Here is a 41,010-nt window from a genome sequence, read left to right as displayed (position 1 = left end):
GCCCGCCCTCGTCGCGGGCCTGCCAGAAGCCGGCAAGATCGATCGTGGTGACCGGGTCATCGGCATCGTTGGTGATGAGCTTGAGTGCGCCCTGGAAGACTGTCGAGGTCGCGTCGACGTTGGTGGTCGGCGGCGTGTAGGCCGCGCGGTTGAAGTTGACGGTGACGTTCACTGACGCCCCCGGCGCGATCGAGAGTCCATCGAGCTGGGCCGGGTTGGCGAGCAAGAAGGGGCCGCTCAGCTCGTGATCGGTGAGCGTCAGGGCTTCCGTACCCGTGTTGGTGATCCGCACGGTGCCGGAGGCCTTGAAGTCCCGGTCCGCCGCATCGGGCGCCACGAAGTCCGGATCCTCCAGGAAGCTGAAGTGCAGGCGGTTGTCGAAGAAGGCCGGGTCGAGGCTCTGGACCGCGATGTCGGCGTTCGGGTTGCCGGGCGCGCGGCCGATGTCGAGGTAGTCGAGGGCGCTCGCCCCCGGCGCGTCCGACACGATCCGCAGGCGGTACTCCGTGCCGGCCTTGAGCTCGAGGTAGACCGAGGTCTCGCCCGCCGTGCCGACGCCCGGGAAGGCGCTCTCGTCCACCGCGACGCCGTTCAGGAGCCAGGTGAGACCCTGCCCGTTCGCGGCGTTGGCGTTGGCGGCGGTGTCGATCTTGTAGACGCCGTCGGCCGAAACCGTGAAGAAGAACTCGACGGCGCTGCCGTTGACGACATGCGCCGAGCCGTTCTGGGTCTCGAGCTCGATCCGCCCGCTGCCCACGATGTCGGCGTAGTCGGGCGTGAAGACCGAGATCGGCGCCTTGGTGACGCGCAGGTAGTCGAGGTTCGGTGCGATCCCGCCCGGCGCGGTCAGCGCGATGGTGTTGACCCCAGCCTTGAGCTGCAGCGTGGCCGTCTGCGGGCCCCAGACGTCCTCCGCCGCCGAGCTGTTCGCCGTGAAGGGCAGCGTCTCGCGGGCCTCGCCGTTGACCGCGAGCGTCATTGGGCGAGCCGTCTTGCCGACGCCGAGCGCGTACAGGATGTCGACCCCGTAGGTCCCGGCCGTGCCGACCTCCACCGTCCAGGTGATGGTCTCCGTATCGGGGCCGACGAAGTCAACGAAGGCGCCCGACTGGTTGCGGTTCTCCGTCACGACCGCGGGCGCGCCGCCGAGCGCCGCCTTCTCGGCCTCGTAACGGAGGTAGGTGACGCCGTTGACCACCGTCTCGCCGTCGTTCGGCACGGTGCCGGTCGCAGCCGGCACGAGCACGACGAGTTGGTCGATGTTCGGACCCGTGGCGTTCACGGAGCGCAAGGTGACGCTGTTCTGCCCGGCCCACTAGACTGACCGGAATTTCGATCTCCGCCCAGTTCGTCCAGCCGTCGGTCACCGTCGCGGTCGCGGTCGGCGCGAAGGACTGGAGCTTGACGATCGAGCCGTTGACCTCGAGCTGCAACGGCCGGTCCGCCGTGCCGCCGTTGGCGTAGCGGAACTTCAGGACCGCCGGCCCGGCCTTGTCCGCCGAGAAGGCGAAGGTCATGAAGTCGGCGTTCGTCGAGCCGAAATCGGCGTAGCCGCCCGGCACTCCGTCAGTGTTGCTGGTGTTGCCGTCGGTGCCGAAGGCCCCCGGCCGGAGCCCGTTGACGTAGCCAGGGCCGGTGACCCCCTGCTCCGGATTGGCGGCATCGCGGATCTGGATCTGCGCGGCCGAGCCGGTGGGAACCGTGACGGCGGTGCCGTCCGCGGGCGTGCGGTCCTCGGCCTGGATCGTCACGAGCGTGACGTAGTCCGGGGTCGTCGGCTCCTCGCCCGGCGTGAAGGTCGTCGAGGCGGCGGCCTGGTTCAGCGCGTCGTCCGTGACCCTGATGCGGGCGGTGACCGCCCCCGAGAGGCTGCCGAGATCCGCGGTGAAGCGGTTCTGCCCGTCGAGCGTGACGGTGGTCTCCGCGCCTCCGTTGAACGACACGCGGATCGCCGTGATGTCGCTGTCGAGGCCGTTGATCTGGAAGATCGCGGCCGCCGGGTCGGAGACGTCGAGCGCCACGAGGGCGAGGTTGCCGCCCTCGTCGGCCGTGAGATCCGCCGTCACGCCGCCCGGGGCCGGCGTCAGGAGTATGAGCTGGCTCGCTCCCGTGCCGCGGTTCAGCGTCATCAGGTAGAGCTGGCCGGTGACCGGGTTCTCGATGATGTCGAGCGGGTCGATGTAGTTGTTGATCACCGAGCCGTCGGGACGGCGCAGCACGTCGTCGCCGATGATGTTGCCCTGGCCGTCGACCTTGATGACGCGCACGTTGTCGCCGGTCGAGAACTGGGCGAAGAGGATCGACCCCTTCAGGTTCGGGCCGAAGGCGTTGCCCTTGTACTCCGTCGCGCCGTTGGGCGAGCGGTTGTAGCCGAGGTTGTAGACGCCATCGAGGTCGTAGTTCGCGTCCGGCCTGACGCCGGTCTGGTAGCCGTCGGTGTTGCGGTTGCCGTCATTGCCGCCCACGACCTCGTTCGGATCGAGACCGGACGTCGGGTTGCCGCCGTTTAGGACGTACTGGTCGCGCAGCACGTTGGGGTGGCCGTAGTACTTCCCTTCCTCGACGGTGAAGAAGTAGTCGTACTGCTTGGGCGAGTTCGCGATGACCGTGTCGAGGCCCGGCTGGGTCGGGTCGTTCGGCGTCCGACCGCCCGAGGCCGTGCCGTTGGTCGGCACGTAGAGCTTACCGTTCGAGTGCCAGACGAGGTCGTAGGCGTTGCGGACGCCGGTGGCGAAGATCTTGAGGACGGCGTCCGAGGCGAAGGGATTGTAAGAGCCCGGGTAGGTTCCGTCCGCGTTGAACGCGCTTGCCGGGAAGGTCTTCTTCGGGTCATCGGCGAGCGACACCGGCTCGGTGCGCACGTCGAAGCCGCCGTTGGGCGCGATGCGGCGCGGGTCGACCTCGAGGATTGCGGCATTGAGCAGGCGCTCGGGGCGTGCGCCCCAGGCGTCGTCCGGGGCACCGGCAGCCGAGTTGGAGCCCTGGCTGACGTAGAGGAGGTATTTCGGCTCGCCGGGCGTCGCCGCGTCCGGGTTGGGCCGGAACTCCAGACTGTTGGTCAGGTGGTCGCCGCCCGAGCGGGGCAGACCGTGGATGTAGGTCTCGGCGGTGACGCCCGCGAAGGAGCCGCCGGTGCCCAGCGTGATTTTGCTGACGCGGCCGGAGAATTCCGGCGTGTCGAAAGCCTTGGCCTCGCGCGGGATCGGCGCGTTGTCCGAGATCCAGATGGTGTTCGGGTTCTCGGGATCGAACACGAAGCCGACGATGCCGCGCCGGTCGCCGTCCGCTTCCTTCAGGTAGTCGAGGCTCAGCGTCTCCTGGGACGCCTTGTTGATCGTGCCGTTGGCGTTGACGCTCCAGCGGTGGATCTCGCCGGTGATCGTCGCGACGTAGAGCTTGCCGTCCGGCCCGAACTCGATCGACGTGTAGCCGCCGGCCCCGTCCACGAAGCCGTCGAGCAGCGTCTGGGTGCTGAAGGCCACCTCGCGCGGCACGTTCTCGACTGCCTTGCCGGTCACAAAGGTCGAGGTGAGATCTTGGAATTGCCGTAGGGCGCCATCAGGATCGGAGATGCTGCCGAGATCGAGGACGTCCTGGACCTTGAGCGTGTAGCTCGTGTTCTCCTTGAGCTGCTGGAGCGGGCGGATGGTCAGGGAGTCGGCGCCGCCCGAGATCTGGATGTCGATGGAGACCTCGGCGCCGGTCAGCGTCTCCACGAGCTTGACGTGGTCGACATGGGCGATGTTGGGGCCTCGGTTGCCCGTCGCCTGCAGCTGGACGCCGACGACGAAGCTGGAGCCCGGGTCGATGCCGGTCGGCAGCTCGCCGTTCGCGCCGAGCGCGATGGTGCGCTGGCCATCGAGGTTGTCGGCGACGGGTGCGACGAACAGGGAGTAGTCGAGGTCGGCCGCGCGGCCGTCGCCCGGGGTCAGATCGGCGACGCGCTCGATCTCGAGATGCTGGATCTCGGTGTTGGTGCCGCCGATCGAGTCGATCGTCAGGCGCCCGTCGGTCACCGTCACCATCTTGGTCACGAGCGTCGAGCGGAATCCGCCGCCGTTCTGCGACCCGTCGATCGGGTTGGCCGGCGTCCAGGCCGGCATGGCCGACTGGCCCTCGAGGTTGATCCGGTAGTTGCTGTCGAAGGCGCCCGCCGTGTCGCCGATCGACATGGTCACCTGATAGGTGCCGTTCTCAAGCGCCATCTCCCAGGCCCGCGCGCCGGCCGCGCCCGCGCCCGGATACTCGAAATGCGCGTAAGTCTTCTGGAGGTTCGTCGCGCCCGGCACGGTGTTCTTGTACCAGTGGGCGTTGGCGGGCTGGGCGGCCGCGATCGTGCCGTCGGCCGTGCCGTCGGCGACGCTCGCCTCCGTGACCCAGCCGTAGGTGAAGCCGTTGCCGCGGTCGCCGAAGGCGGCGCCGGTATCGGCCCGGTAGCCCTGGGGCGTCGCGTAGCCGGGCGGCAGCCCCTGCGTCGCCTGGCCCGGCGCCGGTTCGAAATTGACCTTGATCACCTCCTGGAAGCGGATCTGGTCGCGTGTGTCGACCGGCTCGCCGCCGTCGCGGCTGATCGTGACACTGTCGATGTTGGGGCCGTTGGCGCCCGCATTGGCGATGCGCACGAGGTTCTGCCCCGCCGCGAGGTCGAGTTCGACCGTCGCGGTGCGCCAGGCATCCCAGCCGTCGACCCCGGTCCCGGGGAACGAGACCGTCTTGGTGACGCCGTTGACGAGGACCGTCATCGGACGATCACCGTTCGGGGCGCCACCACCGTTCGAGTAGCGGAAGCTGAAGGTGTAGGTCCCAGCCTGGGGCGCCGAGACGTTGAACGAGGCGGCGTCGCCCGCCTGCGTGCCCATGTCCAGGTAGCCGGTGCCGGTGAAGCCGTCCCAGAGGCTGTTGTTGTCCACGTCGCGTGGCAGGACCCGCGTCTCGGGATTGGCGGCGGTCCGGGCCTGGGTGAGCTCGGCGGCCGTGCCGGTGGTATCGATCGGCGTGAAGGTCTCGGCCTCGATCGTCAGGTCGAACGGCTGGCTCGGCGTGGTCCCGTTCTTGTGGGTGAAGGTGATCTGATCAATGTTTGGCCCGGCCGTCGCGCCCGTCGGGATGGCGAGCTTGAGCGTGTTGGCACCCTTGGCGAGGGTGAGGTCGACCGTCTTCTCGATCCAGGACTCCCAGCCCGTGGCGGCGGTGCCCGTCCCGACGACCGGTCCCGGCACGAAGGCGACCGAGGTCGCGGAGCCGCCGTTCAGGGACAGGTCGAGCGGCCGGTCGGCGGTGCCGCCGTTGGCGTAGCGGAATGTCACCGCGTAGGTGCCGGCCTCCGGAGCGTCGACGCTGACGGTGATCGCGTCGCCCGCATTGCCGCCGAAGTCCATGTAGGCGCCGCCGTTCGCGCCGGCGCGGTAGTTGCCGCCCGAATCCGGGGCGGTCGCGGTGACGACGCGGGTGAAGGCGGCCTCCGTGGGCAGTCCCGTATCCTGCACCGTGACCTTGGCCGTGTCCTCCGCCTGGATCGTGAAGGGCGGAACCGTGACCTGTCCCGTGCCCACCGTGAAGGGCATCGAGGTCGAGGCCGTGTTGCCGGCCCGGTCGGTGACGTACACCGTCGCGGTATACGCGCCGGCGGCGAGGGCCGAGCCGTTCGCGACGAAGTCGCCGTCGGCGTCGGGGAGCACGGTCACACGGGTGGCGCCGCCGTCGAAGCTGATCTCCGTCTTGACGATGTCGGCGTCGCGGCCGGCGATCGTGAAGTTGATCGATTCCTTGGCCGCGCCCGTCAGGGGCACGTCGGGACCGGAGAGGAAGAGGTTGCCGTCCGCGTCGGCGGTGGTGTCGGTTGGCGCGGTGATCTCGATGCGGTCGAGGTTGGGCCCGTTGGTCCGGCCGGCCGGGATCGCGAGGGAGAAGGTGTTCACGCCGGCCTGGAGCTGGACCGCCTGCGTCAGCGTCCCCCAGACGTCGAAGCCTTCAGGCGCAACACCGGTCGCGTTGGGATCGGTCGAGGCGAAGGCCACCGATGTGGCCGCGCCGCCGTTGACCACGAGGTTCAGGGGCCTGAGGTCGTTGGAGGCGTAGCGGATGTTGAGGTTGTAGGTGCCGGCCTCGGCCACGGTGACCGTGTAGGTGACGCGGTCGCCCGCGTCGTTGCCGAAGTCGAGGTAGCCGGTGCCCGAGAAGTCGGGGCGCAGGCCGCTGCCTCCCGGGAACTGGGTGCCCATCTCAGGGTTCGTCGCGCTGCGCATCTGCGTCGACGAGGCGTCGGCGGCGGCCGCGAGGACGATCGCGCCGCTCTCCGCCTGGATGACGATCGGCTCGAAGGGCTCGGGCTCTTCCGTGCCGGGCGCTTCCACGCTCACCGTGAAGGAGACGGGCTGCGAGCTCGCCTCGCCGTCGGTCGCGAAGACGGCGACCTCGTAGGTGCCGGCGGGAACCGTTCCGGCGAGCTTCAGGACACCGTTCTCGACCGTGAAGCCGGCCGGCAGATCCGCGCCGCTCGCCAGCTTGACGACGAGGGTCGCCGCGTCGCCCGCGTCGGGATCGGTGGCGCTGAGGGCCGCGAGGTTGATCTCGCCCCCTTCGCCCGCCTCGAAGGTCTGGGCGCCGATGGTGCCGGACAGGACCGGCGCCTCGTTGAGGTCGTTGACGCGAAGCGTGACGCTCGCCACCGTGGCGTTGCCCTTGGCGTCGGTCGCGGTGACGGTGACCTGCGTACCGTCGTCGGTCTCGTGGTCGAGCGAGGTGCCCGCGGCCAGCTTCAGCTCGACGGCGCCCGTGGTCGCGTTCTTGGCGATCACGAGGCGGGGATCGGCGGTGGTGAAGGTGACGGCGTCGTTCTCGGCGTCGACGGCCGACAGGACGCCGACCACGGCACCCGCCGCGTTCTCGTCCACGGAGCCCGTCAGCGTCACGGCCGAGGGGGCGGTGTTCGGAGTCTCGACGCGGGTGAAGGCCAAGCGGTCGATGCGCAGCGACTCCCCGCCCTGGGCCTGGCCGGCCAGCGTCGCGATCGTGTCGGCACCGACATAGACCACCGTGTCGAAGGCAATCGCCTTGAGGTTGCCGGCCTGCGAGGTCGCTCCGCGCGGCGCGGTCGGGTCGACGAAGATCCCGGCTCCCGCGTCGTTCAGGGTGACGGTGCTCGATCCGCCCACCGTCAGCTTGGTGTCGCCGACCGTGACGGAGACGGTGCTCGCGCCGTCGGTCTCGTCGAAGGCGTAGAGCGTCACCTTGTAGTAGCCGGGCGCGAGGCCGTTCTTGGCAAGCTCGGTGGAGACCGAGCCCTGGCTCCCCTGATTGAGGAGGATGAGGCGGTCGCCCGAGGCCGTAGTTGAGCCCGTGGCGAAGAAGCCGGCGGCCGCGCCGAGGTTGGTGAAGGCTTCCGCCTCGACCGAGACGACGTCGCCGGTCTGCGGCCCCTCGACGACGAGGTTCAGTGTGATCGTGTCGGACAGGCCCGAGGCGTCGGTGGCGCGGACCTTGATCTCGAAGGTCCCGGCCGCCGTCGGCGAGCCGGAAACGTAGCCCTCCTCGTTCATGCTGAGGCCGTCAGGCAGCCCCTCGACCGACAGGGTGAGCGCGTCGCCGTCCGGATCGCTGAAATACTCGGCGAAGCTGTTGACGTCGAAGCCGTCGAAGGCGGCTCCCACGGAGCCGAAATAGGGCTCCAGAGCCACATCCTCGGCAACCGGCGCCTCGTTCACGTTCTCGACCGTCAGCGTGAAGCTGTCGCTCGCCGACACCTTGCCGTCACTCGCGGTCACCGTGACGGTGAAGACGCCGTCGCCGAGGGCCGTGACGGGGCCCGTCAGCACGCCGTCGACGATCGCCAGGGTGGCCGGCGCCGGAACCTCGGTGCCGGCGCCGTTCCTGATGACGAAGCCGTAGGTCAGGGCGTCGCCGTCGGCGTCCGCGAAGGGCAGGTCGATCTCAAGCGAGCCGTTCTCCGGAACGGTGCGGTCGGCGATGCCGCCGCCGACGACTGTCGGAGCGCGGTTGGCGACCTCGGCCATCCTCTCCACGAACTGGAGGTTCGAATAGCTCGACGAGCCGAGGCTGGCGCGGCTGTCGTCGTCGTTGACGAAGACAAGCGAGGCGATCGTCTTGCCCGCATGGGCGCCGAGATCGATCTCGAAGCGCAGCGTGCCGTCCGCGTTCGGCGTGCCCTTGCCGCGCAGGTCGATGAAGCCCTGTTGGTTCTGGGTGCCGCCGAGCTGATAGATGCTCCGGTCCGCGTCAAAGGGATCCTGATCGAAGTCGAAGCCGACCGCGACGATCTCCGGAACCTTGGCACCCGTGCCGATCGCGACGTCGAAGACGAGCTTGGTAGTCGCGGTCAGCTCGTAGGCCTTGTCGATCGCGGCGCGCTTCCAAAGGTTGCCGTCGAGAGACAGTCCGGCGCCGCCGTCGAGAAGGGCCGGGCCCTGTCCACCGTCCTGCGGGCGGTCCTGCGCCGAATAGGGCGTGATCGCGCCGAGCTTGATCGCCACCGGCCCGCCCTCGTTCACGTCGGCGACGGTGACGGCGATCGTCTTCGTGGTGGTGAGCTTGCCGTCGGTCACGGCGACTTCCGCCGCGAGGGTCTTGTTGGCAAGGGTCTCGAAGTCCGGGGCGGTCTTGAAGGTCAGAACGCCGGTCGCCGCGTCGATCGAGAAGAGCGCGTTGTCGCTCGAGGCATTCGCGGTCAGCGCGTAGGTGAGCCTGTCGGCGGCATCGGCGTCGCTCGCCTGGACGGTGCCGACCGCCGTCTGGTTCTCGTCGGCGGTGAAGGCACTCGACGCGATCACCGGGGCGCGGTTGACCACGTCGTCGGACGGGTCGTTGGTGACCGTGACGGTCAGGGTCTTGGTGACGCGGGCGGTGCCGTCGAAGGCCTCGACCTCGACCGTATAGGCGTTATCGGCACCGGCATCGCCAGGCGCCTCGAAGTTCGGCGCGGCCTTGAAGCGCAGGGCGCCGGTGCGCGCGTCGAGAGTGAAGAGCGCGTTGTCGGTGGCGGCGTTGGCGGTCAGCGCGAAGTCGACGCGATCACTGTCGAGGTCGCTCGCCGAGACCGTTCCGACCGCCAGCGTGCCCTCCGCGACGGAGAAGCCGGTGCCGGAAACGACGGGCGTGGAATTGCCGGCCGAGAAGTCCGCCGTCGCGCCGGCCGCCGTGATGGCGATGGCGTCGATGTTGGGACCGGTGGTCGCTCCGGCGGGAATGGCCAGGGAGAAGCTGTGGGTTCCGGCCGCGAGCTGCACCGTCGTCTTCTGGATTGACCAGTTGTTGAAGCCTTCCGTCGCTCCGGGCGTGCTGGTGCCGGTGGCCACGAAGGCAAGGTTGGGCTGCGCCACACCGTCGAGCGTGAGGACGAGCGGGCGGGCGCTGTTCGAGGCGTAGCGGATCTGGATGTCGTAGCTGCCCGCCTCCGCGACGGTGAAGCTGTAGCTCGCACTGTCGCCGGCCGTGTCGCCGAAGTCGAGATAGCCGCTGCCGCTGAAGCCCGGGCGCAGCCCGTCGACGACCCCCGCCGGCGAGGGAGTCTCACGGTTCCACGGATTGCGGATGGTGGTGTCGATCGTGTTGGTGTCCGTGTCGAGGATCGTCAGCCTGCCGGCCTCGGCCTGGATCAGGATCTGGGTGAACGGCTTCACCGGCGCGCCGACCGCCAGCGTGAGGGCGACGGGGCCGGAGTTCAGGGTGCCGTCGGTCGCGAAGATCTCGACCGGGTAGGTGCCGGGCGCGACGCCGTCCGCCACGACGAGCGCGCCGTCCGCGACCGAGATGCCGGCGGGAAGCGTGCCGCTGGCCGCGCGAACGCCGAAGGTCGTCGGGTCGCCGTCGACGTCGGCCTTCGTCAGCCCTGCCAGCGAGACGCTGCCGCCGGTCGACGGAACGGTCGCGTTGGCAAGCGTACCCGACAGCGTCGGCGCCTCGTTGACGTTGGTGACGGTGGGCGTCACGCTCCCGGTGGTCGACGCCTTCCGGGCATCCGTGGCAACGATGCCGACCGTGGCGGGCGCCGCCTCGTGGTCGAGGCTCACGCCGTCCTTGAGCTTGAGCTGGGACCCGTTGACCACCTCGAAGCGCGCGTCGGTGGTGGAGAAGGTGACGGTATCGCCCTCGGCGTCGCTGGCCGACAGGGTCCCGACGATCGCGCCGGGCGCGTTCTCGGCGACCGAGCCCGTCAGGACGATGGCGGAGGGCGGGGTGTTGGATCCGCCCGTCGGGACGTCGTCCGACACATCGTTCGTGACGGTGACGGTCACCGCCTGCGTGACGGTGTTCTGCCCGTCCGAGACCGCGACCTGCACGCTGTAGACGTTGCCGCCGGTGCCGCGCGGCGCCTCGAAGTCGGGCTTGCTGATGAAGCGAAGCGCTCCCGTGCCCGCATCGATGGCGAACAGCGCGTTGTCCGCGCCGTTGCCGGTGAGCGAGAAGGTTAGCGCGCTGCTGTCCTGATCGGTTGCATCGACATCGAGGACACTGCCCTCGGTGTTCTCGACGACGCTCGCCGCGGTAGCGCTGGTGAAGACGGGCAGGAAGAAGGAAGGCTCGGCGCCGACCGCGGTAATCGCCAGGGCATCGAGGTTGGGGCCGGTGGGCGAGTTCGATGGGATCGACAATGATATCGTATTGTCGCCAGCATTCAAGGTAACGTCACGCGTCTGTACTCGCCAAGAGTTCCAGAGTGCATCGCCCGTGCCATTGCTCCCAGAAAAGGACACTTGAGCTAGGTTCGTGCCATTGACGTTGAGCGCTAGCGGCCGCGCAGTCGTGCCGCCATTCGCGTATCTGAAGTGTAGTGTGTATGTTCCTGCCTCTTGTACATCAACTTCGAACGTCACGCTGTCGCCGATTGAGCCGCTGCCGATGCCGAAGTCAACATATCCGTCGCCCGAGTAATTCGGTCGAAGATTGAACGAGTCTAACCCGACCTTGCCCCCGGCGGACTCCGGGTTAAGAGGGTCGCGGACCTGCGTGTTGTCCGCAACGGGTCCAGCGGTACGGTCGAGGACCTTAGCGTCTTCCGCCTGGATCAGAATGGTCTCGATGGCCATGGTGCGCTCCCGAAATCTCGTGACAGAGGGGCCCGCAAGGGCAGCATTCGAAAATCGTGATTGTTAATCTTGGATGATGTCCGCTGAAGCGAGGATCAGATCTCGCGGAAGCTCTTGCCCAGCGAGTCGACGAAGGGACGAACCAAGTAATCGAGCGTCGTGCGCTCGCCGGTCAGGACGTAGACGTCGGCCGGCATGCCCGCACTCAGCACCTGATCCGGACGCAGCGCCTTGATGTCGTCGGCGTCGACCTCGACCTTGGCGAGGAAGTAATGCTCGCCCGTGCGCTCGTCGGTCAGCCGGTCGGCCGAGATCGACCGCAGGGTGCCGTGAAACTGCGGCAGGTTGCGCTGGGCGAAGGCGGAGAAGACCACCTTGGTGCGCAGGCCGGCACGCACCACGTCGATGTCGCCCGGGCGGACGCGCGCGTCGATGATGAGCTTGGCCTCGCCCGGCACGATCTCGAGCAGCATCTCGCCGGGCTTCACGACGCCCGTCTCGGTCGTGACCCGGACGTTCATCACGGTCCCGCCGATGGGAGCCGCGACGGTGGTGCGGGCCAGGACGTCGGTGCGGGCCGGCAGCTTGCTGCGCAGCGTGGCGAGCTCCGTGCGGACGGTGCCGAGCTCCTCGTTGACCTTCTCGCGCATCTGCTGGCGCGTCGTCAGGAGCTCCATTTCGGTCTGGCCGATCGCCTGGTCGTTGCGGGCGATGCGGGACTTGTTGTTGGCGCGCTCGCCCCTGAGCTCGGCCTGCTGGCGCTGGAGCCCGAGCAGCCGCGGCACCCGCTCCAGGCCCTTCAGGAGCAGGATGTTGACCGAGTCGATCTCCTGCTGGATCAGCCGGAGCTGCGTGTCCTGGGCCGTGATCACCTCGCGCAGACCGTTGCTCTCCTCGCGCAGCTGCAGGATGCGCTGCTCGAGGATCCGCTCGCGGCCGGTCTGGGTCGCCTTGCGGCTCTCGAAGAGGTCCTGCTGGCCCTTGAGGACGGCGGCGACCGCGTCGGCCGAGCCGAGGGCGTCGATCGTCCCCGGCCGCAGGATCCGAGTGGCCTGGACCTGCTCGGCGGTGAGGCGCGCCTCGGTCGCCGTGAGGTAGAGCATGCGCTCGTGCAGCTCGCCGAGATCGGCGCGCGCCTGCGTCCCCTCCAGGGTGACGAGCGGCTGGCCGGGCGCGACGACGTCGCCCTCGCGCACGTGGATGGCGCGCACGATGCCGCCCTCGAGGTGCTGCACCGCCTTGCGGCTGCCGTCCGGACTGATCACGCCGGGCGCGAGCGCGGCGCTGGCGAGCGGGATCGCGGCGGCGAGGCCGCCGCCGAGCCCGAAGAACAGCAGGATCGCGGCCCAGCCCATACGGCGGGGGCCGCGCACATAGGCGGCGAGGGGACCGCCGGCGCCGGCCGGTGCGGCCCGGCGCCGGCGCAGGCTAAGGAGGCCGACGGCGAGGGCGGCGGCGGCCAGGCCGGCCGCGGGCGCCTGGAGGCCCGCCTCGCCGAGACGGGTCCAGAGCGCGACGCTCCCGGCCCGCGCGCCCTCCATCCAGGCGGCGAGATGCGTCTGGGCCTCGGCGAGGAGCGGGGCCGCGGCCTCGCGCAGGTCCTGGCTCGCCCGCTGGAGCGTCTCGAGAAGGCGCAGGGCCGCGGCCCGGGCCTCGTCCAGGGGCGCGAGGGCGCGTTCCGGTGCCGGCGCGGCCGGTTGAGCCTGAACGAGGCGGTCGTGAACGAACGGGGTCATCCTACTCTCCGGCCACGAGGCTCATGCCGGGCGTCCCGGCGGCGGTTGCGCGACCGCGCAGATCCGGGCCCGCGCCGTTCTGGACCTGGGCGATGATCTGCCTGAGGATCTCGTCGCGCGGTCCGAACCCGTCGACGAGGCCGTCCTTCAGCATCAGGACGGTGTCGGCCGTGCGCAGCATGTTCGGCTGGTGGGCGACGATCAGGACCGTGCGGCCCAGGCGCTTCAGCTCGGCCAGGGCCCCCATGAGCGCCCGCTCCCCGGCGGTGTCGAGGCTCGCGTTCGGCTCGTCGAGCACGACGAGGGCGGGATCGCCGTAGAGGGCGCGCGCGAGGCCGAGGCGCTGGCGCTGGCCGCCCGAGAGCCGGTGGCCGTGCACGCCCACATCGGTCTCGTAGCCCTCGGGCAGGCGCAGGATCATCTCGTGCACGTCGGCGAGCCGCGCCGCGCGGGCGACCGCTTCCGGCTCGAGCGTTCCCAGCCGGGCGATGTTCTCGGCCACCGTGCCGGCGAAGAGCTCGACCTGCTGGGGCAGGTAGCCGACATGGCGCCCGAGCGCGGCCGGGTCCCAGTTCCCGATCTCCGCGCCGTCGAGGCGCACATGGCCGTTGGTCGGCTGCCACGCGCCGACGATCAGGCGGCAGAGCGTCGACTTGCCGGAGCCCGAGGGACCGATGAGGCCGCAGGTCGTGCCCGCCTCGATCCGGGCATCGACGCGTTGCAGGATCGGCTCGGCGGCACCGGGCGTGGCGAACCGGACCGCCTCGAGCGTCAGGAGACCCTTGGGGGGCGGCAGGGGCATCGGCGGCCGCCGGTCGGGCAGGACGGCGAACAGCTCCTTGAGGTTGTGGTAGGCCCGCCGGGCCATGACCCAGCTCCGCCAGGCGCCGAGAGCGCGCTCGACCGGCGAAAGGGCGCGTCCGAGCACGATGGAGGCGGCGATCATGCCGCCCGAGCTGAGTTCGCCGCGCAAGGTCAGGTAGGCGCCGATGCCGAGAATGAAGACTTGGAGCGCAAGACGGACAGTCTTCGTGATGTTCGAGACGGCTTCGGTCACCTCGAGGGAGGCGTGCATCTTGGCATGGACGAGACGCTGCTGCTGCCGCCAGCGGGTGAGCAGGCTGTCGACCATGCCGAGCGGGCGCAGCGTCTCCGCGTACTCGATCGCTTGCTGCGATGAGACTTGCAGCGCACGAGATCCGGCCGCCGCCTGAGCCGCCACTGTCCGCGTCAGCAGGTCATTGCCGACCGCGAGCAGGAAGAGAAGCAATGCGCCGCCCACGGCCAGCATGCCGAGGGCGGGATGCATCAGCCAGACGACCACGATGAAGACGGGCATCCAGGGCGCATCCAGGAAGGCCAGTATTGCCTCCCCCGAGAGGAAGCCTTTCAGGTCCGCGACGTCGGCCTGACTGGCCTCGCTGCGGACACCGGCCAGCCGCGCATCGATGCCGCGCCGGATGACAGGTTCCGAGAGCTCGATCTCGATCCAGGTGCCAATGCGTGCGAGCAGACGACGCCGTGCATGCTCGATCAGGCCGTAGGCCCCGATACCGAGGGCTGCCGCGACGGTGAGCCAGACCAGTGTGTCGACCGATCCGCTGCTCAGTACGCGGTCGAAAACCTGCTGCATGTAGATGCTGCTGACGAGCATCAGGAGGTTCACAGCGAGGCTAAATATAGCGACAGGCCAAAGCTGCGCCTTCACCTGCGTGAGGCAGGCGGCAAAGAAATCTCTTGGCATTATTACAGCCCCCCAGAAGAGCCTCGACTGAGTCGAAAGCCATCGTCCGGCAGGGGTATTCGTACTCACACCTTCGTGAAGCTGTAAATATGGAATTCACCTTTCTCAGTACTTTTTACCACAAATTAACATAGGCTTATTACCATGCCCCTGAAGAGTTACCCCTTTCGAGATCATAATTAACATGGGTTAGTAGTAGACCTATCCCGCGAGGCAGGCGCACGTTTCTGGATCAATATTAATCCGTGCGTATCAGGCCGCCGGCATTATTTCCCTGAGTTATCTTCAGGTCATGCGGGACAGAGTGGCCGCTTGGCCGGCTCTGTCTGCTGCGGGCGTGTCAGCGTTTTTCAGGGAAATCACGGCTCACGCCCGTCGCCTCAGTGCAGTGCAGTGCAGTGCTGGTGTCTGCATGGCGGCGGGGAAGGCCAGCGAGTCCCCGCCCGCTTTCTTGGGTCTTACCCTCCGGGCGCACAGGCTCGGGGCGAGAAGCCGTCCGCCTAGGGCCCCTGTCCGCCACCGCCCCGGACGTCTCTCGCGACGAGAACACCGCGTGGCCACCGACCCAACCAAGCTCATCGATGCGCGCTCGAGACGCTCATGAATAACGCCCAGAAGTTCGCTCTGCCGGAGGGGACCGCTATCTACCGCGCGGCCGCCATCAAGCTGTTTCGGCGGCGCGGCAGCAACTTCACCGGCCCCATCGTCGCCGGGTGCTTGGGGGCCATCGCCCTGCTGTACCGCGGTCGCTAAGAGAAGACCGGCAAGCGCCTCAAGTCGCCCTACAGCCTGCGCTCCATGCGGCGGAACGGCGAGATCGCCTTCATGACCGACTGCGCCCGCAGGCGGACCCAGGGCACCGGCTTCGTGCTGCTTGTCGAGGCCGGCGTCGGCACCTGTACCGTTGAGTACATCGTTGCCACCGACCCGGATCGCATCCCACAAGACGCTGCCGCCGCGGCGCGGCGCGAGCCCGGCTGAACGCGCATCGCGTCGTCCTGCTGGACTGAGCCAGCCCGCATCGTGGGTGGGTTTTTTATCCGCCCCCCCCGGCCTCTGGGGAGCGGCGGGACCTCCGCGAGGCGCAAAAGGCACATTTACGACCTCGATCAGATCTTCGACCGGGCCGACCGTTCAGGTTGTGCTCTAGTACTGCATCAGGCTCACCGTGCCCATCCCGCCTTGATGGCGCGGGCGACGGCCTCCACGAAGAGGCGCGTCGTGGCCGAGACGAGGCAACCGGGCGGCAGAATCGCGTAGACGCCACCGCTCTCATTCCCGCTCCAGCCCCGTAGCACCTCGACGAGGAGCCGGCTCTCAGCGCGGGACCGGCGAGCCAATCAGCCGTGAAGGTGATCCCCGCTTCCTCGATAGCCACCCCGAGCAGCACCTCCGTGCTATCGATCACGAGCGCACAGGTCGGGCGCACGGTCTCGCACAGGACCGCCTTCATCAGCGGCCAGTCCATTCTGCCGCTGCCTCACTCGGCGTCGCCTCTTTGAGCGCTCGCCACCGGATTAGCGTAACCCGACCCGCCCTCGACCGACCAGCGGAAGAGCTCCGCTCAGGGTGGAAAGGGGGCTTTCAGACGAGCGGTCGTTACGCACAGCATCACTGCGTAGATCGGACGTTCGTCGAACCGATGATCGAGCGCTACGATGCGCTGTGCTGCCGCAGAGATCGAGGGACATCCACCACGTCACCCGTCCGGCAAAGCTGTGCCTCATTGGGGAACGGCTCGGCCGGTTGAGACGAGCGAGGCTGTAGGATAAGCGGGATCGTTCGGGGCAAGGGGGGAGCTGTGCCGATCGTGGAGGCGTCTGACGACGCAGATCTCGCGCGGCTGATCGGGTCTGTCGCCGAGGGCGACCGCAACGCACTGCGTGCGCTCTATGCCGCGACCGCCCCGAAACTTCTCGGGATCATCCTGCGTATCGTGCAGGATCGGGGTGCGGCCGAGGATGCGCTGCAGGAGGTGTTCGTGCGCATCTGGCAGCGGGCCGGCAGCTACGATCCGGACGGCGGCACGCCCTTCCCCTGGATCGCCGCCATCGCTCGGCACAAGGCGATCGATCGTCTGCGACAGGAGAAGGCCGCGCGTCTGACGCAGGCCGAGGAGGGCTGGCTGGAGCGCCTCGCCGACCTCGGGGATGGGGAGGCCGACCTCGCCCGGCGCGACGCGCTCGCCCACTGCCTCGATGCCGTCGAGCCGGCGCAGCGCGATTGTCTCGTCCTCGCCTATTGCGAGGGCTGGTCGCGCGAGGAGCTGGCCGCGCGGCACGACCGGCCGGTCAACACCATCAAGACGTGGCTACGCCGCGGCCTGACGAGCCTGCGCGGCTGCTTGGAGGCAGCATGAGCACGGGACCGGGTAGGATCGAGCCCGGCGACGGCGCGGAGGCGCCGCCCTTCTGGGTCGAGGATCCGGACGGGGTGGCAGGCGAGTACGTCCTCGGGACTCTCGATGCCGCCGAGCGCGCCGCCTTCGTGCGCGCGCTGGACCGGACGCCCGCTCTGCAGGCTGCCGTTTCCGCTTGGGAGGCGCGGCTCGCGCCGCTCGCCGCGACGGTGCCTTCGGTGGAGCCGGATCCCCGGGTTTGGGCGAGCATCGAGGCCCGGGTCGCCGCACGCCCCGATGCCAGGGACACGGATACGGCCGGCACGGCGCGCATTGTCCGGCTGGAGCGCGGGTTGCGGCGCTGGCGGTACGGCGCAGCGGCGGCGAGCGCTCTCGCGGCGGGTCTCGCACTCTGGATCGTGGCCGGGCCGAGGCCCGCGCCGGACGGGCGGCAATACCTCGCGGTGGTCGATCGCGGCGGCGCGCTGCCGGCGCTCATCGTGCGCGTCGATCTCGGCCGGGGCCGCGTGCATGTGCGCAGCCTCGCGGCGGAGACGCCGCCGGACCGGAGCCTGGAACTCTGGTACATCCACGCGGGAACAGCCCCCCGCTCGCTCGGCCTGGTCACCGATGCGACCGAGACCCTGACGGTGCCTGCTGACCTCCGCTCCGATGCGCCCGACGCGATGCTCGCGGTGACAGTGGAGCCGAAGGGTGGCGCCCCGGGGGGCAAGGCGACCGGGCCGGTGATCTATTCGGGCCGGCTCATTCGCGAATGAAACTGCGTGGCCTCCCCTCTGCGCGAGGCAGGGGAGAGGCCGTGCGGCCGGTGAAGTCGCGGCGTGCGATCAGGGCATCAGCACGCCGTTGATGACGTGGATGACGCCGTTCGACTGCATCACGTTGGCGATCGTGACGCGGGCGGTATTGCCCTTGGCGTCGGTTACGGTCAGCCCCTTGCCGCCGCGGGCCATGGCGACGGTGAGCGGCTCGCCCTGCGCTGTTTTGAGCGTGGCCTCGCCGCCGCCTTGCTTCACCAGCTTCATCAGCTCCTTCGACGTGTAGGTGCCCGGTACCACGTGGTAGGTCAGGATGCCGGTGAGCTGGGCCTTATTCTGTGGCTGGACCAGCGTCTCGACCGTGCCCGGCGGCAGCTTCCCGAAGGCCGCATTGGTCGGCGCGAACACCGTGAACGGGCCAGGGCCCGAGAGCGTGTCGACGAGGCCCGCGGCCTTCACAGCGGCGACCAGCGTGGTGTGGTCCTTCGAGTTGACCGCGTTCTCGACGATCGTCTTGCTCGCGAACATCGGCGCACCGCCAACCATGGGGTTCTTGGCGAGCGCCGGAGCGGCGGCGAGGCCGAGGCCGAGGGCAAGAGCGAGGCGGACGAGGGTCTTGGACATGCGTTCTGGCTCCCTTGAAGCGCACCCCGTCTGGGGCGTCGCGAGCCTCTACGGAGGCCGAGGGCCAGAAAGTTTCAGCCACGCCGAAAAAAGGCGGCCGGTCGGCCCCACTCCGAGTCTGATCTGGGCGGCATGCCGACCTGATGGTCTGCGAAGGGTCGGAAGCAGCCTTCAGCACGGTCGGTGATGCACGCCATAAAAGGGCGAAAAAGGGGGTTGAGATACGAGAGGACAGTCGCCTACGCCCCCCCGGGCGTCTACGGACTGATTCCCACGGCCCGTTGAAATGCAAATGCACCCCAACAGCTCTGCACCCCAGATGCACCCCAGGAAGCGACTTCGGGGTGCAAAGACCGACGGAAGTACCTGATATCATTGGTGGGCGGTGACGGGCTCGAACCGCCGACCCTCTCCGTGTAAAGGAGACGCTCTACCAACTGAGCTAACCGCCCACGCGGCTCGCTTGGTACGGCAACGGGCAGCCCGGTGGCAAGCGCCCTTCCGGCGTCACGGGGCCTGAAGCAGTAGACGATCGAGCGGGGGCGCGAGGCCGATGCTCGGAACGGGATCCGCCGCGCTGCGGCGAGCGGCGCTCCTGGCCGCCACCAGGACAGCTCGGGTTCCGGCCTCGACGGAGCAGACCACCGGGCAGGGAACCTGTGGCTGGACGCGCTCGGCCAAGCCAGCAAGACCCGCCCCGCCAAGGATCACCGCCTCGGCCCCGTCCTCCTCGGCGCAGGCCCGGCAGGCTGCGGCGAGCTGGGCGAGGGCGCGGTCAGGGTCGCGCGCGATCTCGCCCCCGGTCGGTGCCACGGCGCGGATGCCCGTGAGTTGCCCGCCGAGTCCCTGGAGCATCACGAACTCCGTCAGCATGGCCGGCCAGTTCACGCCGCCCGTGACGATGCCGAAGCGCCGGCCCGCCGCGGCGGCGGCCCGGCAGGACGCCTCGGCCATGCCGACGACGGGCACCGGCGAGACTTCCTGCAGGGCCGGCAGGCCCGGATCCCCGAAACAGGCGAGATAGACGGCGTCGCAGCCCGCGACATGCGCGGCCAGTGCGTCGAGGGCGGCGTGGCCCGCCACCGCGACCGCGGCCCGGGTCGCGATGTAGCGAGCGCCGAAGCGGCCCGTCACCGGCACGACGGTCGCCTCCGGGGCGATCCGGCGCACGTGGCCGGCGACCAGATCCGTCACGGAGGCGGTGGTGTTCGGGTTGATCAGCAGGATGCGCATGGACCGAAGCGGACATGAAAAAGGCCCCCGGAGCGTCCGCTCCGGGGGCCTTCCTGTCTAGAGGCTTGGGGCTCAGTGGGCCACGAAGGCCGCGCCGTCCTCGTCGCGGGCGGGCTTGGCCGCGGGCAGCGGCTCGTCCCACTCGATCGGCTCGGGCTGGCGGACGAGGGCCCGCTCCAGCACCTGGTCCATCCGGGAGACCGGCACGATCTCCAGGCCGTTCTTCACGCTGTCGGGCACCTCTGCGATGTCCTTGGCGTTCTCCTCGGGGATCAGCACCGTCTTGATGCCGCCGCGCAGCGCCGCGAGCAGCTTCTCCTTCAGGCCGCCGATCGGCAGCACCCGGCCCCGCAGCGTCACCTCGCCCGTCATTGCCACGTCGCGGCGCACCGGAATGCCAGTGAGCGTCGAGATGATGGCGGTCGCCATGGCGATGCCGGCGGACGGACCGTCCTTCGGGGTCGCCCCCTCGGGAACGTGGACGTGGATGTCCCGGCGCTCGAAGAGCGGGGGCTCGATGCCGAAGTCGAGGGCCCGGGAGCGGACGTAGCTCGCCGCCGCCGAGATCGACTCCTTCATCACGTCCTTCAGGTTGCCCGTGACCGTCATCTTGCCCTTGCCGGGCATCATGACACCCTCGATCGTCAGGAGCTCGCCGCCGACCTCGGTCCAGGCCAGACCCGTGACCACGCCGACCTGATCCTCCGCGTCGATCTCGCCGTAGCGGAATTTCGGCGGGCCGAGGAAGACCTGCAGCGTGTCGGTGTTCACCGCCACCACCTTGGTCTTCGTGATCAGGATCTCCTTCACCGCCTTGCGGATGAGGTTGGAGAGCTCGCGCTCGAGATTGCGGACGCCCGCCTCCCGCGTGTAGCGGCGGACCAGCATCAGCAGGGCCTCGTCGTCGATCGACCACTCCTTCCGGTCCAGACCGTGCTTCTTCAGCGCGTTCGGGATCAGGTGCTTGCGGGCGATCTCGACCTTCTCCTCCTCGGTGTAGCCGGCGATGCGGATCACCTCCATCCGGTCCATGAGCGGGCCCGGGATGTTGAGGGTGTTGGCCGTGGTGACGAACATCACGTTCGAGAGGTCGTAGTCGACCTCCAGGTAGTGGTCGTTGAACGTGCTGTTCTGCTCCGGATCCAGAACCTCGAGGAGCGCCGCCGACGGATCGCCGCGGAAATCCATGCCCATCTTGTCGATCTCGTCGAGCAGGATGAGCGGGTTCGAAGTCTTGGCCTTGCGCATCGACTGGACGACCTTGCCGGGCATCGAGCCGATATAGGTCCGGCGGTGACCACGGATCTCGGCCTCGTCGCGCACGCCGCCGAGCGACATCCGGACGAACTCGCGGCCCGTGGCCTTGGCGATCGACTTGCCGAGCGATGTCTTGCCGACGCCGGGGGGACCGACGAGGCAGAGGATCGGACCGGTGAGCTTGTTCGCCCGCTGCTGCACGGCGAGGTACTCGACGATGCGTTCCTTCACCTTGTCGAGGCCGAAATGATCCTCGTCGAGGAGGAGCTGGGCTCCGGGCAGGTCCTTCTTGACCTTCGAGCGCTTGCCCCAAGGGATGCCGAGCATCCAGTCGAGGTAGTTGCGCACGACCGTGGCCTCGGCCGACATCGGCGACATCTGGCGCAGCTTCTTCAGCTCGGCGGTGGCCTTGTCGCGGGCCTCCTTCGAGAGCTTGGTCTTCTCGATCTTCTCCTCGAGCTCGGCCAGCTCGTCGCGGCCGTCCTCGGAGTCGCCCAGCTCCTTCTGAATGGCCTTCATCTGCTCATTCAGGTAGTACTCGCGCTGGGTCTTCTCCATCTGCCGCTTGACGCGGGTGCGGATGCGCTTCTCGACCTGCAGGACCGAGATCTCGCTCTCCATCAGCGAGAGCACGCGCTCCAGCCGCTGGGCGACGGTCGGGGTCTCCAGAATGCCCTGCTTGTCGGAGATCTTGACGAGCAGGTGCGAGCCGATCGTGTCGGCGAGCTTGGAGGGCTCGTCGATCTGGGTCACGGCGGAGACGACCTCGGGCGAGATCTTCTTGTTGAGCTTGACGTAGTTCTCGAACTCCGAGAGCACGGAGCGCGCGAGCGCCTCGGCCTCGACCTTGTCGCCGAGCTCGTCGTGCAGCGCCTCGGCCTCGGCCTCGTAGAACTCGTCCGAGCGGGTAAAGCCGGTGATCTTGGCGCGGCCTGCCCCCTCGACCAGCACCTTGACGGTGCCGTCGGGCAGCTTCAGGAGCTGCAGCACGCTGGCGAGCGTGCCGATCGTGTAGATGGCGTCGGTCGCCGGGTCATCGTCGCCCGCGTTGATCTGGGTGGCGAGCAGGATGTGGCGGTCCGTGCGCACCGCTTCCTCAAGGGCGCGGATGGACTTCTCGCGCCCCACGAAGAGCGGCACGATCATGTGCGGGAACACCACGATGTCGCGCAGCGGCAGGACCGCGTAGGACCCTGTCGAGCCCGGGACGACAGGCTGGCGCGATTTCGATTGAGTCATGGCTGACTTCCTCATGATGGACGCCGGGCCAGCGCTCCTCGAATCGGGAGCAAGCACTGCGCCAGACGCCGACCGGGCCGCGAGGGTCGGGTAGAGCTGTTGAAGCTTTGCGGCTGGTGACGCGGCACCGTCCCTCGGGGGGAGCGGGCGGCCACCGCGCTGAGCATCAGGTGATGTCCGGGGGCACCGTTTTCAAGATGCCGCCGGCTCCGGGCGGTCCGGCGGCAGGAGCGAATCGCCCTGCCGCCTCAACGCGTTACGCGGATGTGCTCCGGCGCACGGACGGCCGGGGCTTGGGCCCCGACACGCCCTCAGGCGCTGACGCTCGCCGGCGCTTCCTTGTTGCGGTCGCCGTGGATGTAGAGCGGGCGCGACTTGCCCTCGACCACCTCCGGACCGATCACGACCTGCTCGACCGAGTCGAGGCCCGGCAGGTCGTACATCGTGTCGAGCAGGATGGTCTCCAGGATCGAGCGCAGGCCGCGGGCGCCGGTCTTGCGCTCGATCGCCTTGCGGGCGACGAGGCTCAGCGCCTCGTCCTGGAAGGTCAGGTCGACGTTCTCCATCTCGAACAGGCGCTGGTACTGCTTGACCAGCGCGTTCTTCGGCTCCTGCAGGATCTTCTTCAGGGCCTCCTCGTCGAGGTCCTCCAGCGTCGCCAGCACGGGCAGGCGGCCGACGAACTCGGGGATGAGGCCGAACTTCAGCAGATCCTCGGGCTCGACCGAGCGGAAGATCTCGCCGGTGCGGCGGTCGTCGGGGGCCTGCACGGTCGCGCCGAAGCCGATCGAGGTGCCCTTGCCGCGCTGGGAGATGATCCGCTCCAGCCCCGCGAAGGCGCCGCCGCAGATGAACAGGATGTTGGTCGTGTCGACCTGCAGGAACTCCTGCTGCGGGTGCTTGCGGCCGCCCTGCGGGGGCACGGAGGCGACGGTGCCCTCCATGATCTTCAGGAGCGCCTGCTGCACGCCCTCGCCCGAGACGTCGCGGGTGATCGAGGGGTTGTCCGACTTGCGGGAGATCTTGTCGATCTCGTCGATGTAGACGATGCCGCGCTGCGCCCGCTCGACGTTGTAGTCCGAGGCCTGGAGCAGCTTGAGGATGATGTTCTCGACGTCCTCGCCGACGTAGCCGGCTTCCGTAAGCGTCGTGGCGTCCGCCATCGTGAAGGGCACGTCGAGGATGCGGGCCAGCGTCTGCGCGAGCAGCGTCTTGCCCGAGCCCGTCGGCCCGATCAGCATGATGTTGGACTTGGCGAGCTCGACGTCGTTGTGCTTCGTCGCGTGGGCGAGCCGCTTGTAGTGGTTGTGCACAGCGACTGAGAGGACCTTCTTGGCGAAATCCTGCCCGATGACGTAGTCATCGAGCACCCGCCGGATCTCCTTCGGGGTGGGCACGCCGTCGCGGCTCTTGACCAGCGAGGACTTGGATTCCTCGCGGATGATGTCCATGCACAGCTCGACGCACTCGTCGCAGATGAACACCGTCGGGCCCGCGATCAGCTTGCGGACCTCGTGCTGGCTCTTGCCGCAAAACGAGCAGTACAGCGTGCTCTTCGAGTCGTTGCCGCCAGTCTTGCTCATATCGGTCTCCGATCGTCTCGTGCGCTGCCAGCCCGGGGCGCACGCGCATCGTTCACAGGTAAGGGAATCCGCTTAAAGAAAAAGTCACCTGCGCGTTTGTGACGGGTCCTCCCGGATGCCCGATGCAAACACGCTGCCGCGGCGGGATCAAGGCCGCGGCGGGCGTGCTCCTTATTCGGCAAACGCCGTCGGGGGCACGCCGGGTCCCTGGGCCTCCGGCGCGAGCCGGAGGCCGCGCGGCGTCACGCCGCGGCGGGCTCGGGGCGCTGCTGGATCACCTCGTCGATGAGGCCGAACTCCTTGGCCGCGTCGGCGGTCATGAAGTTGTCGCGCTCCAGCGCCTGGTGGATGGCCTCGTACTCCCGGCCCGTGTGCTTCACGTAGATCTCGTTGAGGCGGCGCTTCAGGGCCTCGATCTCGCGGGCGTGGATCAGGATGTCGGTCGCCTGGCCCTGGAAGCCGCCCGAGGGCTGGTGCACCATGATGCGGGCGTTCGGCAGGGCGAAGCGGTGGCCGGGCTCGCCGGCGGTGAGCAGCAGCGAGCCCATCGAGGCGGCCTGGCCGACGCAGAGGGTCGTGACCGGGCAGCGGATGAACTGCATCGTGTCGTAGATCGACAGGCCGGAGGTGACCACGCCGCCCGGCGAGTTGATGTAGAAGGAGATCTCCTTCTTGGGGTTCTCGGCCTCCAGGAAGAGGAGCTGCGCGACGATGAGCGAGGCGCCGTAATCCTCGACCGGGCCGGTCAGGAAGATGATCCGCTCGCGGAGCAGCCGGGAGTAGATGTCGAAGGCGCGCTCGCCGCGGCTCGACTGCTCGACCACCATGGGGACGAGCGCGCTGTTGTAGTAGTCGACCGGATCTCTCATCACGTCCTGCCCCAGGGCTCCAAGGGGCCCGGTGCCCGCGAATCGTCGCGGGCACCGGGCATGTCAGCGAACACCGGCGGTGCTTAACGCCGCCTAACCATCAGCCCGCTGCCAGTCAGGACAGGTACCGGGCTACTTCAAGCCTTCGACTCGGTCGAGGCTGCCGTCTCGTCGGCGCCGTCGGCTTCCGCGTCCTCGTCGGCGAACAGCGTCTCCTTCGAGACGGGCTCCTCGACCAGTTTGACCTGCGAGAGAACGTGGTCAACCACCTTCTCCTCGAACAGGGGGGCGCGCAGCTCGGCCAGCGCCTGGGCGTTCTTCCGATAGAAGTCCCAGACCTGCTGCTCCTGGCCCGGGAACTGCCGGACCCGGGCGATGAGGGCCTGGTTCACCTCCTCATCGGAGACCTTGATATCGGCGCTCTCACCGACCTGCGCAAGCACCAGGCCGAGGCGGACGCGCCGCTCGGCGATCTTGCGGTACTCGGCCTGCGAGGCTTCCTCGGTGGTGCCCTCGTCCTCGAAGGTCTTGCCGCGGGTCTTCAGGTCCTGCTCGACCTGGGCCCAGACGTTGGCGAATTCCTGGGCGACGAGCGAGGGCGGCAGCTCGAAGGCGTACTTGCCGTCGAGCGCGTCGAGGAGGTCCTTCTTCAGCTTGCGCCGGGTGGCGGCCTCGTAGTCCGAGCCGATGGCGCCGGAGATGGCCTCCTTCAGCTTGTCCAGGCTCTCAAGGCCGAGGTTCTTGGCGAGCTCGTCGTCGATCTTGAGCTCGCCCGGGAACTGGATCTTGGTGACGGTGACGTCGAACTCCGCGTCCTTGCCGGCGAGCGCCTCGGCCCCGTAGGCCTCCGGGAAGGTCACCTTGACGAGGCGCGTGTCGCCCACATGGGCGCCGACGAGCTGATCCTCGAAGCCCGGGATGAAGGTGTTCGAGCCGAGCTCCAGATCGACGCCCTCGCCCTTGCCGCCCTCGAACTCGGTGCCGTCGATGCGGCCGACGAAGTCGATGGTGACGCGGTCGCCGGTCTCCGCGTAGGAGCCCTCGTTGCGCTCGATGAACGGACGGCTCTGGCCGGCCATGCGGTTGAGCGCCTCGTCGATCTCGGCGTCGCTGGGCTTGGCCACGTACTTGGTCAGGCTGACGTCCGAGAGGTCGGCGAGCTCGAAGCTCGGCAGCACCTCGAGGTTCACCGTGAAGGCGAAGTCGCCCTTGGCCTCGAGCGCCTTCTCGACCTCGGCCTTGTCCTCGGGGAAGTCGACCTGCGGCTCCAGGGCGAGCTTGAGGTTGTTGTCGGTGATGATCTTCTGGTTGGCCTCGTTCACCGCGTTCTGCACGACCTCGGCCATGACCGAGCGGCCGTAGACCTTGCGCAGATGCGCCACCGGCACCTTGCCGGGACGGAAGCCCTTGAGCTGGACCTTGTCCTTCATGCCCGAGAGCTCGGTGTTCAGGCGATCCTCGAGGTCCTTGGCCGGGAGCAGCACCTGGTAGGCGCGCTTGAGCCCCTCGGAATGTGTCTCGGTCACCTGCATCGTCGTCGCTCTCAAACCGTCTGTGTGATCGTGTTCCGGTGCGCGCCGCCCCGTGGGGGCGCGGCTTGGCGCCGGAGGCGTCGGGCGCCGGGTGCGCGGGAAGAGGGGGGCGGGCCGGCTTCCGTGGTCGCGGAAAAACAGACCGATCATCCCCGGCGGGGCTGGTGCGGGCGGAGGGGCTCGAACCCCCACGTCTTGCGACACTGGAACCTAAATCCAGCGCGTCTACCAGTTCCGCCACGCCCGCGCGCGCCGACGCCCGGCGCGAATCCGGCCGCCGGAGGGCGGCTCTATAGCACGCGTGCGCGGGGAAGCAGCAAAAAACTTGAAGGCGCGGGCGCGCGGGTCGCGGGGGCGCCACGGGCCGGCCGCCGCGCGGGCCGCCCATCGGTGGCGCGTCTCCCCCGCGGCGGCTACAAGCGGCGGCCCGCGACCCGCGCGCCCCGCTCCGATCGAAGAGACCGCATGCCGCCAGCCGATCCGACCTCCGGCCCGCCCTCGCGCCGCGCGCTGCTCGGAGGGGCCGCCGCGCTGGGTCTGCTCCCGGCGTCGGTCCTCGCCCAGGGGGCCGCCAGGGAGGGTGCCAAGGGTGGTACCAGGGACGCGAAGGATGTCGCGAAGGATCAGGGCGCTGCGCCCGCGCCCGAGCCCCGCGCGCTCCAGGCCGCGCCGGGCAAGGCGCGCTTCCGGCCCGAACCCGCGCCCGAGACCGCGGTCTGGAGCTTCGACGGCAAGGCCGCCCCGCCGGTGCTGCGGGTCAGGCTCGGCGAGACCGTTCGGGTGCGCGTCGAGAACCGCACCGACAAGCCGCTCGCCCTGCACTGGCACGGGGTGCGCAACCAGAACGCCATGGACGGCGTCGGCGGCGTCACCCAGGCGCCGATCGCGCCGGGCGCCGACTTCACCTACGCCTTCACGCCCCCCGACGCCGGCACGTACATCGTCCGTCCCCTGGTCGTCGGCGGCTCCAGCGAGCCCTCGGGACGGGGGCTCGCCGGCTTCCTGATCGTCGAGGAGAAGGCGCCGCCCGCGGTCGATGCCGACGTCGCGCTGCTGCTGCAGGACTGGCGCCTGGAGCCCGACGGCAGCCTGATGGGCTTCGGCCAGACGGCCTTCGCGGCGGCGAACGGGCGCCTGGGCAACCTCGTCACCGTCAACGGCCGCCCGGCGCCGGAGACCTTCGAGGCGCGGCCGGGCGCGCGCGTGCGGGTGCGCCTCGGCAACGCCTGCAACGCGCGCGGCACGCGCATCCGCTTCGAGGGCATGAAGGTCTACGTGGCCGCCGTGGACGGGCAGCCGACCGACACGTTCGAGCCCCTGCGCGCCACCCTGCCCTTCCCGCCGGGCACGCGCTACGACCTCCTCGTCGACCTGCCGGCCGAGGCGGACCAGACAGGCTCGATCTCGGCCCTCGTCGGCCAGGGCCTCGTCCTGGCGAGCGTCACCACGAAGGGCGCGCCCGTCACCGAGAAGCGCCCACCGATCGGGCCGGTCGGCGAGAACAAGCTGCTGCCGGCCGAGATCAAGCTGCAGAACGCCGTGCGCCGCGACGTGGTGATCACGGGCGGCGCCTCGGTGGCGAAGGAAGGGCCGAAGGAGGGACCGAAGGAATCGCCCAAGGACGCCCCGAAGGATGCCGGGACGAAGGCGGGCGGCGCCAAGGAGAGCGGAGCCAAGGAGACTGGGCCCAAGCCCGCGGAGCCGACCTACGGCGGCGATCCGGCCCGGATCTGGATGGTCAACGGCCAGAGCGGGGCGGCGGGGCTCGCACCGATCTTCACGGTGAAGCGCGGCCAGGTGGTGGTGCTGACCCTGCGCAACGAGACGGCCTTCCCGCAGGCGCTGCACCTGCACGGCCACGTCTTCCGCCTGCTCCACCCGCTCGACGACGGCTGGGAGCCCTACTGGCTCGACACGTTCCAGCTCCTCGAGGGGCGCACCGCCCGCATCGCCTTCCAGGCCGACAATCCGGGGCGCTGGCTGATCAGCGCCACGGTTCTGGAGCGGTTCGACACGGGGCTGTGGACCGCCTTCGAGGTCACCTGATCCGGTCCAGAAGGCCGGCGAGCACCGCGGGCATCAGCTCCGGGATGTCCTCGGCGATGAGGCCCGGCCCGTGGCGCAGGCCCGCATCGCCGTGGAGCCAGACCGCGGCGGCGGCGGCCTCGAACGGGGCCATGCCCTGCGCCAGCAGGCCCGCGATCAGGCCGGCCAGCACGTCGCCCGCGCCCGCCGTGCCGAGATAAGGGGTGGCGTGGTCGTTGATCGCGGCGCGGCCGTCCGGATCGGCGATCACCGTGTCGGCGCCCTTCAGCACCACGACGGCGCCCGTGAGCGCGGCGGCGCGCCGGGCCTGCTCGACCTTGCTCAGCCCCGGCTCGGCCGCCGCCGTGCCGCCGAAGAGCCGGGCGAACTCGCCCATGTGCGGGGTCAGCACGGCGCGGGCCTCGCCGTCGCGGATGTGGCCGGCCAGCACCTGCGGCTGGCCCTTGAAGCTCGTCAGCGCGTCGGCGTCGAGCACCAGGGCGCGGCCGGCGGAGGCCGCCACCATCACCCGCTCGCGGGTCGGCTCGCCGGTGCCGAGGCCGGGGCCCAGCAGCACCACGTTGAGGCGCTCGTCGGTGAGGAGGTCGTCGAGGTCGTCGGCGCTGTCGCAGGGCTGCAGCATGATCGCCGTGAGATGGCCGGCGTTCTCGGCGAGCGCGTCCTTCGGCGCCGCCACGGTGACGAGCCCGGCCCCGACCCGGAGCGCGCCGCGCGCCGCCATCCGGGCCGCGCCCGTGCGGTAGGCCGGTCCCGAGAGCACCAGGGCGTGGCCGCGGGTATATTTGTGGCTCTCGCCCGTGAGGTGCGGGAAGGCCGCGCCCCAGAGCGTCGGGGCGTTGCGGTAGAGCGCCGGCTCGCAGGCCGCGAACCCCGCGGACAGGGCCTCCGCGCCCGCCCCGATATCGGCCAGGTGCAGGTCGCCGCAGAGCGCGCGGCCCGGCTGGAGCAGGTGGCCGGGCTTGAGCGCCACGAAGGTCACGGTCGCGCGCGCCCGCACGGCGACGCCCCGCACCGTGCCGGTATCGCCGTCGAGCCCGCTCGGCACGTCGACCGCGAGCACGGGCACGCCCGCGGCGTTCACCCGCTCGACCAGGGCACGGGCCGCCCCGTCGAGGTCGCGCGCGAGGCCGGCGCCGAACAGCGCGTCGATGACGAGGTCGCAGGGCGGCAGCGTCTCCGGCGCCCCTGCCGTCACGGCGCCCGTCACGGTCCCCGTCCAGGCGGCGGAGGCTTCGGCCGCGTCGCCCTTGAGCGCGGCCCGCTCGCCCAGCAGGACGAGCGCGACCGCGTACCCGCCCTCCGCCAGGAGGCGGGCCGCCACGAAGCCGTCGCCGCCGTTGTTGCCCGGGCCGCACAGGACGAGGACGCGCCCGCCCGCGGGAGCCAGGGCGCGGGCCCGCTCCGCCACGGCCGCGCCAGCGCGCTCCATCAGGCGCGAGCCCGGCGTGCCGCCCGCGATCGCGGTCGCGTCGACGGTCCGCATCGCCCCGACCGTGAGCAGCCGTACCTCCGACATCCGGTGAACTCCTCTCGCGGTCCCGGCCCTGCCCGGGAGCAGCCCAGCACCTGCCCAGAAAATGGGCGCCCGAGCCCGATCCGCCTCAACGATGTGCCGAATCTGCCGAGGCGATAGGCTGTTTTCCCGGACTTCCGGGTAAAACGGCGTGGCGAAGGTGCGGGCGGGGTGTTAGAAATCTGACACAGCGCAGTGCATGTCAGGCCGCCCGGCATGAAGAAGATCGAAGCGATCATCAAGCCCTTCAAACTCGACGAGGTGAAGGAGGCCCTCCAGGAGGTCGGCCTCCAGGGCATCACCGTGATCGAGGCGAAGGGCTTCGGCCGCCAGAAGGGGCACACCGAGCTCTACCGGGGCGCCGAGTACGTGGTCGATTTCCTGCCGAAGGTGAAGCTCGAGATCGTGCTCTCGGACGCGCTGGTCGAGGGCGCCGTCGAGGCGATCCGCAAGTCGGCCCAGACCGGCCGCATCGGCGACGGCAAGATCTTCGTCTCCACCATCGAGGAAGCGATCCGCATCCGCACCGGCGAGACCGGCACCGACGCGATCTGAGGGTCGGGCCGACCCGGACGCGTCCCTCAGCGGGCGAGTTCCTTCAGCCCCAGCCGGATCAGGGTCCGCGCCTCCGCGCCCTCGCCGGCGCTCTTCAGCGCCGCCGCCACCGCCGCCGCGGCCTGGGCCTGCGGGTAGCCGAGGTTCGTCAGCGCCGAGACGGCGTCCGCCACCGGCCCCGCCGGGCCGCCCGCCTCCGCGGCCTCGACGAGGTTGGCCAGCGCCGGGTCGAGCGGCGCGAAGGCCGGCGCCTTGTCCTTCAGTTCGGCCACCAAGCGCGCCGCGAGGCGCGGGCCGACGCCCGGCGCGCGCGCGACCGACCCCTTGTCGCCCGTGGCGATGGCGGCCCCGAGCTGCTCCGGCTCCAGCACCGAGAGCACGCCCAGCGCCACCCGCGCGCCGACGCCCTGCACGGTCTGGAGCAGGCGGAACCACTCGCGCTCGGCGTCGGACCGAAAGCCGTAGAGGCGGATCATGTCCTCGCGCACGATCGTCTCGATGGAGAGCTGCGCCGGCTCGCCCGGCGCCGGCAGCCGCTGCAGGGTGCGGGCCGAGCAGTGCACCACGTAGCCGACGCCGTTCACGTCGAGGATCACGAAATCCTCGCCGAAGGAGTCCACCGCACCCTTGAGCTTGCCGATCATCGTCCCGCCTTCATCCCCGGGCGGATGACTACAGAAGCGGCCGCGTCCGCACCATGCGCGGCTTGAGCGCGGCCGGCGGCCGTGGAACAGGAGGAGGCGCCCCGGGCGACACGAGCCCCGGCCCGACCCCAGACAGGAGCCCCGCGGACCCCATGCGCCGGACCCCGATCCTGACCTCGACCCTCACGGCGATTCCCCTCGCCCTCGGCCTTCTCGCGGCCCCGGCGCTCGCCCAGAACGCGGAGGGGCCGACGACCGACCCGAATCAAGTGCGCCCCGGCGCCTACGTGCTCGATCCGGCCCATGGCAAGATCACGTGGTCGCTGAGCCATCTCGGTTACTCGACCTATTTCGGGCAGATCACCGACGTCACCGGCGAGGCGACGCTCGACCCGAAGGAGCCGGCCAAGAGCCGCCTCAGCGTCACGATTCGCACCGACAGCGTCAGCGGCCTCAACCCGAAGCTGGACCAGCACCTGAAGACGCCGGACTTCTTCGACACCCGGCAATTTCCGACCGCCACCTTCCGGGCGACCAGCGTCGAGCCGACCGGCCCGACCACCGCCCGCGTCGTCGGCGACCTGACGCTCAAGGGCGTGACCAAGTCGGCCGCCTTCGACGCCACCTTCAACCAGGCCGGCATCAGCCCCGTCGACAAGCAGTACACGGTGGGCTTCGACGGGCGCGCGGTGATCAAGCGCTCGGATTTCGGCATCAGCGCCTTCCTGCCGATCCTCGGCGACGAGGTGACGCTCCGGCTGGAGGGCGAGTTCAAGGCGGCCCCGTAGCATCCTACCCCTGCCGGGCGAGCGCCGCCGCGATCCGCTCGGCGGCGCGGCCCGAATAGCCCGCCGGCAGGTGCTTCTGCCGCAGCGCGTGCGCGTCGCGGTGGTTGACGTGCGTGATCGCGATGGCGAGGGCGTCGGCCGCGTCCGCGAGGCGGAACTCGGCCTTCGGCAGCAGGAAGCGCACCATGGCCTGGATCTGCGCCTTGTCGGCGTGGCCGTTGCCGGCCACCGTCTTCTTGATCAGGCTGGCGGCGTATTCGTGCACCGGCACGTCGTGGAGCGCCGGCACCAGCAGCGCGATGCCGCGGGCCTGGCCGAGCTTCAGCGTGCCCTGCGCGTCGCGGTTGACGAAGGTCTCCTCCACGGCGGCCTCGTCGGGACGGAACGCGGCGACGACCCGGGCGAGCCCGTCGTGCAGGGCGCGCAGGCGCCGGGCCAGCGGCAGGTCGTCGTCCGAGGTGACGACGCCGCAATCGACGTAGGCGAGCTTGGATCCCGTGACCGTCACCGCCCCCCAGCCGGTGCGGCGCAGGCCCGGATCGATGCCGAGGACGCGGACGGGTTCGCTCATGGGTCGCCTCGGGATCGCCTGACGGGCCGGCACGGCCGGCATCGTTCTGGCGTTAGGCACATATCGTGAACGAGGCGTTTCGCCAACGGGGCTTCGGCTCGGCAGGGCCGTGCAGGGCGCTTCCGGCGCCACGCCGTCACTGGCGTCGCCCATCACGGGCAAAAAACCGAGTTAAACGGTCGTGCGCGCTGCCAGTTCCCGCGTTCCGCGATTGTTAACCATTCCGGATCGAAGAAAGGATTCGTAGGGTCAGGAAAAATCCCATGCTGCACAGATCGCGTCCCAAGGATGAGCAGCTCAAGCTTGCCGCCCTCGACCGGGTCTTGACGACGATCGAGTTCGCGCCCGACGGAACCGTGCTGACCGCGAACAGGAATTTTCTCAGCCTCTGCGGCTACGACATCGAAGAGATTCGCGGTCAACATCACCGCATCTTCGTCGACGCCGCTCACGCGGCGCACGACGATTATGCGCAGTTCTGGGAAACCCTGCGGAGCGGCAAGTTCGTCTCGGGCGAGTTCGCCCGCTACGGGAAGTCCGGCAACCGGATCTGGCTCGAGGCGAGCTACTGCCCTGTCCTGGACGCCGACGGCCGGACGCTCTCCGTGATGAGCTTCGCCACCGACATCACCGCCAAGAAGAACGCGGCGATCCGCCTGATGACGATGATCGACGGCATGCCCGTCGCCGTCATGACGGCCAACCCGGCCGACGACTTCCGGATCGACTATCTCAACGAGACCTCGAAGCGCACCCTGGGGGCGATCGAGCAGCACCTGCCTGTCAAGGTCTCCGAGCTGCTGGGCGCGTCGATCGACGTGTTCCACAAGAGCCCCCAGCACCAGCGCCGGATGCTCGCCGACGCGAGCCGCCTGCCGCACCGGGCCAAGATCAAGCTCGGGCCGGAGGTGCTGGACCTGCGCGTCTCGGCCATCATGAGCCCGGACGGCGGCTATGTCGGCCCGATGCTGACCTGGGCCGTGGCGACGGCCCAGGTGAACATGGCCGCCGAGGTCTCCCGGGTGGTCGAGGCGGTGTCCGCGGCGGTCCGCGAGATGCAGGATTCCGCCGACGGCCTCGGCGCCTCCGCCGAGAATGCCCGCGCGCGCGCCGCCTCCGTCGCCTCGAACTCGGAGCAGATGGCCGGCTCGATCCACGAGATCTCGGGTCAGGTCGGGCGGGTCACGGAGCGGACTCAGCAGATCGCGGCGCAGGCCCGGACCACGGACGCGACCGTGCGGCACCTGGCCGAGAACGCCCGCAAGGTCGACGCCGTGGTGACGATGATCCGCACCATCGCGGCCCAGACGAACCTCCTGGCGCTGAACGCCACGATCGAGGCGGCGCGCGCGGGCGAGGCGGGCCGCGGCTTCGCGGTGGTGGCCAGCGAGGTGAAGGTGCTGGCCGCCCAGACCGCCAGGGCGACCGACGAGATCACGCAGCAGGTCGCGGCGATCCAGACCGCGACCGAGGAGGCGGTCGGAGCGATCGGGACGATCGGCTCGGCGGTCGCCGAGCTGTCGAAGCTCACGCTCGCCATGGCAAGCGCCGTCGAGGAGCAATCCGCCTCGACCCGGGAGATGTCGGGGCATATCGGCGGCGTCTCCACCGCGGCCAACGCCACCGGCCAGCTCGCCGACACGGTGCGGGCCATCGCGGAGCGGCTGGGCACCCACTCCGAGAGCCTGAGCGGCAGCATCGAGCGATTTCTGAAGACCGGCTGAGGCGGGGTCTCCGGGCGGCCCACACGAACGCGGCGTTGTGTCGGGCGCGGCCGCGGCGCGCCCTTTGCGAGAGTGTGCGGGGCATGGCAAGAGGTCTTGGGCTTCTCGAAGCGCCGGAACGCGGCGCGGCCGATTCGATTGCTTAGTCTGCGGCACCGGGACGGCCGCGGATCGGGGACAGAGGGACATGACCGAGCAGGGCCGGCAGCTGGCCGCGGAGAACATCGCCCGGGCCCGGGCGGCCTACATGCGCTACGTCGAGGCCAGCGAGGTCGCGCTGAACGCCTTCGAGTCCTCGGCGGCCAAGGCGGCCGGTCTCATGGGCGTGACGCTGCCGGCGGCCGCCGCGGACGGGTGGGACGCCGACAGCCCCACGGCGCGCAGCTGGGCCGCGATGCGGGCGATGGCGCAGACCCTGTTCGTGGCCACCGACACGAACGTGCGGGCGGGCTTCACCTTCGCGTCCAAGCTGGTGCAGGCGGAGGATGCCCGCGCGGCCGTGGACCTCCAGAGCCGCTACCTGCAGGAGCAGGGCGAGCGCTTCGCCCACCAGATGCTCGACCTGCAGCGCACGGCGCTGCGCGCGGCCGGCGACGTCGCGCGCGGGACCGGCACCGGGCGCCCGTGATGCTGGCCGACCTCGCGCCGGAGGCGGAGAGCGAGGCGGAGCCGCGGGCCGGCCGCACGCTCGGCTACGCGCAGGGGCGCTTCCACGATCTCGCCTACGTGGAGTGGGGCGATCCCGCGAGCCCGCACACGGTGCTGTGCCTGCACGGGCTGAGCCGCCAGGGCCGCGATTTCGACCCGCTCGCCCGGGCGCTGGTCGGCCTCGGCTACCGAGTGATCTGCCCGGACATCGTCGGGCGCGGGAAGAGCGGCTGGCTCGCCGATCCCGAGCTCTACGGCCTGCCGCAATACGTCTCCGACATGGCCGCGCTGATCGCGCATCTCGGCGTGGACCGGCTCGACTGGGTGGGCACCTCGCTCGGCGGCCTCGTCGGCATGGTGCTGGCGGGCGCGCAGAACACGCCGATCCGCCGGCTGGTGATGAACGATATCGGCCCGTTCCTGCCCTGGGCGGCTCTGCGCGGCATCGGCAACCGCCTGCGCGAGGCGCCACGCCTTCACCACTCGCTCGCGACCGCCGAGGCGCGGCTGCGCTCGGCGCTCCGGGATTTCGGCACGCTCACCGACGCGCAGTGGCGCGCGATGACCCGCCACAGCTTCTACCCTGAGCCCGGCGGCACCTGGCGGCCGCACTACGACCCGGCGATCGCCGTCGCGTTCCGGCCGGGCCGTGTCTACAACGTGACGCTCTGGCGCGACTGGGACGCGGTGCACTGCCCCGTCCTGCTGCTGCGGGGCGAGACCTCCGACCTGCTGCTGCCGCAGACCGCCGCCGAGATGACCCGGCGCGGCCCCCGCGCGACGCTGGTCGAGATCCCGGGCTGCGGCCACGCCCCCGCGCTCTTCGACGACGATCAGATCCGGATCGTCACCGACTGGATGGGGCGGGCCGGCTGAGGGCGGAGCCGGGGGAGGGAGCAAGGGATGGAGCCAGCGCGGCGATCCGCTCGGCCTCGCGCAGGCTCCGCCAGGGTTCGAGGTTGTGCAGGGCGATTCTCCGCGCGCCCATCAGCCCGAGGATCACCGCCACGCCCAGGAAGGGCGCGGCGACGATGAGCGCGCTGATCGCCTCCAATCCGATCAGGGCGGCCAGCATCTTCACGGCCGCGTCGAGGAAGACGAAGAAGGCCGAGACCACCAGCACGGCGATCGCCAGCACCTTGGCGGCGAGCCCGGCGAGGGCCCGGATGTTGCCGTCGGTCTCGACCCGGGCGAGCTCCAGCGTCCGCGCCGTGAGACGGGCGGCCTCCCGGATCGCGGCGGCCATGAGGACGAAGACATTCTCCTGAGACCGCTCGCCCATCCGCCGTCCGCCGCTCCCGCTCCACGCGACCCGGCCTGTGTAACCGGTCGGGTCGCGGGTCCGTTCCGGCGCCTCAGCCCTTGAGGGCGCGCAAAGCCGCGAAGGGGCTGGCGTCGGGATCGGGCGCGGGCGGGTTCAGCACCGGCTCGACCTGGGCGATCGCGTCGGCGAGCGAGAAGGCCGCCCCGCTCTGGAGCCGGCCGCCCGCCGCGTCCCGGTGGCCGCCGCCGCGGAACTTGCGGGCGCCGTCCAGCGCCGTCTCGTTGTTCGAGCGGAAGGAGAGCGTGCCGACCCGCTGCACGTTCACGACGCGCTTGGCCCGGCCGGCCTCCATGATCAGGTCGGAGATCCGCTGGAAGGCGCCGGAATCGAGCCCGAAGGAGAGCAGCGTGCCGTCCGAGAGCGGCCGGAACAGCTCCTCCGAGCGGGCGAGCGCGCGGGCGACGCGCATGCGGGTGGTGAGGCCCGCGTCGTCGTCGGGATCGCCCGCCATCAGGTCGTCCACGAGGCCCAGCCGCACGGCGCCGAGCCGCGCCTCGATCCCGGCCGGGTTCAGGCCCTCGCGCAGCAGGGCGGCGAGCGCCATCAGCAGGCCGCCGACGAAGCGGTCGTGCCAGGGATGGCCCACCGGGATCAGGGTCGAGACGTTGTCCCAGAACGCCTCGTCCAGGGCGAGGCCGCCGAGGAATTCCGGGCGGTCCTTGCGCCAGAGGTCGAGGGCGTCGACCGCCGCGACCAGGGTCGCGAGGTCGGCGTCGCCCTCCCCCGCTTCGGGTGCGTAGAGCGCGCGCTGCTCGTAGGCCATCCGGGTGGCGCAGCGCTCCGCGTCGATCAGCACGACGGTGTCGGGGTCGCCCGTGTCGAACCGGTTCAGCGCCGGCCGCTCGGGATCGGGCTGCGGCTCCAGCTTCTGCGCGCGCAGCTGGTCGATCGACGAGGCGTGGTGGTCGAGCACCACGAGCCGGTGGCGCCGCTCGGCCTCGCGCTTCAGGTTCATCTGCGCAAACCGGCGGATGAAGGTGACGGCGACCTCCTCCAGGCCGAGATCGGTGAGGATCAGGAGCTCGGGGGCCTTGGTCCGCTCCAGCCGCTTCAGCTCGGTCTCGACCACCGGCCCGACATCCGAGTAGCGCGGGATGTGCACCACCCGCCGCACGTCGCGGAACCGGCCGACGACCGTCGAGGCGCCGTAGCCGTCGAGGTCGTGGTGCGTGAGTTGGGTGGTGTTCAAACCGGATCTCCTGGGGCGGCTCAGGCCAGCGTGCGCGGGCCGGAGGGCGTCTCGATCTCCGCCGTGTAGCGGAATACGGGACCTTCGCGAATCTCCGGCGGGTCGATGAGGCCGATCTCCCGGTAGAGCGAGGCCGCGCCCTCGGGGTCCGGATGGTCGAGGCGGAAGACCCTGAGCCGCGCGCCGAGATCCGGCATGGCGCGGGCCGGGTGGCCGGCGGCGTCCCAGTCCATGAGGCAGGGCAGGAGGCCGTCCATCGGGAGCGCGCCGTCCCCGCGCAGGGCGAAGCGCCAGGAGAGAGCGCCGCGGCTCATGCGCAAGGCTGAGCCGAACAGGCCGGGACGCCGGCCGAGCACGCCGTCGAGATCGTTCGTGCGGGCCACGAAGGCGCGCAGGCGCCGCCCGGACTCCCAGTCGGCTCGGACCGCGGCGGCATCGTCGAGGCCGAACCAGCGCGGACGGTCGGGCGCCGGCGCCTCGGGATCGACCGCGATCACTTCGAGGAAGAGCGCCTCACCGAGGCGCAGCAGGTGGTTGCGCGTGCCCATCTCGCGGTGGCGCCCGCCCTCGGGGATGTCGAGGTCCAGGCTCTCGCGGACATGGGCGATGCCTTCCGCGAGGGTCGGGGCGACGATCGCGAGGTGGTCGAGGGCGAGCATGCGGGCTTCTCGGCGCGACAGCCCTTTGCGCAACCCATCATGCGCGAGGGCGAGGGTGATCCGAAGGCCGGGGCCATCGAGATACCAATCGGATCCCGTCAGGTCCCAGAGCTTTTTCAGTTCGTCGGGCGAGAGGTCGCTTTCCAGGACCGTCCCGATGAAGTCGCGCAGCCGCTTCCGATCCTCGCCGTTGAACGACGCGACGACATCGAGCGTCGCGGCTTCCCAGGTGCCGTGAAGGATCAGGATGTCCTGATGGAAGCGGCCGCCGAACCTCAAGAATTCCGGCGTGGGGGGCAAGCGGCCGAGCCGCTTCCTCGTCCGGTTCGGCCGGTTCCGCTTCTTCGTCCTCTGTCCCATCGCGGCGGCCCGGATCATCGATCGTCCGGATCCTTGGATAGGAATTTGGGCCGGCCCGTAAGCGCGCACGCCGGCACGGCCCGAAACGCGAAACGCCGGAGCCCCCTTCAGGGCCCCGGCGCCGCGATCGTCTGGGAAGGCCGGGCGTCGCCGCCCGGCCCATCCCGCTCAGAGCGAGTAGTACTGCACGAACTCGATCGGGTGCGGGGTCATCTCGTAGCGCAGCACCTCGGTCATCTTCAGCTCGATGAACGAGTCGATCTGGTCGTCCGAGAACACGCCGCCGGCCTTGAGGAAGTCCCGGTCCTTGTCGAGGCTCTGGAGGGCCTCACGGAGCGAGCCGCACACGGTCGGGATCTGCTTCAGCTCGCGCGGGGGCAGGTCGTACAAGTCCTTGTCCATGGCCGGACCCGGATCGATCTTGTTGAGGATGCCGTCGAGGCCGGCCATCAGGAGCGCCGAGAAGGCGAGGTAGGGGTTCGCCATCGGGTCGGGGAAGCGGACCTCGACGCGCTTGGCCTTCGGGTTCGTCGTCCACGGGATGCGGCAGGAGGCCGAGCGGTTGCGGGCCGAGTAGGCCAAGAGCACCGGCGCCTCGTAGCCCGGGACCAGGCGCTTGTAGGAATTGGTCGACGGGTTGGTGAAGGCGTTCAAGGCCTTGGCGTGCTTGATGATGCCGCCGATGTACCAGAGGCACTCCTGGCTCAGATCCGCGTACTTGTCGCCCGCGAAGAGCGGCTTGCCGTTCTTCCAGATCGACTGATGCACGTGCATGCCGGAGCCGTTGTCGCCGTAGACGGGCTTGGGCATGAAGGTCGCGGTCTTGCCGTAGCTCTGCGCGACGTTGTGGATGCAGTACTTGTAGATCTGCATGTGGTCGGCGAGCAGCGTCAGCGTGTCGAACTTCATGCCGAGCTCGTGCTGCGCCGAGGCCACCTCGTGGTGGTGCTTCTCGACCTTCACGCCCATCGACTGCATGGCGGCCAGCATCTCGCCGCGCATGTCCTGGGCCGAATCCTGCGGGGGCACCGGGAAGTAGCCGCCCTTGGTCTGCACCCGGTGGCCGAGGTTGCCGCCCTCGTAGTCGGTGAAGCCGTTGGTGGGCAGCTCCGTCGAGTCGAGCTGGAAGCCGGTGTGGTAGGGATCGGCGCCGAACTTCACGTCGTCGAAGACGAAGAACTCGGCCTCGGGGCCGACATAGATCGTGTCGCCGATGCCGGTGGAGCGCAGATACGCCTCGGCGAGCTTGGCGGTCGAGCGTGGGTCGCGGGAATAGGGCTGGCCGCTCGACGGCTCCAGCACGTCGCAGACGATCGACATGGTGGAGGCCGAGAAGAACGGGTCCATGCAGGCGGTCGCCGGATCCGGCATCAGCAGCATGTCGGACTCGTTGATCGCCTTCCAGCCGGCGATCGACGAGCCGTCGAACATGGTGCCGTCCTGGAAGATCTCGTCGTCGACGAGCGAGACGTCGAAGGTGACGTGCTGCCACTTGCCCCGCGGATCCGTGAACCGGAAGTCCACGTACTTGACGTCGTTGTCCTTGATCTCCCTCAGGACATCCGCTGCGGTCTTTGCCATCCCTGGGAATCTCCTTGTCGTCCGGGCTTGCGCCGAATTTGCCCCGCGCGGTCGCGAGGAGGCGGCGCGTGAGCGCGCCGGGCGGCCTTACAGGGGGGAACCGCGCAAGGCTAGAGGGATTCGGGGAGACGCGGAACCCCTGGCCGGCTTTAAGTCCTTGTCGGGCCAGGATTCTCGGCGTGGGGCTTCGCTGCGCTGCGGGATGACGAAGGCCGCCGCCTGTCCGCGGTCGGGCTCCGGCCGCGCCCGCCCCCGACCGCGGCGTGCCGGGCGGACGCGGCTGCGTCACCGTGTCCGGCTCGTCCGTGGAAAGGCCTGAGGCGGTGCGCCGTTCCGTCGGACGGGGCCGACTCGATTGCGCACGCGTGAAACGGGCACCCTTGACCGGCTCGCGGCCCGGTGCCATGTGTCGCCCGCACTAACGCGCTGAAAACGTTCTAGTTTTCAAGAGTTCTAATCTGGTGTGCGTCGCAATGGGGGCCTGCCCGTCCGGGGCCGGTTCCGTGTCGAGGGACGGCCGAGCGGCTTCCGGCCGGCCGAGAACCAAGCCAGGGTTCACGGATCGCATGATCGTCTGTTCCTGCAACGTCCTGTCCGACGGCGCCGTGCGCGGCTGCCTCAACCCGGGCCCGGCCTGCCCGCGCACGCCCGCCCAGGTCTATGCCTGCCTCGGCTGCAGCCCGAAATGCGGGCGCTGCGCCCGCACCATCCGGTCGATCCTGCGGACAGCGCTCGCGGATGCGGCGGAAGCGGACGCCCATGCCTGCTCGGCGTCTTGCGCGAGCGCCTGCAGTCTGAAACAGTTCCAAACAGCGGACGAGGAGCTGGCCGCCTGAGCGGTGCCCGCGGGTTCTCGACCCAGGCGCCCGTCTCCTCGCGTTCCGAGCAACGGAGAGACTGGGGCATGAAGGGCGACACCAAGGTCATCGAGTACCTCAACCGCGGCCTGCGCAGCGAGCTGACGGCGGTCAATCAGTACTGGCTCCACTTCCGCCTGCTGAACGACTGGGGCTACGTCGACCTCGCCAAGTTCTGGCGCAAGGAGTCGATCGAGGAGATGAACCACGCCGACCGGTTCATCGACCGGATCCTGTTCCTCGACGGCTTTCCGAACCTGCAGGAGCTCGACCCGCTGCGGATCGGCCAGACCGTGCAGGAGATCATCGAGTGCGACCTCGCGGCCGAGAACGAGGCTAGGTCGCTCTACCTCGAGGCGGCCAAGTACTGCGACTCGATCAACGACCGCGTCTCGAAGCGACTGTTCGAGGATCTGGCCGAGGACGAGGAGGGCCATATCGACTTCCTCGAGACCCAGCTGGAGCTGATCAACCAGATCGGCCTGCCGCTCTACGCCCAGCGCCACATCGGCGGCCTGGAGCAGATCGCGCCCGAGACCGAGTAAGCGCCCCGGCGCCCGCGTCCCGGGACGCGG

General features: G+C 69.7%; 29 protein-coding genes, 2 tRNA genes and 1 pseudogene. 12 read left to right on the top strand and 20 right to left on the bottom strand.

Features of this window, described 5'->3' with window-relative positions; genetic code table 11:
• From MFF54_RS03740 to MFF54_RS03725, 4 genes and pseudogenes are all read right to left on the bottom strand, one after another.
• Positions 1-1,246: CBM35 domain-containing protein (locus tag MFF54_RS03740; RefSeq protein ID WP_283206248.1), on the bottom strand; the 1,246-nt coding region annotated here is incomplete at its 3' end.
• A gap of 3,331 nt (positions 1,247-4,577) precedes the next feature.
• A pseudogene (locus MFF54_RS27590) lies at positions 4,578-11,042 on the bottom strand (CBM35 domain-containing protein); the annotation flags it as partial.
• Positions 11,043-11,137: 95 nt separating this feature from the next.
• Positions 11,138-12,778 (bottom strand): HlyD family type I secretion periplasmic adaptor subunit, encoded by a 1,641-nt coding sequence (locus MFF54_RS03730; protein WP_238301294.1) that lies wholly within the window; start codon positions 12,776-12,778, stop codon positions 11,138-11,140.
• A 1-nt stretch (position 12,779) separates the two neighbouring features.
• On the bottom strand, positions 12,780-14,522 hold the full coding sequence (locus MFF54_RS03725; RefSeq protein WP_238301293.1) for a type I secretion system permease/ATPase: 1,743 nt from the start codon (positions 14,520-14,522) through the stop codon (positions 12,780-12,782).
• A 600-nt stretch (positions 14,523-15,122) separates the two neighbouring features.
• On the opposite strand from MFF54_RS03725, the gene MFF54_RS03720 reads away from it, so the two are divergent.
• Positions 15,123-15,275: a hypothetical protein gene (locus MFF54_RS03720; RefSeq protein WP_238301292.1), complete on the top strand. Its 153-nt coding sequence runs from the start codon at positions 15,123-15,125 to the stop codon at positions 15,273-15,275.
• Positions 15,276-15,347: 72 nt separating this feature from the next.
• Positions 15,348-15,503: a hypothetical protein gene (locus tag MFF54_RS03715; RefSeq protein ID WP_238301291.1), complete on the top strand. Its 156-nt coding sequence runs from the start codon at positions 15,348-15,350 to the stop codon at positions 15,501-15,503.
• A gap of 182 nt (positions 15,504-15,685) precedes the next feature.
• On the opposite strand, the gene MFF54_RS03710 is transcribed toward MFF54_RS03715, so the two are convergent.
• Complete coding sequence (locus MFF54_RS03710; protein ID WP_238301290.1) at positions 15,686-15,862, bottom strand: hypothetical protein; 177 nt, start codon at positions 15,860-15,862, stop codon at positions 15,686-15,688.
• A gap of 470 nt (positions 15,863-16,332) precedes the next feature.
• Between MFF54_RS03710 and MFF54_RS03705 the strand changes: the two genes are divergently transcribed.
• Together MFF54_RS03705 and MFF54_RS03700 are read left to right on the top strand one after the other, a co-directional pair.
• The gene (locus MFF54_RS03705) at positions 16,333-16,881 is read left to right on the top strand and encodes a sigma-70 family RNA polymerase sigma factor (protein WP_370880165.1); all 549 of its coding nucleotides are present in this window, start codon (positions 16,333-16,335) and stop codon (positions 16,879-16,881) included.
• Entirely contained in the window at positions 16,878-17,639 is a 762-nt protein-coding gene (locus MFF54_RS03700; RefSeq protein WP_238301288.1) for an anti-sigma factor, read from the top strand. Before MFF54_RS03705 ends, MFF54_RS03700 begins: the two co-directional genes overlap by 4 nt.
• Positions 17,640-17,708: 69 nt before the next feature.
• On the opposite strand, the gene MFF54_RS03695 is transcribed toward MFF54_RS03700, so the two are convergent.
• The 8 genes from MFF54_RS03695 to MFF54_RS03660 all read right to left on the bottom strand — a co-directional run bounded on the left by MFF54_RS03695 (position 17,709) and on the right by MFF54_RS03660 (position 26,223).
• A complete protein-coding gene (locus MFF54_RS03695; protein WP_238301287.1) occupies positions 17,709-18,263 on the bottom strand; it encodes a fasciclin domain-containing protein in 555 nt (184 codons plus the stop codon).
• A 376-nt stretch (positions 18,264-18,639) separates the two neighbouring features.
• Positions 18,640-18,715, bottom strand: a tRNA-Val gene (locus MFF54_RS03690).
• Positions 18,716-18,770: 55 nt separating this feature from the next.
• Positions 18,771-19,496 carry an aspartate/glutamate racemase family protein gene (locus tag MFF54_RS03685; RefSeq protein ID WP_238301286.1) on the bottom strand — a complete coding sequence of 242 codons (726 nt, stop codon included), beginning with the start codon at positions 19,494-19,496 and terminating at the stop codon, positions 18,771-18,773.
• Between the two features lie 72 nt (positions 19,497-19,568).
• The gene (gene lon, locus MFF54_RS03680) at positions 19,569-21,992 is read right to left on the bottom strand and encodes an endopeptidase La (protein ID WP_238301285.1); all 2,424 of its coding nucleotides are present in this window, start codon (positions 21,990-21,992) and stop codon (positions 19,569-19,571) included.
• 311 nt (positions 21,993-22,303) lie between these two features.
• Positions 22,304-23,575: an ATP-dependent Clp protease ATP-binding subunit ClpX gene (gene clpX, locus MFF54_RS03675; protein WP_238301284.1), complete on the bottom strand. Its 1,272-nt coding sequence runs from the start codon at positions 23,573-23,575 to the stop codon at positions 22,304-22,306.
• Between the two features lie 242 nt (positions 23,576-23,817).
• Positions 23,818-24,444, bottom strand: coding sequence for an ATP-dependent Clp protease proteolytic subunit (locus MFF54_RS03670; protein WP_238301283.1), 627 nt, complete (start codon positions 24,442-24,444; stop codon positions 23,818-23,820).
• A 137-nt stretch (positions 24,445-24,581) separates the two neighbouring features.
• Positions 24,582-25,976, bottom strand: a complete 1,395-nt coding sequence (gene tig / locus MFF54_RS03665; protein ID WP_238301282.1) for a trigger factor — start codon at positions 25,974-25,976, stop codon at positions 24,582-24,584.
• A 162-nt stretch (positions 25,977-26,138) separates the two neighbouring features.
• Positions 26,139-26,223 (bottom strand) — tRNA-Leu (locus MFF54_RS03660).
• A 218-nt stretch (positions 26,224-26,441) separates the two neighbouring features.
• Between MFF54_RS03660 and MFF54_RS03655 the strand changes: the two genes are divergently transcribed.
• Positions 26,442-28,022, top strand: coding sequence for a multicopper oxidase family protein (locus tag MFF54_RS03655; protein WP_238301281.1), 1,581 nt, complete (start codon positions 26,442-26,444; stop codon positions 28,020-28,022).
• Here the strand turns inward: MFF54_RS03655 and MFF54_RS03650 are convergent.
• Positions 28,015-29,538, bottom strand: coding sequence for an NAD(P)H-hydrate dehydratase (locus MFF54_RS03650; protein ID WP_238301280.1), 1,524 nt, complete (start codon positions 29,536-29,538; stop codon positions 28,015-28,017). The two genes, MFF54_RS03655 and MFF54_RS03650, sit on opposite strands and share 8 nt — an antisense overlap.
• A 213-nt stretch (positions 29,539-29,751) precedes the next feature.
• Between MFF54_RS03650 and MFF54_RS03645 the strand changes: the two genes are divergently transcribed.
• The gene (locus MFF54_RS03645) at positions 29,752-30,090 is read left to right on the top strand and encodes a P-II family nitrogen regulator (RefSeq protein ID WP_003600526.1); all 339 of its coding nucleotides are present in this window, start codon (positions 29,752-29,754) and stop codon (positions 30,088-30,090) included.
• Positions 30,091-30,116: 26 nt separating this feature from the next.
• On the opposite strand, the gene ruvA is transcribed toward MFF54_RS03645, so the two are convergent.
• Positions 30,117-30,734 (bottom strand): Holliday junction branch migration protein RuvA, encoded by a 618-nt coding sequence (gene ruvA / locus MFF54_RS03640; RefSeq protein ID WP_238301279.1) that lies wholly within the window; start codon positions 30,732-30,734, stop codon positions 30,117-30,119.
• A gap of 152 nt (positions 30,735-30,886) precedes the next feature.
• Here ruvA and MFF54_RS03635 point away from each other — a divergent pair, with 152 nt between their 5' ends.
• Positions 30,887-31,522, top strand: a complete 636-nt coding sequence (locus MFF54_RS03635) for a YceI family protein (RefSeq protein ID WP_238301278.1) — start codon at positions 30,887-30,889, stop codon at positions 31,520-31,522.
• 4 nt (positions 31,523-31,526) lie between these two features.
• On the opposite strand, the gene ruvC is transcribed toward MFF54_RS03635, so the two are convergent.
• Positions 31,527-32,093 carry a crossover junction endodeoxyribonuclease RuvC gene (gene ruvC, locus MFF54_RS03630; protein ID WP_238301277.1) on the bottom strand — a complete coding sequence of 189 codons (567 nt, stop codon included), beginning with the start codon at positions 32,091-32,093 and terminating at the stop codon, positions 31,527-31,529.
• Positions 32,094-32,356: 263 nt separating this feature from the next.
• Between ruvC and MFF54_RS03625 the strand changes: the two genes are divergently transcribed.
• The 3 genes from MFF54_RS03625 (at position 32,357) to MFF54_RS03615 (ending at position 35,341) form a co-directional block, all read left to right on the top strand.
• Positions 32,357-33,817 carry a methyl-accepting chemotaxis protein gene (locus tag MFF54_RS03625; protein WP_238301276.1) on the top strand — a complete coding sequence of 487 codons (1,461 nt, stop codon included), beginning with the start codon at positions 32,357-32,359 and terminating at the stop codon, positions 33,815-33,817.
• A gap of 187 nt (positions 33,818-34,004) precedes the next feature.
• Positions 34,005-34,445 carry a phasin family protein gene (locus tag MFF54_RS03620; RefSeq protein WP_238301275.1) on the top strand — a complete coding sequence of 147 codons (441 nt, stop codon included), beginning with the start codon at positions 34,005-34,007 and terminating at the stop codon, positions 34,443-34,445.
• Positions 34,445-35,341 (top strand): alpha/beta fold hydrolase, encoded by an 897-nt coding sequence (locus MFF54_RS03615; protein ID WP_238301274.1) that lies wholly within the window; start codon positions 34,445-34,447, stop codon positions 35,339-35,341. The genes MFF54_RS03620 and MFF54_RS03615 overlap by 1 nt, the downstream gene beginning before the upstream one ends.
• Here MFF54_RS03615 and MFF54_RS03610 read toward each other — a convergent pair.
• From MFF54_RS03610 to glnA, 4 genes are all read right to left on the bottom strand, one after another.
• A complete protein-coding gene (locus tag MFF54_RS03610; RefSeq protein ID WP_238301273.1) occupies positions 35,313-35,747 on the bottom strand; it encodes a phage holin family protein in 435 nt (144 codons plus the stop codon). The two genes, MFF54_RS03615 and MFF54_RS03610, sit on opposite strands and share 29 nt — an antisense overlap.
• A gap of 73 nt (positions 35,748-35,820) precedes the next feature.
• A complete protein-coding gene (locus MFF54_RS03605) occupies positions 35,821-36,978 on the bottom strand; it encodes a dimethylmenaquinone methyltransferase (RefSeq protein WP_238301272.1) in 1,158 nt (385 codons plus the stop codon).
• Positions 36,979-36,998: 20 nt separating this feature from the next.
• A complete protein-coding gene (locus tag MFF54_RS03600; protein WP_306423947.1) occupies positions 36,999-37,937 on the bottom strand; it encodes a VOC family protein in 939 nt (312 codons plus the stop codon).
• Positions 37,938-38,165: 228 nt separating this feature from the next.
• Positions 38,166-39,578: a type I glutamate--ammonia ligase gene (gene glnA / locus MFF54_RS03595; RefSeq protein ID WP_109950000.1), complete on the bottom strand. Its 1,413-nt coding sequence runs from the start codon at positions 39,576-39,578 to the stop codon at positions 38,166-38,168.
• Between the two features lie 566 nt (positions 39,579-40,144).
• On the opposite strand from glnA, the gene MFF54_RS03590 reads away from it, so the two are divergent.
• Positions 40,145-40,414: a (2Fe-2S)-binding protein gene (locus tag MFF54_RS03590; protein ID WP_238301271.1), complete on the top strand. Its 270-nt coding sequence runs from the start codon at positions 40,145-40,147 to the stop codon at positions 40,412-40,414.
• 68 nt (positions 40,415-40,482) lie between these two features.
• Positions 40,483-40,980: a bacterioferritin gene (gene bfr / locus MFF54_RS03585; protein ID WP_238301270.1), complete on the top strand. Its 498-nt coding sequence runs from the start codon at positions 40,483-40,485 to the stop codon at positions 40,978-40,980.
• Positions 40,981-41,010: the final 30 nt, after the last annotated feature.

Origin of the sequence: Methylobacterium gregans, assembly GCF_022179245.1 — a bacterium.
Lineage (GTDB): Bacteria > Pseudomonadota > Alphaproteobacteria > Rhizobiales > Beijerinckiaceae > Methylobacterium > Methylobacterium gregans.
The sequence above is the reverse complement of the archived record's forward strand: the minus strand, read 5'-3'. Positions and strand labels throughout refer to the sequence as shown.

What these genes read in the sequence shown, in the direction of transcription:
- MFF54_RS03730 (WP_238301294.1), bottom strand. Translation starts at nt 12,778, where the DNA reads ATGACCCCGTTCGTTCACGACCGCCTCGTTCAGGCTCAACCGGCCGCG.
- MFF54_RS03725 (WP_238301293.1), bottom strand. Translation starts at nt 14,522, where the DNA reads ATGCCAAGAGATTTCTTTGCCGCCTGCCTCACGCAGGTGAAGGCGCAG.
- MFF54_RS03720 (WP_238301292.1), top strand. Translation starts at nt 15,123, where the DNA reads ATGAATAACGCCCAGAAGTTCGCTCTGCCGGAGGGGACCGCTATCTAC.
- MFF54_RS03715 (WP_238301291.1), top strand. Translation starts at nt 15,348, where the DNA reads ATGACCGACTGCGCCCGCAGGCGGACCCAGGGCACCGGCTTCGTGCTG.
- MFF54_RS03700 (WP_238301288.1), top strand. Translation starts at nt 16,878, where the DNA reads ATGAGCACGGGACCGGGTAGGATCGAGCCCGGCGACGGCGCGGAGGCG.
- MFF54_RS03695 (WP_238301287.1), bottom strand. Translation starts at nt 18,263, where the DNA reads ATGTCCAAGACCCTCGTCCGCCTCGCTCTTGCCCTCGGCCTCGGCCTC.
- MFF54_RS03685 (WP_238301286.1), bottom strand. Translation starts at nt 19,496, where the DNA reads ATGCGCATCCTGCTGATCAACCCGAACACCACCGCCTCCGTGACGGAT.
- lon (WP_238301285.1), bottom strand. Translation starts at nt 21,992, where the DNA reads ATGACTCAATCGAAATCGCGCCAGCCTGTCGTCCCGGGCTCGACAGGG.
- clpX (WP_238301284.1), bottom strand. Translation starts at nt 23,575, where the DNA reads ATGAGCAAGACTGGCGGCAACGACTCGAAGAGCACGCTGTACTGCTCG.
- MFF54_RS03670 (WP_238301283.1), bottom strand. Translation starts at nt 24,444, where the DNA reads ATGAGAGATCCGGTCGACTACTACAACAGCGCGCTCGTCCCCATGGTG.
- tig (WP_238301282.1), bottom strand. Translation starts at nt 25,976, where the DNA reads ATGCAGGTGACCGAGACACATTCCGAGGGGCTCAAGCGCGCCTACCAG.
- MFF54_RS03655 (WP_238301281.1), top strand. Translation starts at nt 26,442, where the DNA reads ATGCCGCCAGCCGATCCGACCTCCGGCCCGCCCTCGCGCCGCGCGCTG.
- MFF54_RS03650 (WP_238301280.1), bottom strand. Translation starts at nt 29,538, where the DNA reads ATGTCGGAGGTACGGCTGCTCACGGTCGGGGCGATGCGGACCGTCGAC.
- MFF54_RS03645 (WP_003600526.1), top strand. Translation starts at nt 29,752, where the DNA reads ATGAAGAAGATCGAAGCGATCATCAAGCCCTTCAAACTCGACGAGGTG.
- ruvA (WP_238301279.1), bottom strand. Translation starts at nt 30,734, where the DNA reads ATGATCGGCAAGCTCAAGGGTGCGGTGGACTCCTTCGGCGAGGATTTC.
- MFF54_RS03635 (WP_238301278.1), top strand. Translation starts at nt 30,887, where the DNA reads ATGCGCCGGACCCCGATCCTGACCTCGACCCTCACGGCGATTCCCCTC.
- ruvC (WP_238301277.1), bottom strand. Translation starts at nt 32,093, where the DNA reads ATGAGCGAACCCGTCCGCGTCCTCGGCATCGATCCGGGCCTGCGCCGC.
- MFF54_RS03625 (WP_238301276.1), top strand. Translation starts at nt 32,357, where the DNA reads ATGCTGCACAGATCGCGTCCCAAGGATGAGCAGCTCAAGCTTGCCGCC.
- MFF54_RS03620 (WP_238301275.1), top strand. Translation starts at nt 34,005, where the DNA reads ATGACCGAGCAGGGCCGGCAGCTGGCCGCGGAGAACATCGCCCGGGCC.
- MFF54_RS03615 (WP_238301274.1), top strand. Translation starts at nt 34,445, where the DNA reads ATGCTGGCCGACCTCGCGCCGGAGGCGGAGAGCGAGGCGGAGCCGCGG.
- MFF54_RS03610 (WP_238301273.1), bottom strand. Translation starts at nt 35,747, where the DNA reads ATGGGCGAGCGGTCTCAGGAGAATGTCTTCGTCCTCATGGCCGCCGCG.
- glnA (WP_109950000.1), bottom strand. Translation starts at nt 39,578, where the DNA reads ATGGCAAAGACCGCAGCGGATGTCCTGAGGGAGATCAAGGACAACGAC.
- MFF54_RS03590 (WP_238301271.1), top strand. Translation starts at nt 40,145, where the DNA reads ATGATCGTCTGTTCCTGCAACGTCCTGTCCGACGGCGCCGTGCGCGGC.
- bfr (WP_238301270.1), top strand. Translation starts at nt 40,483, where the DNA reads ATGAAGGGCGACACCAAGGTCATCGAGTACCTCAACCGCGGCCTGCGC.